This window comes from Candidatus Nitrosotalea okcheonensis (assembly GCF_900177045.1).
In the GTDB taxonomy this organism is placed as follows: domain Archaea; phylum Thermoproteota; class Nitrososphaeria; order Nitrososphaerales; family Nitrosopumilaceae; genus Nitrosotalea; species Nitrosotalea okcheonensis.
Window position 1 is genome coordinate 1,186,082 of the sequence record NZ_LT841358.1, and the last position, 54,262, is coordinate 1,240,343.

Genomic DNA, 54,262 nt, shown 5'->3' on the forward strand with positions numbered 1-54,262 from the left:
AGTGAATGATTAATCAGGGTATTGTGACCCATTTCAGTTTTACTTTTTGATGTTTTTTCACATGGATTTTTGTACAAATTATTTTTGAAATCTTTAATTTTGTTAATTTTTGATCCTAATGATTTTTTCTTGTTATAGTCAAGACTTCTATTGCGTCCACTAATCATATCTCATGTAATAACCAACACAAAAAGAGTATATCGTCTAGGTTGTCTATAAAAAACACACAAGTCACACAATTAGAGATTAGACTCACAAATTTGAACTCATTAAAGATCTATACTTAAACAACTGCATGTACCGTTCTTGTCAGTTTTCCATTTTATCACCCCCATAATGACAAGAGGAATTAGCACATCCAACGTTGGCATAGTTATAGAAACACTAATTGACTGATTTTCAAAGGTCTGGACATGTTGATGAATCACAATTTACATTAGATATTGACTCCGTTCAGGTGTAAGATATGTTAGGTGAAGTTGTGAATTATATGATAATGACGCCCTGCCACTCCCCATGCTATGGCAAACGCAACTATGCTTGCCACCAATATGGCGCCGACCATATGTGCAGTATCTAGTGGAAGGCATCCTACGTTGTATACGTAAGCTTGTTCTCCACACGATGGTTGTTGTGCAAATGCCAAGTTAGTGCCTGCAATGGCAACTATACCTAGCGTCATAGCGACTCCAGCTAGTTTTGCTGTACTCAGACTAACCATGCATTGTATAGAACATCGTAATATTTACGGCTGACTAAAACTTCTTGTGTTTCGAATTAACGTTAACCATTTGTTATGATCTTGATTAAATCCTGTAAGATTTAGACTCTCACAAGTATAAACCCGTTGAATTTTGATCATGGTACATAGGTATTGAAGAATACTGAACGTTGATCGGTACAAAATTTCCTTTACAATTGTAAGATATTATTGTTTAATATCGCAGGTTCTAGACAGAAAGCATTGGAAAAGAAAAAAACATTCGTCATAGTTGGTATAATCATTACTGCTCTTATGGGAGTTATAGTTGCTACGGAAATGAAACCTACTACAGACAGCATGATGTCAAATGATAAACCGATTTTGTTACACATTCATCCACGTTTGTATCTAAATGTAGATGGCAAGCCATATTTTGTGCCTCAAAATGTAGGAATAGAACCAGATCTGTGGAAAGATCACACACTTGACCAGTATGGCATGAAGGGAATGGCTCCATTACATACACATACAGCTGATGGCATGATCCATGTAGAATCAACAATAGTTAGAAATTACACGCTTGGTGAATTTCTAGACATTTGGGGACTTGATTTGAAAGGAAAAATAATCAGTGTAGCTGTATATGGTGAGCCAATATCAGATTATAGAAATCACATTTTAAAAGATGAAGAATCTATAATCATGAACATAACATCGAATCAATAGAGTATAGAAGATTCTATTTGTTGGAAAGTGATTCTATTCTACCACGATATTTTTCCTTGTACAGTGCCTTGCATGATGAACAACAGAAAAACCTTTCTTGGTCACCCACTTTCAGTATGCTAGGCTTGCTGTGGGTTGGTCCATTGCAATAATCACAGGTGATCTTTACAAGCATTCCCTTGTCTAACTTTATCTTATGTACCTTGAGTGTCTTGTATTTTATTTGATCTAGTTTTGCGCTTGTTTGTATCTCCATTTTTCCAAAATCTAGATCTACTGAGACTCCTTTGATTAATCCAATATTTACAAGTCTCTCGTAATGTAGTTGTACAGTAGGAGTGCTAACCTTTATCTCTCTTGAGATTTGTCGAAACGACTTTCGTCCATCCTTTACAAGAGACTCTAGTAGTGCAAGATCAATCTCATCTATCTTTAGAGGCATGATTAACATACATGCAAAGCCTATTTGAAAGCTGATCTTTACAATTGTAAAGATCGGATAATAAGTATCCTTTAACCGTAATTACGGTGGTCATGGAGACACTACAGTCAGCACAGAACAGGGTCAGACAAAGCATATTGCATTAAAGATATGTAGCATGCACTGTGCAGGATATATGTTAATTCTATCCAGAATCATGTCACAGAGATCAGGATAGGAAAAATGAGATCTACAAACATGGATATATTTGTAGTAACTGGAAGGAGAAAACAATGATGTTATGTAACTCTAAAATGAGCAAGAGTAAGAAAATTACGATATTAGTAGTATCATTTCTTACATCCATTGGTTCGACATATTTTGCATTTACTCTGCATAATCCTGCTTTAGTTGTTGTTGCTCCAGTACTTCTTGCTTTTCTTCCATGCCTAATCATGTGTGGAATTGTAGGAGGATCGATGTGGCTAGTTCCTAGATTCTCAAAAAATAAAAACCAATCAGCTTGCAATTGTGGATTGGATCACCCTACAAAACAAAAAGAAACACAGCAAAATTAGATCTTGAACTTTGAGGGGTCTTTATCAAATCTTGATTTGCAATGCGGACAACAAAAATAGATCTCTTTTCCGCCAATCTTGGATTTTACACTTGATTCATTTTCATCTACTTCCATTCCACAAACAGGGTCTTGCCAATTATGTCACTATTTACTTATTGCTAGAACTTGAATTTAAGAATGATATTTTACATTTGTGAACATATTTTCTCAAATATCTCAATTAGGCAATAATTTCTTAATTTACTAGATTCTTAACAATTTTGAAACTTTATAATTATAGTTGGATAAATGTGCCAAGCCCATGATGGAAGCTCCTATCACCTGCAAGACTATAGAATAATATGAATACATTCCAATGAACATAACGAATATGCCTAAAACTGCAAGTTGGAACAACTTTATTTTTCCGTTAAACCAAATTCCCAGAAGCATTGATGCTGATGAAACTACAAGTAATGCATCTCCCCATTGGCTTCCAAAAAATGACAAAATGATATTGGAATATTTTTGATCATTCATCTTCATAGAAGACATCGAGTTTGCTTCTTTCATGTTAGAATCTTTTGAAAACGCCGCTGCAAATGATCCTCCCATGCTTATAGTCATGAGAATAGTACACAAGGTTACTCCAAAAATCCCAAGACAGCAAATAGCCTTAGTTTCGTGGCTCTTCATTTAGTTGTGATTCCATTTAGCCATTCTATAAGTTCTATCTCTGATTTTCATGACATAGGACAATTAAAGGATACAAAATGAAGGAGTATTAGACAAATTTGACCAAACCCACCCTCCGGTATTGCAATTTTGAAATGATTAAAAGAGTTCAGATTCTCACAGGTCTGAACTCATTCATGATATCATGAGACAGTTTTTATTTTAGAAATCAGAATTTGTTTTGTGGGAAATATAACAAAATCTATTTTATTCACAATGGGAATAATTTCCGTATTTTGCGTATTTTCAACTTCAAGCCTTTCTGCATTTGCCGTTTCTAGTAAATCAGAACATATACCTTCATGGGTTAAGATTAGGACAAAATGGTGGATTGAGGGACTAATTAGCGATTCAGAGTATACAAAAGGAATTCAATACCTTGTTAAAATTGGAGTAATAAATTTAGAAGCAACTAGTGAAAAAGCCGAACTTGTTAACCAAAAACCAATACCACCAGCCAACCCCCCATCTAACTGTCAAGATAGAACATTTCCAAAGGTCAACTGGTCTAATTGTGATTTTTCTAATGTCGATTTACACAACTCAGACTTGACTGGTGCAAATCTTGTTGGAACTAATTTCAATCATGCAGATCTTCACAAAGCATATCTATTTCGTGCTAATCTTGCAGGTGCAAATCTCCAAAATTCAGATATCACAAATGCTGATTTTCCAGAAGCCATACTAAAGGGTGCCAACATGATCAATGCAAGTGCTACATACATCAATTTGCTTGCAGCAGACTTAACTGGTGCAAATCTCTCTGGAGGTAATTTTTACAGTGCTGCACTCACTGGTGCCACCTTTAGAAATGCCACATTGACTGGAGCCAATTTCAATCTATCAGAAATCAAAGATGTTGATTTTACTGGTGCAAATCTCTCGGGTGCAAACTTTCAAGATTCCGATCTTTCAAACGCTATTATGATAAATGTTAACCTGACTAATGCCAATCTTAAAAGTGCAGACCTTAACAATGCCGTATTTACTGGAGCAAATCTCTCGGGTGCCAATTTACAAAACACTGGTCTTGGGTTTGCAATTTTCGAGAATGCAACTCTGAATGGTGCAAACTTGAATCATGCGGATTTGGGTGGTGCAGATCTTAAAGGTGCAAACTTGACCAATGCAGACCTTACTGGTGCTGATTTATCTGGAGCAGATATGCACTGCATTGGTAATCCAGTTTGTATTCACTAATGCGATTTTGACAGACTTTCATGGGTATGAATCCTGTAAGACTCGAACTCTCACAAGTTTGAACCCGTTGAATTTTGATCAGGGATGGACTGGAGGGGATTTGAACCCCTGACCCCTCGCGTGCAAGGCGAGTATTCTACCGCTGAACTACCAGCCCATTATTGAAATTGGAAACCGCATAGATTTTAATTGTTGCCTTTAGGTGGTAAAGATTTTATGGATATTATTCTTTGATACACTCATGGTATTACTCAAGTCAGAGGTTGTCCTAAAAGCAGGAGACAAAGCTCCAGACTTTAATTTATTGGGAATTGATGATAAGAAACATTCTCTTTCAGAATACAAAGACTATAAAGCAAAATTGATAATTTTCATGTGTAATCACTGTCCATATGTTCAGGCCAAAGTAGAGGCCATGAATGAAATCTATGAAAAATTCAAGGGAAAAATCGCAATGATTGGGATAAACAGCAATGATGCAACAAAATATCCAGATGATAGTTTTGACAGTATGAAAATATTTGCAAAAGAGAAAGGTTTGAAATTCACATATTTGGTTGATGAGACTCAGGAAATTGCAAAAAAATATGGTGCTGTATGCACTCCAGATCCATTTCTTTTTGACAGCAAAGGAAAATTAGTTTTTCACGGAAGAATTGACAACGCAATGAAACCTGAGGACAAACCTACAGAGAAGACAATGATATCAAACATAGAAAAAGTTCTTTTCGAAAAGAAGATAGAGAAAGATTTTGACCCATCCATGGGCTGTTCCATCAAGTGGAAAAGCCAGCAGACTTAAATGACAGTCGGTAAAAAAAAATTCGGGCCGATAGCTCAGCTTGGCTGGAGCGTTCGACTGATAAAATTATTCAGATATCGAAAGGTCGTGGGTTCAAATCCCATTCGGCCCATTGTTTTCAACAATACCATGACAGATTTCGATAAATAGGAAGAACTTGTTACACTTTTGTTGTCAAGATTTAAGCTAACAATATATCTTGTAGATATGAAAGAAAAGTTAGATGGATAAAGATGAATTATGCAGACAAGTCCTAGATTTAGACTCACGAATAAGATTTGCGGGCCTAATTAATGAAAATGGCAGACTTGTTGCCGGAGGAATGAAACCAGGACTCAAATCTTTGGAGGATTTTCGAGATGATGAAATGTTATACATGGAGCTAGTTTTGAGAGCAAAGATGCGAAAGGAATTTGACAAGGTTTTAGGTCCAGTAAGATTTGCCATGTCATACAGAGATATGTTGATCATCATGAGTTTTCCAGTAGATGGCAATATCCTTTTGATTTCAGTTGAAAAGGATGTTGACTTTTCTAAACTTCCCTTTAAGATCTTGGAAATAATTCATCATTGATTTTGATAACTTTCAAACACAGTTTGACACCACCGTAACAAGGTTTCCACATCACCAGACACAAAGTCTACACCAGTCTTGGTCTTTTTCACAATTGTCGTACACAATGCAAGACGAAGATTCTTTCCAAATTTTTCTGTGCTAGTATCAACTGCCTTTGAAAAGAATTTAATTTCTCCTTCTTTTGAGGAAAATATTATGATAATCATCATTCCTTCATGTTTAGGCCATATTTTATTGAGAAATCTTTGCAAGTCGATATCAAACATTACATCTATTGCAGAAGACATGTCACCAAGTAAAGAGACTCTCCATTTCTCAGTACGAAGTGCGGCAGAGGCAGCCTGTGCAAGAAGTGCATTATGATAATCAGTGGCCAAAATAACGACATTCTTTTTTGGGTCCATTTCTTCGTCTAAAAGACCAATTAATGATATAGAAGTTGAGATTATCTCATCGAGTGAGTTTTTTTCAGATCTTCCCATTTTTCCATCATTATAGGAACTTTCAACTGCCTCGATTGCGGGGATTATCACCTCACTTATTATTTTTGCAGGAGTAGCTCCAGAATAAAGCGCCGTTCGAAGTAAAGTATGAGCTTCTCTGGTGGACCCCATCATGACATATTCCAGATACTTGTTTTGAACTTGAAAAAAGTCCGCTGGAAAACTGAGTTTATCTGCACCCTCCTCAATGAACCATAAATTGACGCTACCCATGTTTTTTTGTCTTATCAGGCCCTCTCCAGCAAAGATCTTGAGGTATTTTGACATGGTTATACGATTTATTCGCAGTTTTTCTGAAATTTCAATTCCTGTCAATCCAGTCTTTGAAGGACGAAGAACATCAATCAGTTTTTCACGTATTTTATCTACACCATATTCTCGTGCCACAAACCTTGTGCAGTTTTCTGGTATATAGCATTAATAAAATCAGCAAGGACCGGGATGAGGTCCTTGCTGACCGGTACTTTGGTATGGTCTGGTTGGTCCAAGTTATGTGAGCGTGGTATGTGATATACTACTAGCGCACTATCAATACAATAGTCAAAAAAGTAAATAAGAAAAACGCAGAATTGATACTAAATACTTAAAAGATTGATCAATATTTTTGAGATCACACAGTTCAGAATTTTAATAAATCAAAAAATCTTCTCAAGTTTTCAATACATCACGTGTATTGTTTTGAAACATCTTGTGTTGATTTTTGGATTCGTTTGACAAGTCGATATGAAGTTAACATTTGGTCGTATGTTTACATCCAAAAGTGTTAAATATTTGTACTTTAAAGTACGGTATAGGTAAGTAATATGCCAAAAGCCGGTTTCAAATCAATAACAATTTCAGAGGAAGTATACAATAGATTCCATGATACTTACAAGAAAAGCAAACACGAACTTGCAATGAAGGGTGTCAACAGTTTTGCGGGATATATCACATACATGATGGAAGATCGTATGCAAAAAGATGACACCTTTGCAAGATATGCCCCAAAACTTGAAAAAATATCTGTTGATGATGACAGAGTTGTCGTAAAAGACAACATCAAGAATAGAATAGCAGAGATAGCTGTTCAAAATAATGAACTTTATTGTTTGTTATGTGAAGAGAAAAATTGTGTTCATGTTGGATTTGTATTTTCTCTTCCAGAAATTTATGAAATTCTAAATGCCAGAGGAATAAAGCACCAAAGATAAAAAAAGGTGCAGGAGGTGGGATTTGAACCCACGAACCCCTAAGAGACGGGATCACCCATTTGTATGATCTTAAGTCCCGCGCGTCCAAAGGCCATTAAACCTTCTTTGGCCAGGCTCGGCGACTCCTGCGTTTTATTAGCGATATGTTGGAGAAATTAAACGTTTTATGAAAAAAATTTCCGGGACCCAAGTAAGATTAATAAGGATTCAGCAGAGCGAGCTTGTCATGCTTCGATAGCTCAGCCTGGTAGAGCGTTACCTTGGTAAGGTAAAGGTCGCGGGATCGAATCCCGTTCGAAGCTTAATGTTTTTCAAGATATGTTATTTAGGAATAGAGAAATAAAATACAGTGCCTTCCCCTTCTTTGCTTTCAAACCAAATCTTTCCACCCAGATTTTCAACAATCCCTTTACATATTACCAATCCAAATCCACTTCCCCCATATTTTCGCTTAAATGAAATATCTACTTGATAGAATTTTTTAAAGACCTGGTCTTTTCTTTTTTCCAATATTCCAGACCCGTTATCTTTTACATAAAACAGAATAAAATCTCCCTCTTCTTTGGCTTTAATCTCAATTCTTCCCCCAGTTGTAGGCACAAAATCAACAGCATTTTGTATCAAATTGTAAAAAATTTCACTTAATCTGGTTTTGTCGCTTGTTATGGAGTTCTTTATACTGGTAGAATTTACAAACTCTATATTCTTGTCTCCCATCATTGACATGCATGATTTTACTACCTCATTCATGAAATCATCAACGGCAAACTTTTCCTTCTTGAATTCCATCGTATTACCATTGAGTTTTTGTACGTCAATGATGTCATGCATCAGTTGGTCGAGCCTTGCTGCATTGTCATAGATTTCATTTACTGCCTCAGACTGTTTTTCGTCAAGACTTGAAATGGGAACATCACGTAGAATTTTAGAATATTTTCTGATAGGGACTATAGGAATCTGACATTCTTTTGCAACCATCATATAGAATTCTTCCTTTGTTGTATCAATTTTTTTCAGTTCCTCAAGTTGGATCTTTTGTCTCTCATGCTCTCCCAAAACTCTGTGAGCTTGATAGATTTCAGATATGTCTCTTATTACAGTGTTACTTCCTATTAGTTTGCCCTTGTCGTCATGGATATTATTAGCACTAATCAACCCAGGGAAAATCGATCCGTCTTTTCTTTTGAACCATATCTCAATATTTTCTACCCTGCCTGATGTTTTCCAAGTTTCAAAGGTTTTTTGCATGTCTTCCATGCTTTTTTCCGCAGTATGATCAAAAAGCGACTTGCCAAGAATGTCATATTTTGAGTATCCAAAGTTTTTGACGTATGCCTGGTTGCATTCTAATATTATTCCAGCTGTATTTACGGTCCTTTGTAAAACAGGTGAACCCTCATAGAGATTTCTGTATTTTATCGGATCTGCATCAGAGCCTATTTTTTGTGACTCTGTTTCGTATTTGGGTGTTAGAATATGGTTGTGTTGTTTTTTGTTACTCATCCACACAATGATACCCCCAGCTGCTATGCCTACAACTCCAAGTGAGAATGCCTGACTTGAGTGAGGCCCGTGCACATCCAATCCATAGGCTGTAATTGCAAGCCCAAGAATGCCTATCATCAATCCCCCAATGGAACCAAAACTGGTCATGTTCTAAAATTTCCTCCAGTAATTCTACAAGATGATTTCTTTGAACAGATCATACTATGAACTAAAAGAAACGAACCACAATTGATTATGAATGTACTATTTTTGATGAGAATATATTGTGAAACTAGCAGATTAACTTTTCATCCGATAATAGGTTTTTCAATACAAATCAAGAACTAGGTTTTTCACTCTATTTCCAGCAAGGAAATTATCATATCAAGTAACTCTTGGATTTTCTTCTTTATTCCTTCAAGAATGTGTTTGATTTCATCCTTTGGTATTCTTGCTTCATTAATTCTCAAGCTTTTTGATACTTGATCCATACCATGCTCTGCGATGAACCTGTTGAATCCATCTAGGAATTTGCTTTCAACAATTATCTGATCTTGACTTTCTAACTCTTTTACAGAATGATATACGATAGACTTGCCAAATATGCCCATCAGTTCAGGGGATAGATTGATTGAATTCCCATAGAGATCATAAAATTGCCAAGTAGTCTTTCTGTATGGTGGAAGGTTTTTAGATAATTCATCTCTTGTTTTGTATCTTACCAGATAGCCATTAATCTCAAGATCTAGCCATATGTTTTCATCAGATATCCCAATCATTTTACAGACATCCTTGCAGGTTTCCAGGATGTCATGCAATGACCTTGTTTCCTCCAAGAGTTCAACGCTCACGTTTTTGGCCATTTGTAAGATTTGTCCTTTCTTTCCCGAATTCAAGATAATCGGTACTAAAAGTATCTTCGATTTTATCTTATTGAAATTCTATGTCTTATGACTTGTAGTTTTTAATCAACAATTCAGTGTGCCCGGTTCTCTTTTGTGACACAGAATTGATGAATCTATTTGCGTTTATCTCTATTATTCCATCTGAGAATTCGTCAAAGAGTTCAATTATTTCGTCAGATCTGGAATTTGACAGCAATACCTTAACGCCTTTTCTATCAAGTGCCTTGAACTTGGCATAAAGCCTCTCTTGGTCACTGAAATCAAAGTCACTATTAGTGTAGCTTGTAAAGCTGGCAGTAGTACTGACCGGTTGGTACGGAGGATCAAGATAAACAAAATCTTCATGTCCTACTCCTTTTAGTGCATCTTCAAAATCTTGACATTTGATTGAGATGTCTTTTGATTGCAATACCCTACTAACTTCAAAGAGGTTTTCCTTGTTCACAATATTTGGGTTTACGTATCTTCCAACAGGAACATTAAACTTTCCTTTGCTGTTCACTCGGTACAATCCGTTAAAGCATGTCTTGTTAAGAAATATCAATCGTGAAACTTTATCAATTTCATTTTTTGGATTGGCTTCTCGCACCTTGTAATAATATGAGCTTTGATTTTTAGAATAGTTTGCAGCATGATTTTCTAATGACAAAACAAGTTCCTTTACTTTATCCCTGATTGTAACATATGACAACGCCAGATCAGAGTTGAGGTCAGAGATGAACCACTTTGCTTTCTTTTCTTTAGATACAAGTGAGAAAAAGACTGCGCCACCACCTAGAAATGGTTCAAAATATCTCTCAAATTTGCTAGGAATATGACTTGTAATGACAGGTAAAAGCTGCCTCTTGCCTCCTGCCCACTTGACAAATGGTTTCGGATCTGAAATTAGTTGATATTCTTGTTTCAACAGAGATTAGTTTCAAAATCTTATTTTGTGACATGAGGTTAGAAAAGATCACACGTTGTGTAACTTTTTTTAATCTAAAATAAAGTTCAAGATAGCTTGATAGCCAATCCAATAATAAAAGTAAAAGGAGAAGGGGAGTTTAATCCCATTTGGACCAAGCTGCCATCCACCTGTAAGTCCATGTTGTGAGTTTAGTTCCTAATGCAGTCATTGTTACTGTCAAAACTGCACCAGCTCCTGCACCCAACGCAACGGGACTATCATAGAACTTTCCTACTTGGGGTTCTATTGGTGTCATGTATGGAGGCAATGTGGTTCTCGGGTATTTGAAAGCCATCTCAAGAGGATCATCTATTGTGATTAGATTGATCATGTTGAACAACGACATGGACATGCCACAAAGTACACCACCGATTAGGATCAAAGAGTGTTTGTTTCTCTTTGTTGCCCAATATGCCAAATCCATCAATATTGCTGATGGAATCCACATTGGCACAACGATGAAGCTGTATGGATATCCTAAGGAAAACCACGCACCTTTTGCAATCCATGTATACACTGTCATAATGAGTGCATAGTATGTTGCGGTTCCTGGCACGCCAGTGAACGTAAGGTAATATGCTGCACCGACTGCGAGCATCAATGATTGTGATAGTGTAAATATCACATAAGATGTCCATGCCCAATCAGTGTAGAATATGTAGTCTCCTGCGTTGATTGTCAACAAGGTTGAGTTGACTGCTACCACTACTATGAATAAGTAGTGAGTACATCGTCTTAGCCAGACCATTGAATTGTATGCAGGAAGTGATGTATATAAAATTTTATGAGATACGAGATCAGCAGAGAATAACCCCCAAGTTGAAAATAGATAGCTCTATTGAAAAATAATAAAAGAAAAGAAGATGAAAAGGAATTTTCCTATCCGAAGAAGACAGAGTCAGTCACAATTGTTGCGATAGCAATTGCTGCGATCACACCAGCGATGAGACCGTTGTATGTCTTCGCTTTAGAAGTACCCTCGGTCACTACTTTGACACAAAACAAGTACCCTATAGCTTCTATGATTGTAAGTACAGTTAACGCAAAGTGTGCGCTTGGCGGTGGATATGCCCATGGATAATATATGCATGCAACGGCAACTCCTCCCCATGTTCCTGCCCAGAGTGCAACGAATGCACCAGTGATGAGTCCAACCATGTCTTCGACACGTCTGCCAATCATCTTACTGACGTCGGAACTGGAAGCTCCGCCACCTGTACCGAATCCTTTTGGTAAGGTCATTTGGATTTATTGACAGGTGTATGCTTTTAAGTCTTTTCCCAAGATGAGGTATAACTTGTGTTAAGTTGATCGGAGAAAAATAAGAAAAGAGCGCTTGTGCGCGTTTATGGGATTGATCTACTGTACAATTTGCCTTCAAGGGCCATCTTGTACATTTCTGCAACATATGGGTTCTCACCTGGTGTTTCTGCTCCAAGTTCGACAAGTCGTGCATATACTCTTACTACATAGGCAAGTGCGCCCATGAAAGCAACGACGACACCCATGTTAAACATCCAGTGGTTTGGAACTGCGAAGATCTCCTCTACATACCAGAAGTGCCACATCTCATTGACACCTATTGTGAACATGGTTGCCAAGTAACCAAGGATGGTCATCTTGAGACCGGTGTTCATTGAGTTGTTTGGACCTCTCAGAATTGGTACCTTTCTGTCATAGACAGCTACCATTCCCCATCCTAATGGAAGAGCAATGAAGTGGCTGTATAACCACCAGTGTGCTGGTGTAAAGGCACTATCTCTGATTGATGTCTGGTGTAAAGATCCGTCTACGAAGTTGTCGACCTCTACTGATGCAGCGATCGATCCCAATGCGATGATGATAAGCCAGATCTTCTTCAGTCTCTGGATTTCAACTTCTTTTGGAATCAGTGCCGGCATTTGTGCCATGGATGTTTGAATGGTTGACGGTTATTTAAAAGATGAGTTATAATTTTTATAATTTTGTATAGAATTTTCACATTATTAAACTTGAAATCATAATAATAATAGTCAAAATAAACTTGTAATTACATAATAATACCGCATAAAAAATTATGTAACTCATGATTAACATGAATGTATAACACTTAGTTAATCACTAGTCGGATCTGATAGGGCAAAACATATATCGTTGTAGTTTCTCAGTTGGATTAGTTAAGCGATATGGTCGATAAGAAGTTTATTGTAGCTGCAATAGGTGTGATAGTAGCACTTGGAGCAGTTGGACCATCATTAGCACAAATGTTCCAACATGCTGAGGCCCATGGTGTCCAGGCACAGTTACAAAGTCGTTTCGTAAGAATAGATGGCGAGACATGGTCAAAACAATCTGTTCATACCGGAGAGACTTTGTCAGTATCTGGCAAATTTGTAAGTCTTGTAAACAGAGACTTGCGAGGCTGGTACACCGTATATGGTGACTCATCCAACGCTGGTAACAGATGGGAAATTGTAGCAAGAGATCCACCTGGTAACGTAATCATAATACCAGCAAACTCGGTGATCCCATACAAGCTAACCATCAAGGCACTCGAACCAGGAGTATATCACATGCATACGCAGCTTAACATAGCAAGCATCGGTCCAGGTCTAGGTCCAGGACAAACAGTCGTGGTAACAGGTGATCCAATCGTAAAACCAATCCCATACACAAACGTAGTCTATCAATCGATAGTAATTGGTGTTGGATACGTGATTACTTTCGCAACAAGACCTTGGCAAGTGATTTAAAACAATCACCCCCTCTCTTTTCATTTTCTAGTTCTTCCAATTAGTCAAAACTATCTTTCTAGATCAAAAGCGATGTCTAGTTTTATTAAATTCCAAAGTCCACTTTCTTACAAAGTAAACAGGAACTAGAACAGATATTGGCAGAAATATCACCATTCCAAATGGCCATGAAATGCTACTCTGAATTAGCCAATCTACAAAATAGATAATAACTTCAATGATTATTCCGTAGACTAGTTTTTGTATCCTATAAAATGCAATCAGTTGAGACACAAATATTGGCACAACAGCAAGTATCATCTGAGTTTTCATGAATTTGTTATCTTGATCATTTTGTGTCATGCTACACAATCTGAGTTCAGTTACAATTTCTGGGTTTAGATTTGTTTCTTTAAACCAATTACTAGAGTAACGATCCAGTAGAACCATGATACTTTTTTTATTACAAATTTGACAAGGTTTTCAACTTTATTCTATTTTGTATCCAATTGATTTCTCTTGTTTATCATTTTTTGATACATCATCCCTTGAACCATATTATTAGATGTAATACCTGTAAATGTAAAGCTAATACTCTATCCTAAAATCATCAAAAAATGCACCGGTGTCTTTCTTGGTCCACATTCCAACCTCTCCAGACTGATAGTTGTGATCATTTGCCCGTATCAGAAGCTGACCATCAAGAAATGCAGCTATTCCTTGCGAAGAAACCAATGCCTTCATCGTATGCCACTCACCAGGAGCAATAGTGACTTGCTTATCATAATTACATATTAGAAAATCAGGTGTATTTTTGCATAAAGAGAGCCTGTTTTGTGCAGAGTCAGCCATTAATACAAAATAGTGTTTAGAGTCAATAAATCTAAGAACCATGCCTGCAGACTTGGCATTCTCACCAGATACAATTTTGAATTCCATTGTAACATTTTCCGCGTCTACAGAGGGCGAATCAGGAATTAATTGTAGGTGATATTCATTAGTATCATTGATCGGTAATTTTTCTAATACATTTGGTTTTGATATTGCACTAGGTTCAGATTTTATTATCCAAGAAGTTTGTTGATCTGTTGATAACTCAGCAAACCCCTGAGGGACAGTCCCATTTTGATACGAGTCAAAGTTCCACATCTTAACATTATGGTACCCAGAGTTTATTTGGGCATTATAATACGCAAATGATATTCCAATTATGGTGATAACTGCAAATATAACAAGACGTTTCTTCTTATTGGATTTCGGTTTTTGTGATGACAAGAATATCTACAGGTAGTGTGCTATTTGTGATTGATATAAAGATACCATTAGATAAAACTGAAATATTAAGAAAATAAAACTATCATTTCTTTTCGCGTTTTCTTGGTTTGTTCTTGCTTTTCCACTTGTCAAATCCCCAACGTGTGGCTCCAAACGTACCAAGTGTAAAGAAAAATCCACCCACCAATAAAAAGATGAAATGATGATCAACCAAATACCAAAAAGCAAATCCTATAACTGCGCTAACAAATTCTAATGCAACAAAGACTAGCCATTTATCAGTCATTAACAAAGTTTGGTAAATTCACACATTATTTACAGTTTCTTAATTTGTGCCTTGTCGACTAACTCATTTCAACTCGCGATTTTGGAATGAATGTGCTTGAAAGAATATCAATGAAAGTAGATCAGAGTGATCTTTGAAGAATACAAATTTCACTAGTCAACAAACCATCAATTGGAAAAAATCAATTACAATCAACAGTTACTAGTTGTACAAAAGATAAAAATGAAAAAGATGGGAATGTTTTACTCTGCAAATCCAGAGTATGCTCTTTCGCCTACTTGAGATATGTCCAATCCTATTTCTTCTTCTTTTGGTGTGACTCTAACACCACCTGGCCAAATTGCATCTTGGATTCTCCAGATGATGTAAGTTAGGCCAAATGACCAAGCTGCACCAAATCCTGCACCCATGCTGTTAATTACAAACTGCATTGGATTTCCAAAGAAGAGACCGTTATGTGCATATGGATTGATTCTGACTTCACTGAATGCACCTGTTAGTAATGCACCTACAACACCGCCCATTCCGTGTACACCCCAAGTATCCAAGGCATCATCTATTCTTGCCCTGTTCTTGATTAATACACAGTAGAAGCATACTGTTGCACATGCAAATCCTACTATTATTGATGCCCATGTTCCAATGAAACCAGAGGCTGGTGTAATTGCTACAAGTCCAGCAACAGCTCCATTAACTGCACCGATGGCGCTAGTCTTTCCTGTGTGTGCCCAGCTTAAGAACATCCACCATATTGCCGCAACCGCAGTTGCGATGTTGGTATTCTGGAATGCTTGTGTTTCAAGGAAACCAGCAAATCCTGCACTACCAGGGTTGAAACCAAACCATCCGAACCAAAGTAATGATGCACCCAAAATTATAAGCGGAATTGAGTGTGGTTCAAATGGTGCCTTTCCATATCCTATTCTTCGTCCCAAGAACATTGCGGTAGCTAAACCAGCAAATCCTGAGGTGATGTGAATGACGGTTCCTCCTGCAAAGTCTTCTGCACCCATCTTGGCTAGCCAGCCAAGTGAGGTACCCTGACTTCCAAGAGACCAGTTAGCATGTCCTGCAACATCATAGATGAAAGTGGTCCATAATACGATGTGTATCAGGAATGCACTCATCTTTACTCTATCAGCATAACCAGCAATGGCTAATGACGGAGTAATGGCAGCGAACATGAGCTGGAACATCACATAGGCCAGGTGAGGAATAGTTGGAGCATATACATCGGCTGGCGCATTGTGCGATACGTTATTCAAGCCTACCCAGTCAAGGTTTCCGATAAATCCAACAGGATCAGCAGATGGACCAAACATTATCGAGTATCCAAAGATTACCCATTGAACACTGACAATTGCATAGACCATGAATGCTTGTAACATCACGGTTAGAGAGTGCTTTCTTCTTGTAAGACCTCCATACAAGAATCCCACACCACCAGGAGTCATTATCATGACGAAGACTGCTGCTGCGTACATGAAGGTTGTATCTCCTGTGTCTATACAGGGGGCATTACTTCCACCGAATGTTCCGTTACCTGGTGGAGTCATCGGCATAGCACAGTGAATCTCGTGTGTTTTGTTAGGATCCGCTAGATTTCCTAACGGACCAAATTGAGCGTGTGCATCTTGTATTGCCGTGAATCCAGATAACCCGACTATTAAGCCTGCGAGCACAAAAACTACCGGCCATTTGTGTTTTGTTACTATCTGCATTGGCGATTTAGAAATTGTCTCCAGCATCTTTCGATAGAGATGTTTCGCATCTATAAAAGGCATTTTATCCTAAAATTGTTTTTTTATGATATTATGTCCAAAGAATATTAGTTCTGTAAAGATCTTAGTATCATAAAATTAGAAAAAATTCTAAATAAAATTATTATACAACTTGTAGACTAGTGCACGCATGACTGAAGCAGGAATAGAAATCTTCATTGCTACAGCAGTGACTCTTGCAATGACAATAGCAATTTACTTTGGTGAAAGAGCTCACAGGTACAATTTAGCAAAGAAAGGAAAAACTTGGGGAACCTATGGCTTCAAATATGAAGGTCAAGGTCACGAGCACGCCTAGAGTAAATCCCTTTACCACATTTTTGTAATTTTATTTTATTAGATAGATTGATTTATTCACAAAAGATGCTAAACAAATAATATGAGAGAAAATCTTGAAAAAGAAGAATACATCATTTCATCCCTTCCTCAGATTTGGGGAATAGCGTTAGGATTATCAGGTTTCTTTCACAAAAATAAAGAGGGCATCCTTGTCCTTACAAACAAAAATGTGATTTTTGTTCCGCGTTACATCTGGATCACCACAAAAGAAAAGGAACAATATTTTGCGGGTGACAAAGCAAGCATAGGAAAGATTGCAAACTACAATGAATCAGATCTTGATGAGGATTTAATTGAGAATCCAAAATCTTGGATAATATCATTGGATTGTATAACAGATGTTAGAAGCATAACAACAAGAAAAGTAGATTTCTTGCGAATTACATTTACAGAAAAAGGGAAAGAAAAAAAATACGATTTTGGAATCACCAAAACAGTAACAAATTATCCATACAGACAGCCCCTTGTTTTTAGAAATTTGGACTGGAGTTTATGGATAGGTTTGATAGCATCAAAATTAAAAAAACCATAGGCCACAACACTAGCAGTTTTCTTTAGAACCTAGTTTTTCTCTTGCCTGTAAAATAACAAGATCATCATCAACATCTTGTTTTTTTAGGAATTTTAAATCAGTTATCTTCTTTTTGAATTTGAATATTTCAAGTTCATATGTTTTATTTTTAGGAGAATAGACTGCAAGCTGTAATGATGCAGAACCGATATATTCCTCCATAAATTGTTTGTAGTGATCAGAAATTTTCAGCGATTTTAAAAAGACGTTTGTCTCCTGCAATATTCTAGATTGGCAACATAGTATGAACTCATAGTTAACATCACCTTCAAAGAACCTCATTTTGATCTCATCATCTGGCCAATATTTTATCATCTGATTCCAGGCATTGACAAGTTTTCTTTTATTATCAAATATCAGGTATACGGTAGGCCGTACATCAAATACATGATATCCCAAACCTAGAAAATCTCCAAACCAGTTAATTTTAGAATTGATCATGTTCAATTCCAAGCAGATATTGTATTTAATGATTAGACTACAAAAAGACGTTCCAATAAGAAAAGTTAAGATGTTAAATAAGTTCAGGATACATGATATCAAATGGGAAATAGAAAGCGAATAAGCGAAATAATGAAGATGAGTAAAGAAGAGTTATACCAATACCTCAGACAAGAAGACAATACAATTCAATCAACAGATAAAATAGAAATGAAACCTTTTGAACATGGTATCAAAATTTTTTATTTCCATAAAGATTCTGAAAAACCCTACAAGACCAAGGTTTATCTAAATCCAGAAGAATCTGAATCCCTAAAATAAACACAGATCATTCTAGATACTATTTATAAAATTAAAATGAAAAAAGTGTGTAATTATAGGAAGGGTTTAGGTTTGAGTTCACGCCACTTGCCACGAGCCCAGAATCCCCATTTCTGTTTGTCTTCATTTGCATAGTAACATTTCTCATTGTGAGGACATTCCATGCATTTTTCAGATGGTTCGATTGCTGGAGCAATATTGTTTGTCAGCAAGGTATTGAGAATTTTAGCTCTACGTTTTGTTTCATTTAAGAGCCTCTCACTTTTTGGAACATTGAATTCCATCTCATTTCCTTCCCTATCAAAGTAGACAATCACACCCTCTGGTTTGTCAAACATGAACAAATAGGAGTTCAGGTGTATGAAATCTGCCGGATATGGCATTTCAGGCAATTTTTCTGAACTTCTAAAGAGCATCACTACCTCATCTTCGACTCGGTCAGCTCTACCGACAATCTTTACGTTAGAACCTGCATCAAGCTGACCTTCAATTGGTTTTTCCATGATGCTAAATGCGCTCTTTTGCATTATCTTTGACACCATCTGTTTATGATTGCTTTCAGACGGATCCTTTCGATCAAGGTATGCATTTCTTAAACATCCGCTTACCTCATCTACTGTGATCTTACCTTCGTCAGCTACTTGTGGATTAATTGCTGCAAAGACTTGCTCAATGACATCGTAAACATCTACTCGTGGTGGTGCATCAGTTGCTGCACGATAGTTTTCAATTCCTTCCTTAATTTTGTCTTGAACTTTTCCAACGATTTTTGCTTTTTTGTAGCTAGCTTTGGATTCTGTCATTCTTTTGAAGAGTGGGATTTCATCTATAAAAGGTATTTTATCCTAAAACAGTTTTTTTATGATATTATTCTTTATTTTATAATATTTTAAGCAATGATTTTAATAAAACCATTTCATATGTGCAATGAATCATGACCCTTAAAAAAATCGAGGCTGTATTTCCACAAGAAAAATTGGACGCAGTCTTCAATGCTCTAACAGCACTTGACATAAGCGGATTTACGTATTTTAGTGTCAAGGGCAGAGGCGCCAGACCAAGAGAAATGGTATCTTCGGGCAGAGGAGGACGTGTTGAAGCTACACACAACGATAACTCCTTCATCTATGTAGTTGTTACTGAGAGTCAGTTACCTAAAGTAATAGATGCAATAACTACTCATGCAGGTACAGGAGCAGCTGGAGAAGGAAAGATCTTCATATACAATGTCGAAGATGCGGTGGATATAGGAACCAAAAAACACGGCGATTCCTCACTCTAAATTTCTTTTACACATTTAATTTAATTTAATCATAAAAAATATCTTAATCTATATACATCTAGCAAACACAACAGAGTCATGTTCTGGCCAGGAATGGGAGATCCGACAAAACGCAAAAAAATGCTCAGATTTCTCGCAATTTCAGCAGCCATAGGCGTTGCAGTTGTCTTGATTAGTACCACAGTTGTTTCAAAGGTCAAAGAACAAGATCCACTATACCACAAATGTGTTAATGGATTGGATATCACATACCATGTATCGGCCACACTAGATATTCAGGTAGATGGTAAAAAATGGGTTAGGCCCATTGATACAAGTACTGACATACCGAAGGACTGTAAAAGATCCATGGTTTTCCTGGATGATGGAACTATTAGTGGTGAATGGACAAAGAAATACCCATTTGAGGTAGGCCAGTTCTTGTGGATGTCAGGCTTTCCCATAAGAGACATGGATGAAACTAAATCAAAAATATATGCAAATGAAGTAGAGTCATCTGAATTCATTCATACAGTAGTACAAGACGGTGTCCATTACAAGGCAGAGTTTGTTACAAAGAATGCAGGAGCACCAACCTTTACACCGCCTAAAAACTAGGCATTTAGTTCAAAGTTATACGCTAAACAATCCAGGATCAAAGTTATTTCAAAATACTCAGTAGGGAAGAAATTAAAAATAAGAAAAAGAGTTTTGGGTTTTTACCAGTATTTACCGTTGTCTGGTATCAGACCAATGCCTTCTCTTTCAAAGTGCTTGTTGAGTTCTGCAACCCATCTTTCTCTTGTGTCGCCACCGAGACCGTGCACTCTGAGCCAGAACGCAATTACTCCGAGAAGGAATACTGTGAACATGATGGTTGCAAATATGTAGACCATCACATCATAGAATAGCGGGTCATAGTTTGGACCTATCTGACCTGCAAAGTTTGACAGCATACCTACGAGCATAGTGAATATCGTGCTCATCATGATTCCAAACAATTTAGGTGCGATATATACATTTCTGTATGGGATAAAAAATAGAGATCTAATACGAGACTAATAAAATAAGAAAAAAGAGAAGAACTAAGCTCTCTTTGCTTTTTCCGCTTGCTTTGCTTTTACTACAAAGGCAATGAAGATTCCACCGAATATTCCACCTGAGATTATTGATGCACCAACTACACCGTTTGCATCAAGATATGGAGTACCTGAACCTGCATGCGGATTATTTTGTACTGCCTGTACTTTTTCTCTTGCTAATGCCAACTCCTGTTCGAGCCCAAGACCACCACCTGGGGTGTATTGAGCTGCGGCAAATGGAGCAAATGTAGTGGCTGCAAATAGAGCCAACAGTACAGTTCCAATAATTATTGGTGTTTTCATATGAATACCTAATTGAGATTCGATTTCGTAGATATTTAACTTTTATGTAATTACTACTTGAAGGGGGTCAAGTAACATTTATGTTTCCTTGAAAAACAAGCGGTTCGTGGGTCGACTTCATTCACACAGACATGGTAAATCACATTCAACAAGGCCGATCACTCCTAGTACACCTACATGGGTAAAACAGAGTCCAGCCGAAATTGAAGAATTGATTGTAAAATATGCAAAAGAAGGTCTTGCCCCAAGCAGGATTGGAATAAAATTACGCGATCAATATGCAATACCAGTTACGAGGCATATTGTCAAAAAATCAATTACAGAAATCCTTGAACAGAAGGGAGTCAAAACAGAAATGCCTGAAGATTTGAACAACTTGGTAAACAAAGCACTTGGCCTACAGAAACATTTGAAGGAGAATAAATCTGATAAAAGAAATGTTAGATCGCTTGAACTTTTAGAGGCAAAGGTTCACAGACTATCTTCATATTACAAGAAAATTGGAAAGATACCCAAAACTTGGAAATATAAGGCAGTCATTGCTCAACTCGAGTAATGGCAAAGTTAGATCAAGCATTATCTTATTTTCATGATAGAATTTCCGATTGCATCAAAACGGGGAAGAATATTTCAGTAATTACCCATCTTGATTGTGATGGAATAACCTCAGGTAGTATTGTTACAAAATCTTTGATCAGATCAGGCGCAAAATGTACCGTACGTACTGTCAATGAATTCAGTAAGAACATTATTGAAAAAATGAAAAGCGACTCAAGACAGTTTCACATAATTACAGATCTTGGCGGAGGATTTGCAAAAGATATCGACGAGGCGTTGGGCGAAGATTGGATAGTAGTTGATCATCATCAGATACCACAGGAAGAATTTGATAATCAAAAAGTTATCAATGCTTGGAAATATGATGTTGACGGAGGAAAAGATGTTTCAGCAGGCGGTATGGCATATCTTGTTTCAAAAGCCCTTCACAAAGAAAACACAGATTTAGCATGGATTGCAGTAGTTGCAGCATTAGGGGATCGCCAGGATCAAGGCGAAAAGAAATCATTTACGGGAATAAATTTAGAAATTGCATCCACTGCAAAGAAGAACAATCAAGTCGAAATTGATTTAGATATTTTGCTTGTTGGTAGGGAGACAAGACCATTACCAGATGCACTTGCGTTTACCTCACAACCTTTCATCGAGGGATTAACATGGAATCGTGATGCATGTCTTTCACTTTTAAATTCCTCAGGAATAAAATTAAAGGATGGTAGTAGATGGCGTGTTCCTGCAGAATTAACAGAAGATGAAAAACGAATACTTCTTCAAACAATATCAAAGTACATTTCGACTAAAAATGCAAGCGATATACTGGATGAGCTTGTAGGATACACATACACCCTATCTGGCGAAGATAAGAGGAGTTTCCTTCGGGATGCAAGGGAGTTTTCAACGATGCTAAACTCTTGTGGTAGAATTCGCAGGGCAGGAGTTGGAATAGCAATTTGCATGGGGGACAGAACCAAGATGCTACAAGAGGGCGAAAGTATTTTGGTGGAGTATAGGACATTTTTGAGAACCTATATGAACACACTTTCTAGCGAAAGATGGAGAATAACCGACAATGGTCATTACTTGATGGTAAATGGTGAAGGACTAGTACCTGAAAATATGACAGGTGCAGTATCATCGCTTCTTGGTGGATCACAGAAAAATACGGGTAAGATAATCATACTTAGAACAAACGGGGAAGAGGGAACAATAAAGTTCTCTTCACGTAAATCTACAGGCTGTAAATCTGAAGTAAATTTAGGGTTGTTAATGCGAGAATGTGCTGCAAGAGTATCAGGTGTTGGAGGAGGCCATGCTGCTGCAGCAGGTGCCAGAATTACAAAAGACAAACTGGATGAATTCCTAGATTATTTGGAAAAAAATGTCTCTAGAATGCAAAGTTCAAGTGTTTCTGAATAATCTTTCAGAGAAAAAGGCAGAATCCATAAGAAAATCTTTGGAGCCTGATAATGTAGATTTTCCAGAAAATCTTTCTTTTAAAATTGAAAAAGATGGGGCATCCCTGATTTTTACATTTGAGGGTAAAGGAAATATAAGAACATTGATTTCTACTATTGATGAAGTTCTTGAACAGACCCAAGTTATACTCAAAGTGACTAGTTGATGCTTGACCCAAAACTTCTTCGAGATAATCCAGACAAGATCAGGAATATGTTAGAAGCAAGGGCTGTCAAATTTCCTCTTGATGATTTGATCTCATTAGATAAGTACAGAAGAGAATTAATTACGAAAACGGATGAGTTTAGAAAAAAGAAAAATGAAGTATCATTAGAAATTGCAAGAAAAAAGAAAGTAAAGGAAGATGCATCCAATCTCATAGACCAAATGCAGATAGTTTCAGACAATCTCAGAAAACTAGAAGAGGACCAGATAAAAATAGAAGAGAAATTCACAAAACTTTCCCTAACATTGCCCAACATGATACATGAGTCAGTTCCCATTGGAAAAGATGAAACTGCAAACAAAGAAATAAAAAAATGGGGAGACATACCCATTTTTGATTTCGAGGTAAAAGATCACATAGATTTGACACAGAGTCTAGATCTTGTAGATTTAGAGAGAGCTGCTAAGGTATCAGGAGCAAGATTTTACTATCTTAAAAATCAACTTGTCAGATTAAACCAAGCGTTATTACAGTTTGCACTTGATTTTTTGTCTGAGAAGAATTACATCCCAATACAAACACCGTTTTTGATAAACAGAGCTGCCATGGAAGGCGCCATAATTGCCCAAGATTTCGAGGATGTAATTTACAAGATTGAAGGTGAAGATCTCTATCTAATAGGAACAAGTGAACATGCAGTGGCATCAATGCATTCAGATGAGATAATTGATGGTAAAAAATTACCCCTACGATATGCAGGAGTTAGCACATGTTTTAGAAAAGAGGCAGGTGCACATGGCAGAGACCAGAAGGGAATATTTCGTGTACACCAATTTGAAAAAGTAGAGCAGTTTGTATTTACAAGACCTGAAGATTCATGGCACGAACATGAGAGGATGCTTGCAATTGCAGAAGAATTTTATCAAAAAATAGGTATACCGTATAGAATAATGCTGCTATCAAGTGTAGACTTGGGCAAAGTTTCTGCCAAAACCTATGATCTAGAAGCATGGATGACAGGACAGAGAAACTACAGGGAGATAGTATCATGCTCTAATTGTCTTGATTTTCAAGCAAGAAGACTAAAAATAAGATTCAGAGACAGAACGGATGAACAACCGCAATATCTTCATTCTTTGAACAGTACCCTAGTAGCAACTACAAGAACAATGGTTGCGATAATAGAAAATTTCCAGACCAGAGATGGACATATTACAGTTCCAAAGGCATTACAAAAATATGTAGGCTCTAGCCTAATCTAAAATGTCGTACAACTTATATTTTGGCCTCAGAAGTTCATCATAGTTGGCACGCCAAAAGACTGCAAGAGTGAAAGACAAGTGGAGAGAAAAGAAGTGGGTTACGGTATTGCTTCCTGCTTCATTTGACAAAAAGCCAATTGCCTACATTCCAATCACTGATGATGATAGTGCAGTAGGCAGAGTAATAGAGGTTACATTACATGACATACTAAAAGGAGATCCTTCCCAGCATCAATTCAAATTGTATTTCCAAGTTCATAAAATAGAAGGAGAAACAGCAACTACAATTTTCAAGAGATTTGAATATGCAAAGGAGTTTCTAAGAAGTCTTGTAAGACGAGGTTCATCATTGATTAGTTTTATTGCCGATGTCAAGACCAAAGATGGATACATCTTTAGGATAAAAATAGTTGCGCTGACACAGAAAAAATTGAATACTTCAAGAAAACATGCAATTAGATTAGTTGCTCAAGAAATAATGTCAAAAACTATTCCAGAAATGACAATAGATCAATTCATCCAGGCTACAGTATTTGGAAAAATAAACTCAGACATCATGGCAGCTGTCAAGAAAATTGTTCATGTGAGACATGTTGGAATTGAAAAGGCAAAGCTCATTAGAACTGCAGAGGGCGAAATTGCTCTGTTACAGGCCTAATAGATATAATCATCTCATATATCACATACAGCATGGCACACCAGTTAGAAGTAACGGTCGAGGTGATCCTACATGCCACAGAAGATGGCAGAAAAATTTTCGACCCAATCTTTGAGTTATTTCAGATAAAGGAGGACGAGTTTATCACAGAAAGAACTCTAGGCCACCATGGAAATACAATATTACTTGCCAAGATAACACTTGCAAAAAAACGTGCAGAGGAATTTATCAAAAAGCTAGCATCCAAGATCCCAAAGGTCCAGATGAATGAACTAATAGATAACATAGAGATGCATTTTGAAGATACGTTGTTATTTTTAAGAATAGGCAAAAATGAGATTGTACGAAAAGAAATTAGTCTGCAACAAAATAATGCGATAAAGATCAAGATAAAAATGCCAGTCTACAAAAAAGACCAAATTTCAAAGAAATACATAGAATTACTTACAGCTTGAATAAAATCTGTAAAGCCAGAGCATGGTTTAATAATATTTATCAACCAAAGAGAAAAGGGAATGAGGTAATATTTTTGCCGCTCCAGTCTGAGCATCCGCTGTGAGGAAGCCGCGACGAACCGACCCAAAATACCTTTTGATCTATTTCATACGGTTCTTTTAAATAGAGTGGATCCTGTTTTTTCGCTGTGAAAACAGATTATGATATCATAGTAGCTGGAGGAGGACTTGCAGGAATGATTGCAGCCCAATCAGCATCATATTATTCTAAACAAAGATTATCAATTCTAGTAATAGATAGAAATCCAGAACTTACCATAGGCAAGAAGACAATCAACGGATGGGTTTGTGGAGATGCAGTCGGAAAGAACACTGTAGACTATATGACTGAGAGGATCAAAATTGCATGGGGTAATCCTGAGATCGAACATCCAGTAAAGGGAGTAATGGCATTTTCTCCTGACAGGGAAACATCAATTCCCTTTGATGGTGATGGATACATGCTAAATAGGCAACAGCTTCCTCAACGTCAGCTTCGTGATGCAAAAAAGGCAGGAATCAATATTCAATATTCTGTGGCACTAAGAGGTTTATTGTACGACAATGGAACCGTTGTTGGAGTCGAAGGAACAAATCTAATTACAAACGAGCCATTCAAAAAAACTGCAAAGATAGTAGTTGATGCTACAGGAGTTACATCCATGTTAAGAAATGGCTTATCCATAAGTTCAAAGATTGAACGCAAGATAGACCGTGATGATTTGGAATCTACTGGAAGGCACATCATGAAATTTGAACAGGGTATAGATGACAAGAAAGATTTTGATCCTGATTATTGCATAATCCATCTTGATCAGGATATAGCTCCGGGAGGATATGGATGGGTCTTTCCAAAAGGAAAAAACAAGGTCAACATAGGACTAGGGGTGCAACAAAAAGAATTGATAAAAAGAAATCATAGACTAGGTACACATGACGATGTTACAAAACTGATCAATGATTATGTAAAACTAAACAAAGCAATCAAGAATCCAAAGCTATCAGACGACGCAATGGATTCCAATAATGTAACAGGCAACTGGCAAGTTTCTGTTAGAAGACAAAATGATTGTTTGGTGGCAAATGGATACATGCTTGTTGGAGATTCGGCATGGATGCCAAAACCACTTGATGCTGGAGGAATTGGTCCTGCAATAGTTGCAGCTACCATATTAGGTAGAAACGCTGTAAATGCAATTGAGGCCAACGATGTTAGTGAAACAGGCCTTTGGCAATACAATATTGATTTCATAAATGATTATGGATACAAAACAGCAGGTCTCGAAGTTTTCAGACGATTGCTTCAGACGCTTACAAATGATCAGATAAACTATGGAATGAAGCACTTTTTGTCAAAACTGGATGTAGAGGCCATCAGCAAGGGAGAGCACCCAGACTTTGGAACAGTCGGAAAACTAGGCATGTTGATAAGAGGAGCTCTTAACAAAAAATTGGCAGACTCACTAAGATTTACTGCACAGCAGAACAAAACATTAACAGATCATTATTATAACTTCCCCAAAAAGCCAGACGGTTTTGACGCTTGGCAGAAAACCTTGCATCACATATTAGATGAATCATTTGCAAAGATAGAAGTCTAGGCTCAGGAAATTATCACAAGTATTAGAAATCACTTTCCCCACATATTAAAACAGAAAGCAGTAAGATATACACAGTAATACAATTATTTATCAACAGACTCTCTCAAGCGTTAATTCTTCCACCCGTGATACAAAAACAGAAGACATTTTTAAATTAAGGATACGACTTGAGGTAGATATGCTTGCAGAGTCATCATTATACATAGACTGGAATAATTCCTTTGAGATTTTAGACAAGGCATATACAGCTAACCTGTTTGTACTCATAATAGGACCAAAAGGAACTGGTAAGACAACGCTAGTGAGACAATTTGCCGCAAAGCGAGGAATTAATCTTGAGTCAATTAATTTCAGTTTGAGAACCCGTGAAAGTCACCTAGTAGGTGCAAAGACATTGGAGAATGGAGCAATTGGATTTGAACAAGGAATTCTAGTCAAGTCCATGAAAGAGGGAAATATGTTATATCTAGATGAGATAAACTCTGCAGAAGCAGATGTACTTCTCCGCCTTGATGAAGCATTAGATGATAGAAGACAAATCGTTCTAAAGGAATCAAGTGGGGAATTGATCAAAGCTGCAAAAGAATGGTTTGTGGTTGCTACAATCAACCCGTTATCACATGTAGGTACAAAAGAGCTCCCGCCTCAATTATTAAGTAGATTTCCGATAAGACTCAGACTGGATTATCCACCAGAAGAGATTGAATTTCAGATAGTTAAACAGTATTCTTCTGGGTCTCACGAAAAAGAGATCATGCAAGGAATAAAGTTAGCAAACATTTTACGACAGGCAGCTGCGGTTGAGGAGTTGTACTATTCCCCAAGCTTGCGTGAAACAATAGCATTTGCAAAGATACTTGATTCCGGCATGAGAACAAGGCAAGCAGCAGAGACAGTATTTGCCAATGTATACCTACAATGGGGTAATGTAGAATTCCAAAAAGTAAATGACATCATAACATCAATGTTTGGTAGTTAATGCAATCATTACATCTTCGAAATGACACATTACTTGAGATAGCTACATTTCTTGTAAGAAGATGGTCTGGGAAAGAATCTGTCATGGTCAGCATATCTGATCAAAAAGAAGTGCATACAAAGCTACGAGAAAACAAAGTGATGATGTTCCCATTAGAGAGATATCAGGGAACAGACTTTCAAAAGTATAGACAGTTCAGAACAGCGCTGTGGTATGAAGCAATGCGAATTAGATACTCAAACAAAATTCTCAGTAATGATCATGCCTTTGGTTTTATTCTCAACACTCTTGAGACAAGAAGAATTGAGACCATAGCAAGAGCGGTTTGGCAAGGGATGGATAGTGAAATTATCTTCAGATATGGTCTCTCATGGCTTTACAGGCCATTATTGAATACGTTATACGGGAACACCAGAATTGTAGAAGGTTTTTCACAATATTTTCTGCTAGGAGACATCAAAGGAGAACTATCTCCCAGTGCATTTGAAAAGGTCCAAAAGGCAAGCAAGTTAGCTATTGAGATAGTCAAGGAATCCATTGAAAAAAAATATGATACAGATTGGCTTGAAAAAAAGGTACCGGAAATAATCAAAATTCTGGAAATTGATCCACTCCTAACCATTCCTATATCAATACCCAAAATTAGTTCTGGAATGGCGCTTTCAGATCAGGAATTTGTAAAAACTTTGAACAAGATTGCAAAATACCGCGAAAATGACTTTGGCGAACTGGATATGAACAAAATTGTAGAAGGCAAGGAGGTCTTTGACGAATTCAAGGTTTTACTAGAAGAATCAAAGAGAACAGAGAACAAAGGACTGAGTAGTGAGGTGATAGGAGTAAACATTCCCACTGCAACAAATGTAGATGAGACAAAGATTATTGATACAGATTTAATAAATCACCTAAAGGCAAAATTTAGAGAATGGAAATCAGGGTGGAAAGAGGAACATGTTTTTTCAGGAGATGAATTTGATGAAGAGTCACACATGGAAGGCCACAAACCTTTCTTATCAGATAGAAAAATTGCAATCAAGACCAAGATTGTAATACTTCTTGATCATTCATCTAGCATAGCAAACCAAGAGATACAATACAAAAAAGCAACACTTGCCTTATGCCAAGTCTTGGAATATTTGAAAGTAAAATTTTCAGTATACGCATTTAACACAGAACAAAAACAAGTTATTTGTTGGTTGATAAAGCCAGAAAATTTAAAATGGAATAATATTTCTGCCAAGAGACTCGTACAGATAAAAGCAAATGGAAGTACCCCATTAGCTGAAGTTTACAACATGTTACTACCATCCCTTCGGTCAAAAAAACCTGATATATTTTTAACATTGACAGATGGCGAGCCCTCAGATCCGGATGCAGTTCGCTCGATAATAAGAGACTTCAAATCAATTGGAATAAAGATGGTTGCGATAGGTTGCGGATCTAACACAGGAGATGCAATAGTGATTGCAAACAACCTCAAAAGACTAGGTTACGAACGTACTCTTGCCGTAAGCAGACTAGGTGACATCCCAAAAAGAGTTTTGAATGTATTAGGAACTAGTTGAAATGAAATGTCTATCAGTCTCGCAACCTTATGCTGATTTGATAATTAATGGTAAAAAGACAATAGAGTTGAGAACATGGAATACAAAGTTTAGAGGCGAATTTTTGATTCATGCGCCAATTAAAATCAAGGATAATGCATGCGAGAAATTAGGCATTGACAGGTCTAGTCTTAGAACAGGAGTAATAATAGGAAAGGCTGAAATTTATGATGTTAAATTATATGATTCCATAAAAGCACTCAGGGAGGATTATAACAAACATTTTGCAACAGAGGAATTTCTACGTCACAAATATGGATTTCTCCTTAGAAAACCACATGCTCTCAGAGTTCCAATTCCATACAAGGGCAGTCTAGGGTTTTTCGAAGTTAAGATACGTTCAGAACCATCTAACAGTGACATCAGATCAGAATTGTTTGATGAAGAATATAGATATCAGTGGATAGGAAAACACTAGGGTAAAATAAAGAAGTTAGATCTTGACATTTGGGTTTTCTTTTTTGAGTTTTTCCCAGTCTGCAAGAAAGTTTTTCAGGCCAATGTCTGTTAAAGGATGTTTTAGCATTTTTCCCAGTATGTCAGGGGGCAATGTTACCACATCAGCTCCGATTTTTGCAGCTTCTACCACATGCATAGGATGCCTTACACTTGCAACAAGAATTTGTGTACTAAATTTATAATTCTCAAAGACTTGATGTATCTCTTTGATAAGGTTCATTCCATCTTGTCCATTGTCATCAAGTCGTCCAATAAATGGACTCACGTATTTTGCACCGGCTTTTGCTGCCAATATTGCTTGGTTTACAGAGAAGCAAAGTGTTACATTTACTGGGATATTCTCAGATGTCAATATCTTACAAGCTTTTAGACCATCAGGAGTAAGAGGACATTTCACTATTACGTTATTGCCATATTTTCTAAGTCTCCTACCTTCTTCCAACATGCCATTTGTTTCTACGCTTAATACCTCCAAGCTAACATCGCCTTTGATAATTTGAACAATTTCCTCCATAACTTTTTGGGGATCTCCGCCCTCCTTTGCCATAAGAGAGGGGTTTGTAGTTATTCCATCTACAAGACCCATATCGTTGTACATCTTTATTGCTGAAATATTAGCAGTATCCAGAAATATCTTCATCTGGTTTGACTCCGAATAGACTTGACTGCATTAGATATATGAATTGATGTAATACCATGTTTTTCAAGTAAGAGTGGAATCTCACCATCTCTTGCAGATTCACCAAAATGATCCTTTACCCCTATACGTTTTACAAGAACAGGATATGTTTCAGAGATTGTTTCTGTAACTGCAGAACCAAACCCTGCCATCACATTATGTTCTTCACATGTAACTATTCCTCCTGTCTCACGGGCTGCTTTTTCTAAGATTTCAGAATCAATTGGTTTGATTGAGAACATGTCAATGACTCTACATGAGATTCCTTCTTGCTTTAAAGAGTCTGCAGCCTCAAGAGCAATACTAACAGTTATGCCGCATGCAACAAGAGTACAATCAGATCCATCTCGTAGAACAATTCCTTTACCTATCTGGAATTCTTGTTCTTTTGAATAAATTACAGGTGTTTTTGATCTGGCCAGTCTCATATAGCACGGCCCATAAACTTGTACAAAAAGTCGAGTAAGTTTTTCCACAGATACAGTGTCAGCAGGAACAAAGACCTTGAGATTTGGAATGACCCTCATTATTGCAATATCTTCAATCTGTTGATGAGAGCCTCCATCAGGACCCACACTGAGACCGCCATGAGATACAACCATTTTCACATTCAATCCATTTTTTCCATTTCTTGACGGATATGCTATTGCATTACGTATCTGGTCAACACACCTGCCAGGAAGAAAGGCAGCATAAGTACTTGCAAATGGAATTTTACCCTCATTTGCAAGACCCGCAGCCATGGTAACCAAGTTGGCTTCAGCAATGCCAACATTAAAGAATCTATTTGGGAATTTTTTTCCAAATGGTTTTGTCTTTAGTGAGTCTGTAGTGTCCGCGCCAACTACTACAATGTCAGGATTTTCATCTCCTAACTTGATGAGTGTTTCACCATAAACGGTTCTCATGTCAGCAAATTCTGTCATGTAAAACCTGCCTCCTGTGCTATTTGTAAAAGTTCAGTCTTCTTTTTACCTACCTCATGTAGATCTATCCATTTTTTTACAAGATCAGTGCCTCCAAGACTGTACGCCTTGTTAATCAAGAGTTTTCTTCTTGCATGCATTAGTTTCCTTCTGAATTCAACAATTGTGGATCTGACATCTTTTTGTCCTATTATTGCGCTTCCGCCTACGAATACTCTTGAACCATCAAAGAAACATGATTCCACATTTGTCAAATCCACCCCCCCGTCTGCCTCAATAAGACCATCAAATTTTTGTTCAGACAGGAGTTTGGCTATTCGTTGTGTCTTTTCATGTGTAGATTCCATATATTTCTGGCCTGATTTTCCTGGAATCACCGACATTATTATTAGCTGATCCAAATCTGGAATAAATTTTTCAGACCACTGAGGTAGCTCCGTATCAGGATTGATTGCAAGTCCAACACTTACAGAATTTGAGCGTAGAATATCATGAATTTCTCCAAAACTTGATTCGTTGCAGACTTCAGCATGTACTGTAATTATGTCAGATCCTGCATCGACATAGTTTTTTACATGCTTTACTGGTTCTGTTATCATAAGATGTGTGTCAAAAGGAATTGGGGTAATCGGTCTTAGTTGTTTTATTTTTTCGTGATCAAATGTCTTATTTGGTACAAACACACCATCCATCACATCAAGGTGAATAAAGTCTGCTCTTGCAAGAGATGCTCTCTTTACTTCGTTTTCCAAATTAGTCATATCTCCTGCAATTATAGATGGAGATATCAAAAATTGACAATCTAATTCTAGATCAATTATTGGAGACATCTGCGAATTCGGTGCAACGCCATGCCATTTTGGGTTATCTTCCATGTGTTCTACAGATTTACCTTTTATAGTACGAGAAATGATAATCGATGGAGCTCCCTTAGTTTGTAAAGCAGAATTTACTGCTTTGGAGATCTGTTCTATGCGATGACCATCTATTTCTAAGACATTCCATCCAAAAGATCTCCATTTATCCCCCACCTTCCATCTTGCAGCATTTTTCCACATCTCAGAAATATCATCACTTACAAGTTCTTCATCAAGAGGCATTACTCTTTCCGTATAGTCATCTTGTTGAATGAAGTTTCTATCCAAGAAAACTGTTAGATTGTCCACTTTGTATTTGGGTGCAGTCATGGCAGCCTCCCAAATTTGTCCTTCATCAGATTCACCATCACCAATTATTGTATAGATGTGATGATTTTTTCCGTCAATTCGTGCAGCCAGCGCCATTCCAATAGAAAATGACAATCCTAATCCAAGTGATCCGCCACAAAATTCAACTCCGGGACACTTAAAATCAGGGTGACCTTGTAATTTGCTTCCAAATTTTCTCAGAGTCTCCATTTCAGATTTAGCAAAAAATCCAGATACAGCAAGATTAGAAAACAAACCAGGCGAGGCATGACCTTTTGATAACACAAGCCTATCCCGGTCTTCCCATAGAGGATTTTTCGGGTCATAGTTTAAGAATTTGAAATACATACAGCCCAGGATCTCTGCCATTGAGAATGAACCTCCGGGATGGCCAGAGCCAGCAGCAGTGATTCCTTTAATCACAAGTTTCCGTGCTTCTTTTACTTTTTTGAAGATATGATAATAATTTAAGGTCATGCTCATTCCAAAATTTGAATCTTAAAATTTCTACTAGAATTCAAATTCATGTTTTTTAACGCGTTTGAAGTAAATAAAAAGTTATTTCACAAAATATTAATCCAAAGTCAACGTAGAAAAAATATGAATATAAGAGATCTCTTCCCTCTTGTCATTTATGATGACAGATGCTACCTTTGTTCTAAATTTGCAAGTGTTATACACATCTTTGCTAAAGACAAGATCTTGATTGTTGGTCATTATTCTGACATCGGGATGAAAATAAAATCAGAGGTTTTTGATTGCAATTATGATTCTACCAAAATGTTCTGGTTCATGGAAAAAAATACAGCATATGGAGGAAGGGCAGCAATCTTACCACTCTTTTTCAATATCTTAACCAGTAGATCAAGAGAACATCTAAACTATCATTCATCTTCTAATTATAGTCAAGATTGCAAAACACCAAAGGCTTTTTTCATGAGAACAAGAAGTTTATTTTCCAACAGTAAAAAAATAACAATAAAGTTCTAAAAACTAATATCCTCGACTGTTTCTATCAGGCGTTCCAACATTTGGATTTCGAAATCCATGTTTTTCCATCATGTGGTTTAAGAACCTAATGTCATCAGAGAATTTTTCTCCGCATATGCTACAGTTACTCATAGTATCAGTAACTGATCGTGATCTTTTTTAGGTTTTGTAAACATATACAGTATATGACAAATAACCAAAAACTACACAAAATTACCTTTACCATAACACCTAACGCAAATGGCTATGTCATAGGATGCAATGAAATACAGTCATTATTCATAGATGTATCTTCAGTTACAGAAGTAGATAGAATCGTAAGAGATCTAGTATCAGAATACATCGATAACTTTCCAGATGATGCACAAAAACGAGGCTTTGACAAAAATACACCCATAGAAACTACATGGAATGCGTCTCCCAATTCTGTTGCTTTAGAATAGTAAAAGGCGCCAGCACTACTGCTTCCCAAGGGCTCTCGCACCTTAGTAACACAGTAGCGACATTGGGTTTGACTTCCGGGTTCGGTATGGGACCGGGTCGGACCCCAACGCTGTGGCCGGCTTAGTTTCTTTGGTTTCTAATGTTATGTATTAATCTTGCTTGATAGGGTTCTGCTAACTTGTCGAGACCCTATGTTCTCGATAAGTTAGCAGAGCCCTTGATAGAGATATAAATTAAGAAAAAAAGTAAGTACGTATGACTCATCGAGTTGCAGTACTTGACAAGGAAAATTGCCAAACCAAAAAATGCGGTCTAGAATGTATCAAATATTGTCCAGTAAACAAGATGGGTTCAGACTGTATAATACTAAATGAAGAAACTGCCAAGGCCCAGATTGATGAAAATATTTGTAATGGATGTGGAATTTGTGTCAAGGTTTGTCCGTTTGATGCAATAACGATTGTCAATTTAGCAGAAGAACTAAAGACAGATAAGATTCATCAGTACGGTCAAAACGCATTCAGGCTTTACAGAATCCCAAGTTTGAAAAAAGGTCAGGTCATGGGCCTTCTGGGAAGAAACGGTATAGGAAAGAGTACTGTAGTTAGCATATTATCTGGAAACTTGAGACCAAACTTGGGAAATTATGCCACACCTCCAGAATGGAGTCAAATTTTAAAACACTTTCAAGGTACTGAGCTTAAACCGCATTTTGAAAAAATAGCAAATAACGAGTTAAAGGCATCCATAAAACCTCAGCAAGTATACAACTTGGCAAAGGTATTTGATGGAAATGCAAAAGAACTTTTAGAAAAATATGATGAACGTGGAAAGGCACGAGATCTAATACAACAACTTGGCTTGCAAAATTCTTTGGAAAATAAGATTACAGACTTGAGTGGAGGAGAGTTACAAAGAATTGCAGTTGCAGTTGCAGCATCAAGAGAATCCGACTTTTATTTCTTTGATGAACCATCATCGTACAATGATGTCTTTCAGAGAATTGGAGTTGCAAGAGTAATCCAGGACCTTGCCAAGGCTGGAAAAAGTGTCATGGTAGTAGAACATGATCTAACACTGCTAGATTATCTGAGTGATTTTATCGAGATCCTTTATGGCGAGCCCGCAGCATATGGCATAGTTGCAAATATGCTTTCTACCAAGGTCGGAATTAACGTATTTCTTGACGGTTATCTTCCAAACGAGAATGTCAGATTCAGAGATGCTGCATTCAAGTTTGATGCATCCACATCAACAGATGAATTTATTACAATTGAAAATATCATCAATTATCCAAATCTAGAGAAGAAATTCGCAAACTTTTCTTTATCAATTGAGGCAGGCAGGGTTAAGAAAAGCGAGGTCTTGGGCATTGTCGGAGCCAATGCATTAGGGAAAACAACCATGATGAAGATGATAGCAGGTGTTGAAAAGCCAGATGTTGGAAATATAGAAACCAAGGTAAAGATTGCCTACAAACCACAATATCTAACAAATGACTTTGACATTGAAGTAATTTCTCTTCTTGAGAAAGCATACGGCGGATCAATACAAGAAACCCCAGAAGAAGAAATCATAATCAACCCTATGAAGATAAAAAAACTATACAACAAGTCTGTCAAAAACTTGTCTGGTGGAGAACTTCAAAAGGTGGCGATTGGGGCATGCCTTTTACAGAAAGTTGATGTCTATGCACTTGATGAACCTTCTGCGTTCTTAGATGTAGAGGACAGAATAGCAGTAGCAAAACTTATTCAGAGATTTGTGAGATCTTATGGCAAGTCTGCAATTATAGTTGATCATGATATTCAGCTTATGGATTTGATCTCTGATTCAATTGTCATATTCCATGGAACACCTGGAAGAGAAGGTCACGCAACAACTCCAAAACCAAAGGTGGATGGCATGAATGAATTCTTGAGATCACTGGACATGACATATAGAAGAGACGAGACAAGCATGAGACCCAGAGTAAACAAACTGGAAAGCAGGTTAGACAGAGAACAGAAACAGTCTGGAAAGTTTTACTATAGAAATTGACAAAGATGTTAAAACAAGCAGTAGATGGAATCCTCACAGAAGCGGAAGCAGAGGAGCTTTATGGCGCATTTGATCAGATAGGAAATATCATCATATTAAGAGTCCCAGATTCCCTTTTGTCTAAGAGGAAAATAATTGGCGAGGTTCTTTTAGACAAGGTAAAGACAGCAAAATCAGTTTATTACCAATCATCCCCAGTAGAAGGAGACTATAGAATAAGAAAGTTAGAGCTTTTGGCAGGAGATGACAAAACTGAGACGGAATACAAGGAACATGGTTGTAGGTTCAAAGTAGATGTGGAAAAAGCCTTTTTTTCACCCAGACTTTCAACAGAACGAGAAAGAATTGCAGAGATCGTGGAGGATGGAGAAACAATAATCAACATGTTTGGAGGAGTCGGAATGTTTTCCATCGTAGCAGCAAAAAAGAAAAAGTGTCATGTATATAATATTGATATCAATCCTGATGCAGCTAGATTATGTTCTGAGAACATATTATTGAATAAACTAAAAGGAACTGTTGAGTCAATAGAAGGAGATGCGTCAAGAGTGATAGAAGAAAAATTACACGATGTTGGAGACAGAATTCTAATGTTATTACCAGAAAGATCAGATGAGTTTCTCGAGTCTGCCATCAAGGCTGCAAAGAAAAAAGCTGTGATACATTACTATTGCCATACCCATGCAGAAAAAAAAGATCAGGTTTCATCGTTAGCGTCACAACATTTTCTAAGCGTTGTAAGTATCAAATCTGAAATACTGGGTGCAAAAATTGTACGGCCTGTAGGTCCAAGATTTTATCAGGCAGTAGTGGATGCAGCCATATCCAAATGATTACTTGTCATCTGTCACAAGAGATGAAGGAGATGGTCTTGAGGTTGCCATATTGTATCCAATCCAAGAAATTACTCCAAGAATTCCTCCCACTGCCATAAGCACTGAAAGTTGTAGTACAATAGGACTCCATTCAGAGAGCATCAGCAGATATGCATAGAGAAAAAAGCCTACGATTGCCAAGACAAATATCATTATTCCAATAGTTCGCTGCCTTGTCATAAGCTAGGAGTCTTTTTGTGACTTATTTATCTTAAGCTAGTAAGCAAACTCAATTGCCATGAGATACGCATCCTCGCCGTCACGATAATATGCCTTTAGTCGCTGTTTTATGATAAATCCAAGTTTTTCATAGAGCCTTACGGCATCATTATTACTACACCGAACCTCAAGATACAGCTCATCTGATTTTTTTAGTTTTACCCCTGCAATTGCTTCCTGAACTAGTCCTTCCCCAATACCTTTTCTTCGATGCTCATTTAATACCGCAACTGATACAACATGACCTTTTTTTACAAAGCCGAGTTTTTTGAAATTTGAAAAACCATATTCGATTTTACACATTATGTATCCTACAAGATTATTTTCCACCTCAGCTACTAGAAATGCTTCAGGCAGCTCAGCAAGTAGACTTTCATAGAAATAATCTGAATAGTGCTCAGGCAGTGTTTTGAGGTTTATCTCCATAGTTGGAATCAAATCAGATAGATCACATCTACGAATAACGCAATTACCAATCTCTCGTAATGCTACCTGCATTATAATGATACTGGAATTATTAATTATTTAACTTTAAGCAAAAATAAAAGAAATAATTACAGTAAAAGACACATAGTCAAATATATCAACTCTTGATGAAGTTTTATCAGCGGTTTCCTCGTATTTTACCATAGTTGGATTTAATCAAAGTCCAACCGTATTACAAATTGAAATTTCGGGAAACAATGTAACTGAAAAGTTTCGCCAGCTAGTTCAGCACATGGAGTCAAAAAACATGATTGCCAGACTAGAATCAAATTCTGGGAGAATATTCGTACTGGTTTCAAGATTTGAACCTCCAAAGTCACGCCGATCGTGGATTCCAAGAGCGTTATTTGTTGCTACAATAGTTACAGTATTAGTTGATGGATACTATAGAGCCATCAGTATTAATTCCGTTGTAAAAGGGAATGACCCATTTTACATAGCAATTCTTTACACTGCCTCATTGATTGGAATACTTGGTATCCATGAGCTTGGCCACATGATTGCATCAAAGAGACATAAACTTAGAATTAGTTGGCCATATTTTATTCCGGGAATTCCAGTACTAGGTTTTGTACCAACTTTTGGAGCGCTCATAATGTCGCGTGGTTTGATTATAAACAGAAACATACTGTTTGATGTTGGAATTTCTGGCCCAATTGCAGGCTTTGTTGTAGCAATAATTGTTTCCACATATGGTGCATACTTGTCACCGATGATACCGAGTACACAAGCTAATGCACTCTTGGAAAAATCAGGTCTGATAGATCTACATTCTAGCATAATAATGGATGCTACAGTATTCCTTGTTGGAAAACATGTACCAAATCAAGAACTTGTAATGTCACCAGTGTTATTGGCAGCATGGTTTGGATTCCTCATAACATTTCTCAATCTTCTTCCAGCATGGCAACTTGATGGCGGTCACATTGCAAGAGCTACATTTGGTATCAAGTGGCACAGAATTTTGACATATGTAAGCATAGGAATTCTTGCATCAACTGGGTATTACATCATGGCATTGTTTGTATTGATGTTTAGCATGAGAAGTCAGGACGTCAAACCATTAGATGACATATCACCATTATCGCAAAAAAGAAAAAAAATGTTTGGACTTGTTATTGCACTTGCGTTTCTTTGTGCACCATTACCATTCTCCATTTTACCGTAATAAGATGTGAGAGCCATCAGGAATAATTGTAATCTTTTGCCTGTCACCATATGTTTTAAGAACATAATCCATGGTTTCCTTTGCACCACTAAATGGAATCATTTCTAATTTATCTTTTGTATAAAGATATGGCAAAATTGATACAATGCCTATCCCAAATTTCTTGCGCATTTCTGTCAAAAATAGCAAATCTTCCAATCCATCCACATATTTGGAAGGATTTTTCAGCCTATCCAAACTCATTCGTCCCTCAACATATTGCTGAATTGCATCAGAACCCAATCCAGTTTTACACTCTGCAAGAAGTATTACCAATCCTTCCTCTTTTATTGCACTTGAACAATTCCATATGGAGGAAAGTGATCTGCTCAGTGTCTCATTGCTTGCCTCTTTTCCAGTACTAACAATTGCTACTCTATGTTTTTCATTCTCATGTATTGCACTAGATGACAAAGATTTTGTCAATGAGAAGGTAGAGGATGGATGACCTGCAGCGATATCAATTACACCTGTCTTATTTGCTACAATTTCGATAGAAGATATTTCAAAGCTATCAGTGAATTTTTTTGCAACTTGCATAGTTTGTAACTCATAACCAGGAAGCGGAAGATTTCCTTCTCTTTTTTCATATGCCTCAAGCATATTGTCCCTGCCAAATCTTCGCAGTAGTTTAGTGGACATAGTATTATATCCAAATAGTCCGTCAAATTCCATTTCTCCAATAAAAATCAAATTAGCATTAGAAAATTGAGATGCATCTAATTCAGATATAGAAATTGTAGGATCAGACAAAACATTTTTTACAAAATTCAAGTTTGACTTGTCCACTAAGAATTTTGGTTTTGGCAGAGATTTTTTTGTGCATATATCCAATAAAACAGAAATAATTTTTTGAATTGTTTTGGAATGTTCCATTATAACAAATTCTGTTGGTTTTGACATGTCAAGAGATTCTAATTTTGAGGCAATCTCAGAATCGCTCAAGTTTACACCTCCAGATTCTATTTGTTTTTCTAGATTCTCCGCCCTAACATCAAGAACAACATCGGTAGACCCATAGCTAAGCCAAATTTCAGGCATACCATACCGAAGGGACAGTTAAAATAAATCTAGTTCGGTAAATTTTTCAGTGGATTTTGTCAAAGAATTTGCAATATTTTTGCAAGAGAGTGGTGCAATCAAGTTTGGAAACTTCAGGCTTTCAAGCGGAAAGGATAGTGTATACTACATAGATCTTCGACTAGTACCAAGTTTTCCACACCAATTCAGAGAGATGGTAAAGGCTGTTCAGAATTTAATATCAGAAAAAATAGGGTTAGATAGTTTTGATTACATCGCATCAGTTCCAACATCAGGGCTTGTAATATCATCCGCTTTGGCCATGGAAACTGTGAAACCTTTGATTTACATCAGACAAAAAATAAAAGACTATGGTACTGGCAGCCTCATAGAGGGAAAAATACCAGAAGGATCAAGAGTGGTTCTAGTAGATGATGTTGGAACAACAGGTCATTCACTACTTGGTGCTATCAAAGCTCTAAAAGACGCCAAAATAGTAGTAGACTCGGCATTTGTAATAGTCAATAGACTTGAAGGTGCACGTGAAAATCTAGAGGCTGAAAAAGTAAAATTGTATGAAATTACGGACATACTTACCATTTCCAATATTTTACACACTGAAAATATTTTGGATGAACAGACTCTTGGCAGAATTAAAAAACAAGTAGATTCATCAAAAATCAAGTAGATGTACTTAGCTTTCGTAGATCATTAATTTTTTTTCTTCTAAAAGTGTATGCAGATTATGTACTGATCTGTAAACATCTGATTCTTTTTTTGCTCCAGTACAGACAAGTTTTCCAGACGCAAACAACAGTATAACAGTTTTTGGATCAATCATCCTATGTATTAGACCAGGAAATTGTTCTGGTTCATACATACTTCGTGGAAGGCTTCTTGCAGCTTGTTCCAGATGTATCTTACCACCAAGATTAGCAGAAGCAACCATGTTCTGAATTACAATTACTGCATCTTTTTTTATCTTAATTCCACCTTTTCGCAATGTTTGAACAACACTACGCACTGCCTTGATCGACTGTTCTTCAGATTTTGCTCCAGTACAAACCATTTTTCCAGAACTGAAGATCAATGTTGCAGTCTTTGGTGATTTTATTCGAAAAACTAAACCTGGAAATTGATCAGGATGATATTCAACATCAGGAAATGTTTGAGTTATTACATTAAGATCAATTCTTTGATCAACTGAAGCTGATGCCACAACATTTTCTATGCTTACAATAGGTTTTGTTTGAGGCATTTCGGTGTTTAAATATGCGCTTTATATATACTCTATAAAATTTTACGAACACATTTTTGTACAAAACTTATCAAGTTATTTTCAAAAGAGAGGCAGCTCAGACAAATGCCTTCACATCATAGTGTCAGTTATAACTCTGATTCTTCATTGCGGCCAATGGAGGATAATTTACTGCTTATTTTAAAATTAGTATATTACAATGAAAAATTTTATTTCCATGTTTTCGTTCATTATTTATCAGTACCACATCAGATACATTCAGTAACCAAAGATAATGTCACAGACTGGAAGAAACCAAATAGTGGGCCCAAAGGGCTTCGATCCCTTGGCTCACCGGTTATGAGCCGGTTACTCTACCAAGCTGAGTTATGGGCCCTACGAAAGAGCAAATTGACATGCGCTATAAAATAGTATAGAGGTTAGCAGTAAGCATTGTAACAGCTGTCAAGTAAGAGGTTTTGAGCCGCCAATGATTTGCTAGCTATTTCCACTAGTTCGTCTTCTCTAGATGCAGGAGTTTTTTCCAAGATTTTTCTCCAGAGAGCAGCATGTCGTATGTCAGCTTCTGCGTGAAGTCTGAAATATTCTATTGCATCATCATCTGAAAGACCATAGAATTTTCTCAGTCCATCTATTTTTGATAAGCTAATCTTTGGTATTTCTTGCTCCAAAGCATACATCGCAGAAGCCCCGCCCTCAAATGTATTCATCAGACATGAAAGATTTGAAATGGCTTGTTGTGTATAGTCAAGGCCTGCATATTGTCTTAGTTCATTTTGTGACACTCCTAATGCTGCTGCAAATTTTATCCATGGTTCTATATGTTCAGACTCCTCGTCTCTATTCGCGGCAATTTTATTCTTGATTTCAGATGGACTATTCTCCATCACTTGTCCTACAAATGATGGAACGGATTTTACTAGCTGAAAATATTCTTTTGAATAACCGCTAAGAGCATCTATTGATAACTTGCCTTCATTCCACATTACATAGAATTTGTGCTTTAACAAACTCTGATCTTCAATTATCTTGTCAATTCTTGTAATAAGAGAACTCATAATAATTGTCAAATTCCAGCAATAAAAAAATCTTTGGAATGGCTTCAAAAGGATTTTATGGATATAAAATAGGATGCAATTTGGGCTCCAGTGGTGTAGACCGGTCAAGCATGTGGGACTTTCAATCCTACGACCCGGGTTCAAATTCTTTATGATGAAAATCCCGGCTGGAGCACCACCTTTCAAAAGCATTAATATTCTAACTAGGGTTACGGTTGCTAGTGTAAATTCTTGGATAGAAAGAATTTTGAAATAAATCCGCTCATAAAAGACTTTGAAAATTACATAGCCAAGGTTGACGATGCAATCAAACAAGAATTAGAGCTATATTCTGCCTCAGAATTTTTCGAGCCGTTGCAGTATTCTCTAGAAGGCGGTAAGAGAATAAGACCGCTAATTCTCATCTTGTCTGCAGAAAGTGTAGGAAAGTGTGATGGAAATGCATATTCTGCATCATGTGCTGTAGAACTATTACACACCGAGTCTGTAATTCATGATGACATCATCGATAATGAAATTCTAAGAAGAAGAAAGGATCCTTTTCATATAAAGTACGGATATAACACCAGCATCATAACAGGAGATTTTGTCTTAGGTTTAATTTTGAATATTTCATCTCGTCTGGATAATGCAAGAATAGGAAGAGAACTTGCAATTACTGCAATGATGATGAGTGAGGGAGAGATGATTGAAACTAGATTAGAGACAAGTGAAGATGTTACTTTTGATGACTATGTCAAGGTGATGGAGTACAAGACAGCTACTGCATTCGAAGCAGCGGCAAAGATTGGAGCCATATTAGGCGGAGGTACAGAAGAACAAATTTTAGCACTTGCAGAATATGGCAAAAATATGGGAATAGCATATCAAATTAGAGATGATTTGCAAGACTGGAACAATGAAGACAAGTTATTCAATACACTGATCAAGAAAAGCTCTGATCCGCGCATTGTATTTGACCGGATGGATATAATGCTCAACAATTATTCCAAGAAAGCAAAGACAGCATTAAGAAAAATTAATGACGGTCCTGCTAGAACAAGATTAGAAAGTCTTCTAGACTTGACTATGCTTAGTGTATAACTGGCAGTCCACTCATAATAGGAACAGCCGATTTTGCAAATTCGATAACTGGATCTGGATAGATACCTATTCCAACTATGAAGATTATTGAGAATATCATAACTGCAATTACTGATTTTGGTTCCTTTAGTCTCTTGTTTGACTCTCCTTCTTCAAAGTACATTTTTCTAATTATCCAACCATAATAAGCAAGTGAGAGTGCACTGTTAAGAACTCCTGCCACTGCAAGATATGGAGCCCATGACAAAGTATGACCCGCATCTATTGCAGAACCAAACAACATTAGTTTACTCCAAAATCCATTAAGTGGTGGTACACCAGCTAGTGCAAGTAACGAAATTGTAAGACCGAGTGCAGTGATAGGCATTCTTTTGCCAAGACCTTTTATCTTTTCAATATGAGTAACACCAAGAGTTGTAACTATTCCTGCAACAGCAATGAAAGTAGATGCCTTCATTACAGAATGATTCAAGATGTGGAACAACGAGGCCTGAATTCCAATGGGTGAGACTGGCGCTACACTGAGACCAATCAGAATGTATCCTGCTTGTCCGATGCTGGAATAAGCCAGCATTCTTGTGAGATTTCTTTGTTTGATTGCGGCCAAGTTTCCTACAGTCATGGTCACAATGGCAATGACTGCAAGTGCAAACGCCCAGTGAAGATTGAGTGCTATTGCACCCATGATTATTACTCTCAGGGCGGCAGCAAAACCTGCTTTCTTTGTACCAGCTGCAAGTAATGCAGCTATTGTTGGAGGAGCGCCTTCGTATGCATCAGGCAACCACATGTGGAATGGAACTAGTCCTATTTTGAATCCAAAACCAGCTATGAACATGCCAACAGCAAGTATTGCGAGAGGCATCATGTCGGGTCCAAGCTTTGAGAACCCAACAATTACCTGTTCTATGTTTGTAGAGCCAGTTAGACCATATGCAATTGAAATTCCATAGATTATGATTCCAGATGATAACGCACCAAATAGGAAATATTTGATTGCGGCTTCATTTGACGAGGGATCTTTTTTGAGATATCCAGCCAAGACATATGTTGGGATACTCATGAGTTCCCATGCAATGAACAGCATTACAAGATCAGTAGAGTATGCAATCAGTATCATTCCAACTGACGAAAGTAGAATTAATGAATAGTATACTGCAGGATTGGCTCTTTTACGCATATAGCTAAACGAGCCAACTGTTGTCATTATTCCAACAATCAACATTGCAATTGCAAAGAATGATCCAAACTTGTCATCAACTAGAACATTTGATGAGAAAATTGCAGACTGGGTTACGTGTTTTGTAATTATTTGGTAGATAACAAATCCAATTGCTGCAAGTAATGCGCCAAGAGTTATAGCACCATAAACAGATGAACCTTTTTCTTTTCTTGCTACATTAATTACTGGAATTAGTACTCCCACTGCTCCAAGTATCAAAGTTAACATGATTGGTGTTGATGTAAAGTCTATCATTTTCTATCTCCTAAATTAACAACAGGAATACTACGATTAGTATACCTACCCCAAAGATGTAAAGATAAGATTGAGAAACTCCTGTCTGCGTAGCCTGCATTATTCTTGCACCTCCAGCCATAGTCTTCTCTGGAACCACATTGAATCCCTCTAATACAATATTCTCAAAGTACTTGTAGAGACCCCTTGCAATGTATAGCGGGGCTACCACAAACCCCCAATAGATTAATGCATTGAGATACCATCTGTTTAGGAAGAACTTGTGAATAGCGTAAAAGAATATGTTTGAATTTACAAATTTAACCGGATCAGCAAATCTTCCAATATAGAAGACATAGCCCAGTCCAAATCCAATTGCAAATGCAGCCAGTGAGGCCATAAGAGCTATAGGATTGACACCTTCTAGGAATCCGCCAAGTAATGGTTGTGATCCAATTGCAACAGCCCCAACATCAGACTTTATTCCAAAGGTTGAACCCAAGTAATTAACAAAGAGATCATGTATCTGGTGTTCAAATGCAAGACCCATTACACCTACTCCAATTGTCAATACAGCAAGTATTCCATATGGAACCCACATTGAAGGACCAGCTTCGTGTACATGGTGTCCTTCCTTTTCTAATTCTTCAATATGCTTGCTTTTATTACCAAAGAATACTAATCCAATCATCCTGGTTGTATAGAATGCCGTTATCACTGCAGTGACTACTGCAATTGTAAATAATGGAAGTGCCCAGGTGTTACCTGATTGATAAACTGCTGCAAATATGGCATCTTTACTCCAGAAACCTGTTGTGATAAATGGAGCTCCCATCAAGCCGAGACCGGCTGCCCACATGAAGATATAGGTCTTTTTCATGTATTTTCTCAGACCTCCCATATCGGTCATAAACCTAGAACCTACAACGTGTAATATAGAACCCGCAGCCATGAACAACGATGCCTTGAACATGGCATGTGAAATCAAATGGAAGAATCCAGCTGTATAACCATCAACAAATTGTTTTGAAAGACCAGCAACACCGAGAGCCATCATCATGTATCCTATCTGAGAACCAGTAGAGTATGCAAGAACTTTCTTTATTTCCGGATGTACCATTCCTTGTGTAGCAAGAAGAAGTGCAGTTATTGCCCCTACCCATGCTATTACCTCAAAGAACTGATCCATATTGATTCCAATTGCAGCCAATGCAAAGAATAGAGGAGCTAATCTTGCTACCAAAAATACACCGGCCTTTACCATTGTTGCAGCATGAATGAGTGCTGAAACTGCAGTAGGTCCTGTCATTGCTTCAAGTAGCCATTCATTTAGTGGAAATTGTGCAGATTTTCCTATTGCGCCACCAAACAACAAGACAGCGGCCGGAATCAACAAATGCTGTGCAGACATGGCAGTTGCCCAGCTAGTATTTTCAGTTAATTCCCTAAATCCAAAGGTACCTGCAAATGCAAAGATCAGGAACATGCCAGCCAGCATCATGATATCACCAACCTTGGTCATGATGAATGCCTTCATTCCAGAATGAGTCGGAGAATAATAGTCTATGAGACCAAGCACGTGTCGTCCTTCTGTTCCAACATAATCCTTCTTCTTGTCCCTATACCAAAATCCTACCAATGCATATGATGCAAGGCCTACTCCTTCCCAACCAAAGAAGAGTTGCAAAAAGTTATCAGACAAAACAATAAGCTGCATTGAACCCAAGAAGAATGCCATCCAGAAGAAGAATCTAGTTAGATCCTTGTCTCCTTTCATGTATCCAGTACTATATACAAATATCAAAAATGAAATCCAAGCAACAACATTGCTCATCAGTACAGCAAGTGGATCAGCTAAAACTCCAGCCTTTAGTCCAATTGATGAGATCCAAGGAATTTGGTTGTGTATCTCATGATTACCAAGGGCTGCCGGAAGAAGGGTCATGGCAGAGATTGCACTTGCAAGAGCAAATGCTACTGCAACAAAGCCAGTTGCACGTTTGGAAGCTTTTCCAACAGCTGGTATTACAACAGCTGCAATAAATGGCAGTATCCAAATTGCCCATACTCGAAGGTCTCCCAATCCAGAAATGAAATCAAAAGATAAAATTGCCATTTTCTAAATCCCCACCAATCCCTTCATGAAAGGAATTATTTGGTTAAAAAATATGTCCGGATATATTCCAATAACAACACTAAATCCTGCCAAGACCATCATTGGGCCTGTAACATACCAGTTGGCTTCTTTTGTTTTTTCCAGATGTTCTGGAAGTTTTCCAAAGAAGACTCGTTTTATCATCCATAGTATGTATGCCATTGTAATTACAGTTGCAACCAAACCTAGACCAAATGTAACCATTCGTATCATTGAGCCTTGTTGAATTGCAGTTTGGAGTGCACCATAAAACATTGTCCACTCTGCCATGAATCCACTAGTTGGTGGAATACCCATGAGAGTAAGGGCACCAATCATTGCGCAAACTGCTGTTATCGGCATTTTTCCTGCAAGACCTCCCATCTTTGTTATGCTACGAGTTCCAACTTGCAAAATTATTGCGCCAACCATCATGAACAAGATTACTTTTCCCAGACTGGTAGAGATAAAGAACAGTTCAGAACCAGAAAGGCCAAGTGCAGAAACAGAACCAATTCCAAATAAAATATATCCCATTTGACTAATGCTAGAATAAGCAAATAATTTTCTAATGTCATCTTGCACCAGTGCCATTATTCCGCCATAGATCATAGTTATCAAGCCCCAAATATTCAAGGCCAGAGCAAAGTGTTCGTATTGAGCAGGCATTAACATTACTATCAATCTAAAGAGTCCGTATGCACCAACTCCTAACATAGCTCCAGAGGACAGTGCGTTAAGGGGTGTTGGTGAAGCCCGGTACACATGTGGCAACCACATGTGTACTACAAATGCTGCCATCTTTACTGCAAGCCCAACTATGATTGCAACGGCTGCAAGTGCGAGAATATGCGGCGGTATACCATGTGTTTTGATGTCTGCATAATTGAAGCTGCCAACACTGAGACCGATTGAAAGAAAACCAAGCAAAAGAATAACAGCACCAACATGAGTCCAGAAAAAGAACAGTAATGCTACTCTTCGTCTTGATTCATACCCCCAAATTGCTAGCATGAAAAATGCCGGAATAAGCATGACCTCAAAGAAGACATAAAATTCTATCAAATTGGTTGCAAGTACGGTTCCAAGCATACCCATTGCCATCACTAGGAAGAGTGCATAGTATGCTCCAATTTGGTGATTAACGTGACTTTTTAGAGAAGAGGATTCTATCAGTTCAGTACCGCCTCCTACCAGTTGTTTTTCAGAATTCATTCGTTCTTCAAATATGGTAGTAATTCTGGAAACCATATACGGTTTTGAGAAGAGTGCCAATACAGTCGATATTAGGTATATTATGATTGCAAACGGAGAAGCAAGGCCGTCAAGCAATAAACCAAATTCTCCAAATAGTTGAGTCCATTTGTAATGTTCTTCATAGCTTCCTGAAAGCGCCGGAATAATGACTAGTACAGTGCAATACAGCAGCAACCCAAAACTAAACAATGCTGCGGCAGTAGGCCCAGACTTGCGTCCGATATAATATGCAACCGGAGAGAGCAATAGTGGCAGTAACAGAGCCTGCAATAGTACGAATTGCATTACCCTTTCAAGCTCCTAAAGTCTGCAATGTCAATGTTTCTGTACATCCTATATGCCACAATCACAAGTGCCAGCCCGACTGCAACTTCTGCTGCAGCTATAGCGATTGAGAAGAGAGCAAATGTTTGCCCTTGGCTGTTTGGTATGTATCTTGAAAATGCTACCAAATTGAGATTGGCAGAATTGACAATCATCTCTATGCCAAAAAGCATACGGATTGCATTTCTCTTTACTGCAATTCCATAGATTCCAATGGCAAGCAATGCCACTGAAACTAGAATAAAATCAATCAGTGCGTTGGTCATCTATAACATCCTCCCTTCTTGCTAGTGTCATTGCCCCGATAATTGATGATGCCAAAATTAATGCCATCACTATTAATGCAGGCGAATAATATGTTAGAAAGTCTTCCCCTATCTTTTTGTAATCTACTGCGGACGAATTTGTATCCATTGTTTTCAGACCAGAGCCAATGATTATTGTTCCTATACCCAACATAAGTACAATCATCAATCCAATACCAGCATACCTTCTGCGTTTGTCTTCGACCTTATTGAAAATAAGTTCTCGTCTGACTAACATGACTGTGAATAATATAAGAACTGCAATTGAACCCACATAAACTGAAAGTTGGAACATTGCTACAAATGGTGCATCTAAAAGCAGAAAGAATCCAGCAACACCAGATAATGTAAGCATCAATGCGATTGAGCCATATATCAAAGAGCGTATTTCGAGTGCTACAATTGCAGAACCAATTGTCAGAACAGATAGAGCTAGAAATACCGAGTCAACCATGTGAAGCACCCCTGTCATCGATCTTTATTTCAACATCTTGTGAAATCTTTGGCTTTATGGCAAGTTGAGCAGGGGTGTAAATTAAAGCAGATTTTGTAAAAGAAGAAAGCTCATAGTCGTTGGTCATGTAGAGTGCATAGAATGGACATGCATCAACACATAAGCCACAGAATACACATTTACCGTAATCTATCTGTGGCATTATGGCTTTCTTGTTATGCTTCCACGTCTCATGAACCTTGACCATACTTATGGCCTCTGCTATCCCCTCACATGCTACCGAGCAAAGCTGACAACCAGTACAGTGCTCATGGAATAGTATGTGCCTTCCTCTCAACCCAGCAATTCCCACTCCAGTTTCTGGATTGAATTGAAAGCCATCACCTACAAATTTTAATTTCTGTTCAGGATAGCGTAATGTAAATCGTTTTACCGCAAGATGTTTTACACCGGAATTTAGTGCACGTATTATTCCAATTACATTACTCATTGCAACAATCCTCCAGGTCCCAAGACACCTGCGTATAGCAATCCGAGAGCTATAAAGATGTTAATGAATGCAAGACCAATTAGTTTGTACCAACCAGTATGCAATATCATATCTATTCTGACTCGTGGGAAAACTCCACGCGGTAACAGAATTAAGAGTATAACTCCTACAGTCTTGATCACAAACCATAGTGTACCATTAAGCATTTCCTGATCAAAGAGTGGTAATCCCGGGAACTTGGCAGTGACAGGACCAATTGTAATTCCTTGAGTTATTATATCCTGTGGGAACGGTGGCCAGACCATTGGGCCATTCCAACCACCAAGGAATAATACTACAAACAATCCTGCAAATGCATATAGTTTCAAATAGGTTCCAAGTTGAATTAATCCATACATCATTCCAGAGAACTCTGTTAGCCATCCTGCAACTATCTCGCTTTCTGCTTCAGGAAGATCAAATGGAACTCTTTCAAGTTCTGCCAATATGGTAATGAAAAATACTATAGCACCAATTGGAAGAAAAGCTATCCACCAATAGTGTTCTTGTGACACTACAATTTGTGAAAGATTCAGACTTCCAGAAAGTATCACTACTCCAAGAAGTGAAAGTATCAATGGAATTTCAAAAGCAACCATTTGATGGAGTGCCCTAAGACCTCCGATGAATGTCCATTTACTATTTGCTGCCCATGCAGTAAGTACAGCAATTATCGGGAAGAAACCAATTACTGCAAACACTGCTAAAAGTCCAACATTTGGATTTGCAACTACCCACCCCGGAGCAACTGGAATAAGAGAAACAAATGCACCGGCGGCACCAACAAATAACAATGGACCGAGCCAGAAAATTGGCTTGTCAGCTTTTGCAGGAATAATGATTTCTTTGCTCATTAGCTTAAAGCCATCACCCATCAGTTGCAATATTCCTTCTATTTTTCCACAATAGAGTGGACCAACGCGGAGTTGTATTTTTGCAAGGAATTTTCTTTCAACAAATATTGTTGCAGCAGCAAGCAAAGCAGCAAACCCAAATCCTGGAAATGCCATAACTTTGAAGATAGTAGTATGCATAAAGCTCTTGACAATTGGCAAAGTACGCGATGGATCTGCCATCCATGTCATTGCCAAATAAGGTGTCATCAGTTGGTTGTTAATTACAGGCAGCTTGATGTAAAACAAGACGATAAAGACTATTGGCAATCCAACTAGACTGAAGATCAGAATGACCCAGAATATCAGATCAAATAAGGAACCTATGAATCGACTTAACCTAAACTGCGGTGCAATAGTTGACATTTATCTATCTGCCTCCACAGGCCAGTAATTAAGACCCCAATAAACTGCCGGCATATTACCTAGTTTTTCTCCTTTTAACAAATATGGCATACAAATTAGATTTCTAAACGAGCCAACGCTTATCTTCACTCTATAGGGTTCTGGTCTATTGTTAGATACAATGTAATATCCAATTGCACCTCTACCAGATTCTATTCTACGATAAACTTCATCATTTCCTCCTTTTGGATTTGGTTTTAGTTTTGTGCGCACAGAACCAGATTTTGGCATCTTTCTTAATGCATCTTTTATTATTCTACAGCTTTCAAACATCTCAAGATAAGGCACCCGAGATCTTGCATACGAGTCTCCTTCTTTCATAACTATTGTTTGAAAGTCTAGGTTTTCATAGACATCATATGGTTCTTTTTTTCTTACATCAAAATCAACACCAGATGCTCTGAGTACAGAACCTGTAGTACCAAGTCGGATAGCGTCAGTTCTTGATAATATTCCACTTCCCTCTGTTCTTGCTTTCAAGAGAGGATTTTGATAGAATACTGCTTCATATTCTTTGAGTCTTTTTTCAAAATATTCAACTTGACGTAAACATCGCTCCTCAAAATTAGATGGCAAATCATTTCGTACTCCACCAGGCACTAGATATGCATGAGTTACTCTAGCACCAGACATTGCTTCTAAAAGATCAATGAAAAGTTCTCTGTCACCTGCGGGCCACATAAACATAGTAGAGTGACCTAAGAATATTCCGTAGATGGCCAACCAGTATAGAACATAGATACAACGATTCAGTTCTGCTGCAATGACCCTGATGTATTTTGCACGTTCTGGAACTTCAATTCCCAATAATTCTTCCACTCCAAGACAATAAGGATACAAAATGTTGGAAGAATCGTGTATTACAGGCCTTTCAAGATGAGGAATGTTTTGAATATAATTTCTATATTCAGCCATTTTTTCTTCTCCTCGATGTACATAACCAGGATCAGGATCACAAGAAACAATGTAATCGCCATCGACTTTGATAATTAATCTCATATGTCCAGAACCAGGATGTTGAGGACCTACGTTAAGTGTCATTATTTTGTCGTCCACTGTCTCAAGATGCATTCCGGGAGGTAGTTGTGTTGTCATATTATCTTCCCTTTATCTTGAAATCTTTTCTAAATGGCGGTATATCTGCCCAATCTTCTGGTAAAAGCAATCTTCTCATATCAGGATGACCTTCAAAGTAAACGCCAAACATTTCAAAACACTCTCTTTCATGAAATTCCACACTATAAAACACATCACGTAATGACGGAGTTCTTGTTGTATCAGAACCTGGATTTGGAATATCTTCTCTTGGAACTCGGGTTGCAAGTGCAAAAATTTGTCTTCCAAGTTTTTCATCAGTATAAGATCCTAGATGATAAATAACTTCAATTTCATTTGAATCCGGATAGTCAACTCCGGATACAGATTCTGCATGATCATACTTTAATTCATCCCGTATAAATTTAGCAACATCTACTATGTCTTCTTTTTTAGTAGTCACCCTAATTCTGTCAGCTCTTACATAGTCTACATGTATTTTATCTCCAAACTTTGATGAAATTTTATCTGCCAATGATTTTTCAAATATTGGAACTGGTTTTGGCTTGACAGGAACATCCGGAGACAAGTCCAATCCTTTTTCTTCATAGAACTTTTTTGCCTCACCTTTTGACATTGAATCAGATTTGGTAGTATTTTCAGAATTTTCAGAATGTTCCTCTGTAGTATCTTTAACTTCTATGTCCTTTTCAGTTCCAGAGCTCATGGCTATTTAGCCTTCATCCGTTTTATTTTTTCTTGAAGTAACATAGCTCCTTGAATTAGTGTTTCAGGTCGTGGTGGACATCCAGGAACATAAATGTCAACTGGAAGAATCCCATCAATTCCAGGTAGTACATTATACGAGTCAAAGTATAATCCTCCAGTTATTGCACATGCTCCCATTGCTATGACATACTTTGGATCAGGCATTTGATCATAGACCATTCTCAATCTAGGAGCCATTTTTCTAGTAATTGTTCCCATTACAACAATAAGATCACATTGCCGGAGAGAACCAAATGCTTCTATGATACCAAATCTTTCAACATCATATCTAGGACTAGAGGCAGCACCAAATTCCACACTACAGCATGCAGTCTCAAGGTGTACTGGCCATAGGGAGTAGATTCTACCCCAGTTGATAGCCATGTCAAATGGTTTTCCTACTGCTCTGATAAGTACATCACCAAGCTTTCCAACTAGAACATTAGTAGCGTGCGGTGCAGTATCTTGATTAAGTAATTCTTTTATCATTATTCTTCCCCATCCCGAATCTTTGTCATATTTGATTTAAAAGTTACCAAATGTCCTTCCTCCCTGCTTGATACAATGCAAACGCAAATGCCGCAAAAATTATTGCAAGAAATCCTATTATTGGAAGAGTTGCAGACTTTGGCAAATCGAGAATACTGCTTCCCCAAGCATACAAAAAGATCGACGCAACATCAAATACAACAAACATCAAGACAAATGAATAATACTGCATCATAAAGTGGGTACGCCCCTCTCCTTGTGGAACTTGGCCAGATTCCATTGGCAAAAACTTGACTGGGTTAGGAGTACGTCTTGGTGCAATCATTCTAGAAAGAATTAGAGTCGGCCCTGTTGCTACAATTGCAAATGTGAATAACAA

68 protein-coding genes, 6 tRNA genes, 1 rRNA gene and 1 pseudogene (2 of these 76 cut by a window edge) are annotated in these 54,262 nt (G+C 37.5%); 32 read left to right on the forward strand and 44 right to left on the reverse strand.

Translation table 11 applies throughout. The features are described from left to right. Both BQ3481_RS07040 and BQ3481_RS07045 read right to left on the reverse strand, forming a co-directional pair. Positions 1 to 167 carry the beginning of an ATP-binding protein gene (locus tag BQ3481_RS07040; protein ID WP_157927640.1) on the reverse strand. It extends 2,113 nt beyond the left edge of the window, so only the first 167 of its 2,280 coding nucleotides appear in the window; its start codon is at positions 165 to 167; its stop codon lies beyond the left edge, outside the window. A gap of 302 nt (positions 168 to 469) precedes the next feature. After that, positions 470 to 721 (reverse strand): hypothetical protein, encoded by a 252-nt coding sequence (locus BQ3481_RS07045; protein ID WP_157927641.1) that lies wholly within the window; start codon positions 719 to 721, stop codon positions 470 to 472. A gap of 243 nt (positions 722 to 964) precedes the next feature. Between BQ3481_RS07045 and BQ3481_RS07050 the strand changes: the two genes are divergently transcribed. Continuing rightward, complete coding sequence (locus tag BQ3481_RS07050; protein ID WP_157927642.1) at positions 965 to 1,429, forward strand: hypothetical protein; 465 nt, start codon at positions 965 to 967, stop codon at positions 1,427 to 1,429. Between the two features lie 13 nt (positions 1,430 to 1,442). Here the strand turns inward: BQ3481_RS07050 and BQ3481_RS07055 are convergent, their stop codons facing one another. Continuing rightward, complete coding sequence (locus BQ3481_RS07055) at positions 1,443 to 1,871, reverse strand: winged helix-turn-helix transcriptional regulator (protein WP_157927643.1); 429 nt, start codon at positions 1,869 to 1,871, stop codon at positions 1,443 to 1,445. 293 nt (positions 1,872 to 2,164) lie between these two features. Between BQ3481_RS07055 and BQ3481_RS07060 the strand changes: the two genes are divergently transcribed. Further along, positions 2,165 to 2,428, forward strand: coding sequence for a hypothetical protein (locus tag BQ3481_RS07060; RefSeq protein WP_157927644.1), 264 nt, complete (start codon positions 2,165 to 2,167; stop codon positions 2,426 to 2,428). Here BQ3481_RS07060 and BQ3481_RS07065 read toward each other — a convergent pair. Together BQ3481_RS07065 and BQ3481_RS07070 are read right to left on the reverse strand one after the other, a co-directional pair. Beyond that, a pseudogene (locus BQ3481_RS07065) lies at positions 2,425 to 2,550 on the reverse strand (YHS domain-containing protein); the annotation flags it as partial. The gene BQ3481_RS07060 and the pseudogene BQ3481_RS07065 sit on opposite strands and share 4 nt — an antisense overlap. Positions 2,551 to 2,673: 123 nt before the next feature. After that, complete coding sequence (locus BQ3481_RS07070; RefSeq protein ID WP_157927646.1) at positions 2,674 to 3,105, reverse strand: hypothetical protein; 432 nt, start codon at positions 3,103 to 3,105, stop codon at positions 2,674 to 2,676. Positions 3,106 to 3,327: 222 nt separating this feature from the next. Between BQ3481_RS07070 and BQ3481_RS07075 the strand changes: the two genes are divergently transcribed. Continuing rightward, positions 3,328 to 4,344 (forward strand): pentapeptide repeat-containing protein, encoded by a 1,017-nt coding sequence (locus BQ3481_RS07075; RefSeq protein ID WP_157927647.1) that lies wholly within the window; start codon positions 3,328 to 3,330, stop codon positions 4,342 to 4,344. Positions 4,345 to 4,429: 85 nt separating this feature from the next. Here BQ3481_RS07075 and BQ3481_RS07080 read toward each other — a convergent pair. After that, positions 4,430 to 4,501 (reverse strand) — tRNA-Ala (locus BQ3481_RS07080). 84 nt (positions 4,502 to 4,585) lie between these two features. Between BQ3481_RS07080 and BQ3481_RS07085 the strand changes: the two genes are divergently transcribed. The 3 genes from BQ3481_RS07085 (at position 4,586) to BQ3481_RS07095 (ending at position 5,720) form a co-directional block, all read left to right on the forward strand. Next, on the forward strand, positions 4,586 to 5,146 hold the full coding sequence (locus BQ3481_RS07085) for a thioredoxin family protein (protein ID WP_157927648.1): 561 nt from the start codon (positions 4,586 to 4,588) through the stop codon (positions 5,144 to 5,146). 24 nt (positions 5,147 to 5,170) lie between these two features. Next, positions 5,171 to 5,258: transfer RNA gene (locus BQ3481_RS07090), tRNA-Ile, on the forward strand. A gap of 111 nt (positions 5,259 to 5,369) precedes the next feature. After that, entirely contained in the window at positions 5,370 to 5,720 is a 351-nt protein-coding gene (locus tag BQ3481_RS07095; protein ID WP_157927649.1) for a DUF6659 family protein, read from the forward strand. Here the strand turns inward: BQ3481_RS07095 and BQ3481_RS07100 are convergent. Beyond that, the gene (locus BQ3481_RS07100; RefSeq protein ID WP_157927650.1) at positions 5,714 to 6,613 is read right to left on the reverse strand and encodes a B12-binding domain-containing protein; all 900 of its coding nucleotides are present in this window, start codon (positions 6,611 to 6,613) and stop codon (positions 5,714 to 5,716) included. The genes BQ3481_RS07095 and BQ3481_RS07100 overlap by 7 nt on opposite strands. 416 nt (positions 6,614 to 7,029) lie before the next feature. On the opposite strand from BQ3481_RS07100, the gene BQ3481_RS07105 reads away from it, so the two are divergent. After that, positions 7,030 to 7,416 carry a hypothetical protein gene (locus tag BQ3481_RS07105; RefSeq protein ID WP_157927651.1) on the forward strand — a complete coding sequence of 129 codons (387 nt, stop codon included), beginning with the start codon at positions 7,030 to 7,032 and terminating at the stop codon, positions 7,414 to 7,416. Between the two features lie 7 nt (positions 7,417 to 7,423). On the opposite strand, the gene BQ3481_RS07110 is transcribed toward BQ3481_RS07105, so the two are convergent. Further along, positions 7,424 to 7,545, reverse strand: a tRNA-Leu gene (locus BQ3481_RS07110). 99 nt (positions 7,546 to 7,644) lie between these two features. Between BQ3481_RS07110 and BQ3481_RS07115 the strand changes: the two genes are divergently transcribed. Continuing rightward, positions 7,645 to 7,718, forward strand: a tRNA-Thr gene (locus BQ3481_RS07115). 19 nt (positions 7,719 to 7,737) lie between these two features. Here BQ3481_RS07115 and BQ3481_RS07120 read toward each other — a convergent pair. The 6 genes from BQ3481_RS07120 to BQ3481_RS07145 all read right to left on the reverse strand — a co-directional run bounded on the left by BQ3481_RS07120 (position 7,738) and on the right by BQ3481_RS07145 (position 12,665). Beyond that, positions 7,738 to 9,069 carry a PAS domain-containing sensor histidine kinase gene (locus BQ3481_RS07120; RefSeq protein WP_157927652.1) on the reverse strand — a complete coding sequence of 444 codons (1,332 nt, stop codon included), beginning with the start codon at positions 9,067 to 9,069 and terminating at the stop codon, positions 7,738 to 7,740. Between the two features lie 185 nt (positions 9,070 to 9,254). Further along, positions 9,255 to 9,764, reverse strand: coding sequence for a hypothetical protein (locus tag BQ3481_RS07125; protein ID WP_231911757.1), 510 nt, complete (start codon positions 9,762 to 9,764; stop codon positions 9,255 to 9,257). Between the two features lie 85 nt (positions 9,765 to 9,849). Then, positions 9,850 to 10,713, reverse strand: coding sequence for a DNA adenine methylase (locus tag BQ3481_RS07130; protein ID WP_157927654.1), 864 nt, complete (start codon positions 10,711 to 10,713; stop codon positions 9,850 to 9,852). A 139-nt stretch (positions 10,714 to 10,852) separates the two neighbouring features. After that, the gene (locus BQ3481_RS07135) at positions 10,853 to 11,503 is read right to left on the reverse strand and encodes an ammonia monooxygenase family protein (protein ID WP_157927655.1); all 651 of its coding nucleotides are present in this window, start codon (positions 11,501 to 11,503) and stop codon (positions 10,853 to 10,855) included. 131 nt (positions 11,504 to 11,634) lie between these two features. Beyond that, a complete protein-coding gene (locus BQ3481_RS07140) occupies positions 11,635 to 11,997 on the reverse strand; it encodes a hypothetical protein (RefSeq protein WP_157927656.1) in 363 nt (120 codons plus the stop codon). A gap of 104 nt (positions 11,998 to 12,101) precedes the next feature. Then, entirely contained in the window at positions 12,102 to 12,665 is a 564-nt protein-coding gene (locus tag BQ3481_RS07145) for a methane monooxygenase/ammonia monooxygenase subunit C (protein WP_101009423.1), read from the reverse strand. A 255-nt stretch (positions 12,666 to 12,920) separates the two neighbouring features. On the opposite strand from BQ3481_RS07145, the gene BQ3481_RS07150 reads away from it, so the two are divergent. Then, positions 12,921 to 13,487: a methane monooxygenase/ammonia monooxygenase subunit B gene (locus BQ3481_RS07150; protein WP_157927657.1), complete on the forward strand. Its 567-nt coding sequence runs from the start codon at positions 12,921 to 12,923 to the stop codon at positions 13,485 to 13,487. A gap of 63 nt (positions 13,488 to 13,550) precedes the next feature. Here BQ3481_RS07150 and BQ3481_RS07155 read toward each other — a convergent pair whose 3' ends face one another. The 4 genes from BQ3481_RS07155 to BQ3481_RS07170 all read right to left on the reverse strand — a co-directional run bounded on the left by BQ3481_RS07155 (position 13,551) and on the right by BQ3481_RS07170 (position 16,775). Then, entirely contained in the window at positions 13,551 to 13,916 is a 366-nt protein-coding gene (locus tag BQ3481_RS07155) for a hypothetical protein (protein ID WP_157927658.1), read from the reverse strand. Positions 13,917 to 14,054: 138 nt separating this feature from the next. Then, positions 14,055 to 14,741: a hypothetical protein gene (locus BQ3481_RS07160; protein ID WP_157927659.1), complete on the reverse strand. Its 687-nt coding sequence runs from the start codon at positions 14,739 to 14,741 to the stop codon at positions 14,055 to 14,057. Between the two features lie 82 nt (positions 14,742 to 14,823). Beyond that, a complete protein-coding gene (locus tag BQ3481_RS07165; RefSeq protein ID WP_157927660.1) occupies positions 14,824 to 15,027 on the reverse strand; it encodes a hypothetical protein in 204 nt (67 codons plus the stop codon). A 242-nt stretch (positions 15,028 to 15,269) separates the two neighbouring features. Further along, positions 15,270 to 16,775, reverse strand: a complete 1,506-nt coding sequence (locus tag BQ3481_RS07170; protein ID WP_157927661.1) for an ammonium transporter — start codon at positions 16,773 to 16,775, stop codon at positions 15,270 to 15,272. A gap of 163 nt (positions 16,776 to 16,938) precedes the next feature. On the opposite strand from BQ3481_RS07170, the gene BQ3481_RS07175 reads away from it, so the two are divergent. Continuing rightward, positions 16,939 to 17,106, forward strand: a complete 168-nt coding sequence (locus BQ3481_RS07175; protein WP_157927662.1) for a hypothetical protein — start codon at positions 16,939 to 16,941, stop codon at positions 17,104 to 17,106. Positions 17,107 to 17,187: 81 nt separating this feature from the next. Then, positions 17,188 to 17,679, forward strand: coding sequence for a hypothetical protein (locus BQ3481_RS07180; protein ID WP_157927663.1), 492 nt, complete (start codon positions 17,188 to 17,190; stop codon positions 17,677 to 17,679). Positions 17,680 to 17,688: 9 nt separating this feature from the next. Here the strand turns inward: BQ3481_RS07180 and BQ3481_RS07185 are convergent, their stop codons facing one another. After that, positions 17,689 to 18,159, reverse strand: coding sequence for a hypothetical protein (locus BQ3481_RS07185; RefSeq protein ID WP_157927664.1), 471 nt, complete (start codon positions 18,157 to 18,159; stop codon positions 17,689 to 17,691). A gap of 102 nt (positions 18,160 to 18,261) precedes the next feature. Here BQ3481_RS07185 and BQ3481_RS07190 point away from each other — a divergent pair, with 102 nt between their 5' ends. Next, a complete protein-coding gene (locus BQ3481_RS07190; protein WP_157927665.1) occupies positions 18,262 to 18,480 on the forward strand; it encodes a hypothetical protein in 219 nt (72 codons plus the stop codon). Positions 18,481 to 18,533: 53 nt separating this feature from the next. On the opposite strand, the gene BQ3481_RS07195 is transcribed toward BQ3481_RS07190, so the two are convergent. Next, positions 18,534 to 19,283, reverse strand: coding sequence for a PD-(D/E)XK nuclease family protein (locus BQ3481_RS07195; RefSeq protein WP_157927666.1), 750 nt, complete (start codon positions 19,281 to 19,283; stop codon positions 18,534 to 18,536). Positions 19,284 to 19,414: 131 nt separating this feature from the next. Here BQ3481_RS07195 and BQ3481_RS07200 point away from each other — a divergent pair, with 131 nt between their 5' ends. Together BQ3481_RS07200 and BQ3481_RS07205 are read left to right on the forward strand one after the other, a co-directional pair. After that, positions 19,415 to 19,762 (forward strand): P-II family nitrogen regulator, encoded by a 348-nt coding sequence (locus BQ3481_RS07200; protein ID WP_157927667.1) that lies wholly within the window; start codon positions 19,415 to 19,417, stop codon positions 19,760 to 19,762. 78 nt (positions 19,763 to 19,840) lie between these two features. Then, positions 19,841 to 20,359 (forward strand): hypothetical protein, encoded by a 519-nt coding sequence (locus BQ3481_RS07205; RefSeq protein WP_157927668.1) that lies wholly within the window; start codon positions 19,841 to 19,843, stop codon positions 20,357 to 20,359. A 101-nt stretch (positions 20,360 to 20,460) separates the two neighbouring features. Here the strand turns inward: BQ3481_RS07205 and BQ3481_RS07210 are convergent, their stop codons facing one another. Together BQ3481_RS07210 and BQ3481_RS07215 are read right to left on the reverse strand one after the other, a co-directional pair. Further along, positions 20,461 to 20,727 carry a hypothetical protein gene (locus BQ3481_RS07210; protein WP_101010026.1) on the reverse strand — a complete coding sequence of 89 codons (267 nt, stop codon included), beginning with the start codon at positions 20,725 to 20,727 and terminating at the stop codon, positions 20,461 to 20,463. A 99-nt stretch (positions 20,728 to 20,826) separates the two neighbouring features. After that, positions 20,827 to 21,126: a hypothetical protein gene (locus BQ3481_RS07215; protein ID WP_157927669.1), complete on the reverse strand. Its 300-nt coding sequence runs from the start codon at positions 21,124 to 21,126 to the stop codon at positions 20,827 to 20,829. A gap of 106 nt (positions 21,127 to 21,232) precedes the next feature. Here BQ3481_RS07215 and BQ3481_RS07220 point away from each other — a divergent pair, with 106 nt between their 5' ends. From BQ3481_RS07220 to BQ3481_RS07265, 10 genes are all read left to right on the forward strand, one after another. Next, on the forward strand, positions 21,233 to 21,682 hold the full coding sequence (locus BQ3481_RS07220; RefSeq protein ID WP_157927670.1) for a 30S ribosomal protein S15: 450 nt from the start codon (positions 21,233 to 21,235) through the stop codon (positions 21,680 to 21,682). After that, positions 21,682 to 23,100: a DHHA1 domain-containing protein gene (locus BQ3481_RS07225; RefSeq protein WP_157927671.1), complete on the forward strand. Its 1,419-nt coding sequence runs from the start codon at positions 21,682 to 21,684 to the stop codon at positions 23,098 to 23,100. The genes BQ3481_RS07220 and BQ3481_RS07225 overlap by 1 nt, the downstream gene beginning before the upstream one ends. Further along, entirely contained in the window at positions 23,063 to 23,305 is a 243-nt protein-coding gene (locus BQ3481_RS07230; protein ID WP_157927672.1) for a KEOPS complex subunit Pcc1, read from the forward strand. The genes BQ3481_RS07225 and BQ3481_RS07230 overlap by 38 nt, the downstream gene beginning before the upstream one ends. Continuing rightward, on the forward strand, positions 23,305 to 24,567 hold the full coding sequence (serS, locus tag BQ3481_RS07235) for a serine--tRNA ligase (RefSeq protein ID WP_157927673.1): 1,263 nt from the start codon (positions 23,305 to 23,307) through the stop codon (positions 24,565 to 24,567). Before BQ3481_RS07230 ends, serS begins: the two co-directional genes overlap by 1 nt. Positions 24,568 to 24,610: 43 nt before the next feature. Further along, positions 24,611 to 25,225, forward strand: a complete 615-nt coding sequence (locus tag BQ3481_RS07240) for a 30S ribosomal protein S3ae (RefSeq protein WP_157927674.1) — start codon at positions 24,611 to 24,613, stop codon at positions 25,223 to 25,225. Between the two features lie 32 nt (positions 25,226 to 25,257). After that, positions 25,258 to 25,680, forward strand: a complete 423-nt coding sequence (locus BQ3481_RS07245; protein WP_157927675.1) for an RNA-binding domain-containing protein — start codon at positions 25,258 to 25,260, stop codon at positions 25,678 to 25,680. Positions 25,681 to 25,916: 236 nt separating this feature from the next. Next, positions 25,917 to 27,320: an NAD(P)/FAD-dependent oxidoreductase gene (locus BQ3481_RS07250; RefSeq protein ID WP_157928507.1), complete on the forward strand. Its 1,404-nt coding sequence runs from the start codon at positions 25,917 to 25,919 to the stop codon at positions 27,318 to 27,320. A 178-nt stretch (positions 27,321 to 27,498) separates the two neighbouring features. Then, positions 27,499 to 28,299 (forward strand): AAA family ATPase, encoded by an 801-nt coding sequence (locus tag BQ3481_RS07255; RefSeq protein WP_157927676.1) that lies wholly within the window; start codon positions 27,499 to 27,501, stop codon positions 28,297 to 28,299. Next, positions 28,299 to 29,864: a vWA domain-containing protein gene (locus BQ3481_RS07260; protein WP_157927677.1), complete on the forward strand. Its 1,566-nt coding sequence runs from the start codon at positions 28,299 to 28,301 to the stop codon at positions 29,862 to 29,864. The genes BQ3481_RS07255 and BQ3481_RS07260 overlap by 1 nt, the downstream gene beginning before the upstream one ends. Position 29,865: 1 nt before the next feature. Continuing rightward, complete coding sequence (locus BQ3481_RS07265; protein WP_157927678.1) at positions 29,866 to 30,321, forward strand: ASCH domain-containing protein; 456 nt, start codon at positions 29,866 to 29,868, stop codon at positions 30,319 to 30,321. Positions 30,322 to 30,336: 15 nt separating this feature from the next. On the opposite strand, the gene fsa is transcribed toward BQ3481_RS07265, so the two are convergent. Genes fsa through BQ3481_RS07280 form a run of 3 tightly spaced genes read right to left on the reverse strand, consistent with a single transcriptional unit; the run spans position 30,337 to position 33,631 of the window. After that, on the reverse strand, positions 30,337 to 31,002 hold the full coding sequence (gene fsa / locus BQ3481_RS07270; protein ID WP_157927679.1) for a fructose-6-phosphate aldolase: 666 nt from the start codon (positions 31,000 to 31,002) through the stop codon (positions 30,337 to 30,339). Continuing rightward, positions 30,999 to 31,967 carry a transketolase family protein gene (locus BQ3481_RS07275; RefSeq protein ID WP_157927680.1) on the reverse strand — a complete coding sequence of 323 codons (969 nt, stop codon included), beginning with the start codon at positions 31,965 to 31,967 and terminating at the stop codon, positions 30,999 to 31,001. The genes fsa and BQ3481_RS07275 overlap by 4 nt, the downstream gene beginning before the upstream one ends. Continuing rightward, entirely contained in the window at positions 31,964 to 33,631 is a 1,668-nt protein-coding gene (locus BQ3481_RS07280; RefSeq protein WP_157927681.1) for a ribulose-phosphate 3-epimerase, read from the reverse strand. Before BQ3481_RS07280 ends, BQ3481_RS07275 begins: the two co-directional genes overlap by 4 nt. 123 nt (positions 33,632 to 33,754) lie before the next feature. On the opposite strand from BQ3481_RS07280, the gene BQ3481_RS07285 reads away from it, so the two are divergent. Then, entirely contained in the window at positions 33,755 to 34,144 is a 390-nt protein-coding gene (locus BQ3481_RS07285; RefSeq protein WP_157927682.1) for a hypothetical protein, read from the forward strand. A gap of 3 nt (positions 34,145 to 34,147) precedes the next feature. Here the strand turns inward: BQ3481_RS07285 and BQ3481_RS11870 are convergent, their stop codons facing one another. After that, positions 34,148 to 34,276, reverse strand: a complete 129-nt coding sequence (locus tag BQ3481_RS11870) for a hypothetical protein (RefSeq protein WP_255408283.1) — start codon at positions 34,274 to 34,276, stop codon at positions 34,148 to 34,150. Positions 34,277 to 34,329: 53 nt separating this feature from the next. On the opposite strand from BQ3481_RS11870, the gene BQ3481_RS07290 reads away from it, so the two are divergent. Next, entirely contained in the window at positions 34,330 to 34,587 is a 258-nt protein-coding gene (locus BQ3481_RS07290; RefSeq protein ID WP_157927683.1) for a hypothetical protein, read from the forward strand. Between the two features lie 4 nt (positions 34,588 to 34,591). Here the strand turns inward: BQ3481_RS07290 and rrf are convergent. After that, a 5S ribosomal RNA gene (rrf, locus tag BQ3481_RS07295) occupies positions 34,592 to 34,711 on the reverse strand. 132 nt (positions 34,712 to 34,843) lie between these two features. Between rrf and BQ3481_RS07300 the strand changes: the two genes are divergently transcribed. Continuing rightward, the gene (locus BQ3481_RS07300; protein ID WP_157927684.1) at positions 34,844 to 36,628 is read left to right on the forward strand and encodes a ribosome biogenesis/translation initiation ATPase RLI; all 1,785 of its coding nucleotides are present in this window, start codon (positions 34,844 to 34,846) and stop codon (positions 36,626 to 36,628) included. A gap of 5 nt (positions 36,629 to 36,633) precedes the next feature. Further along, positions 36,634 to 37,461, forward strand: a complete 828-nt coding sequence (locus tag BQ3481_RS07305) for a class I SAM-dependent methyltransferase (RefSeq protein WP_157927685.1) — start codon at positions 36,634 to 36,636, stop codon at positions 37,459 to 37,461. Here the strand turns inward: BQ3481_RS07305 and BQ3481_RS07310 are convergent, their stop codons facing one another. Together BQ3481_RS07310 and BQ3481_RS07315 are read right to left on the reverse strand one after the other, a co-directional pair. Continuing rightward, positions 37,462 to 37,683 (reverse strand): transcriptional regulator, encoded by a 222-nt coding sequence (locus tag BQ3481_RS07310; protein ID WP_101477668.1) that lies wholly within the window; start codon positions 37,681 to 37,683, stop codon positions 37,462 to 37,464. A 36-nt stretch (positions 37,684 to 37,719) separates the two neighbouring features. Beyond that, a complete protein-coding gene (locus BQ3481_RS07315; protein WP_157927686.1) occupies positions 37,720 to 38,220 on the reverse strand; it encodes a GNAT family N-acetyltransferase in 501 nt (166 codons plus the stop codon). Positions 38,221 to 38,455: 235 nt separating this feature from the next. Here BQ3481_RS07315 and BQ3481_RS07320 point away from each other — a divergent pair, with 235 nt between their 5' ends. Continuing rightward, positions 38,456 to 39,376, forward strand: coding sequence for a site-2 protease family protein (locus BQ3481_RS07320; protein ID WP_231911758.1), 921 nt, complete (start codon positions 38,456 to 38,458; stop codon positions 39,374 to 39,376). On the opposite strand, the gene BQ3481_RS07325 is transcribed toward BQ3481_RS07320, so the two are convergent. Continuing rightward, a complete protein-coding gene (locus tag BQ3481_RS07325; protein ID WP_157927687.1) occupies positions 39,368 to 40,456 on the reverse strand; it encodes a nickel-dependent lactate racemase family protein in 1,089 nt (362 codons plus the stop codon). The two genes, BQ3481_RS07320 and BQ3481_RS07325, sit on opposite strands and share 9 nt — an antisense overlap. A gap of 49 nt (positions 40,457 to 40,505) precedes the next feature. Between BQ3481_RS07325 and pyrE the strand changes: the two genes are divergently transcribed. Beyond that, positions 40,506 to 41,123 carry an orotate phosphoribosyltransferase gene (gene pyrE, locus BQ3481_RS07330; RefSeq protein ID WP_157927688.1) on the forward strand — a complete coding sequence of 206 codons (618 nt, stop codon included), beginning with the start codon at positions 40,506 to 40,508 and terminating at the stop codon, positions 41,121 to 41,123. Between the two features lie 6 nt (positions 41,124 to 41,129). On the opposite strand, the gene BQ3481_RS07335 is transcribed toward pyrE, so the two are convergent. The 3 genes from BQ3481_RS07335 to BQ3481_RS07345 all read right to left on the reverse strand — a co-directional run bounded on the left by BQ3481_RS07335 (position 41,130) and on the right by BQ3481_RS07345 (position 42,751). Then, a complete protein-coding gene (locus BQ3481_RS07335; RefSeq protein ID WP_157927689.1) occupies positions 41,130 to 41,693 on the reverse strand; it encodes a TATA-box-binding protein in 564 nt (187 codons plus the stop codon). A 302-nt stretch (positions 41,694 to 41,995) separates the two neighbouring features. Further along, a tRNA-Ile gene (locus BQ3481_RS07340) sits at positions 41,996 to 42,069 on the reverse strand. 43 nt (positions 42,070 to 42,112) lie between these two features. Next, entirely contained in the window at positions 42,113 to 42,751 is a 639-nt protein-coding gene (locus tag BQ3481_RS07345; RefSeq protein ID WP_157927690.1) for a TenA family transcriptional regulator, read from the reverse strand. Between the two features lie 84 nt (positions 42,752 to 42,835). Between BQ3481_RS07345 and BQ3481_RS07350 the strand changes: the two genes are divergently transcribed. Both BQ3481_RS07350 and BQ3481_RS07355 read left to right on the forward strand, forming a co-directional pair. Next, positions 42,836 to 42,929: transfer RNA gene (locus BQ3481_RS07350), tRNA-Glu, on the forward strand. 53 nt (positions 42,930 to 42,982) lie between these two features. Next, a complete protein-coding gene (locus tag BQ3481_RS07355; RefSeq protein WP_157927691.1) occupies positions 42,983 to 43,834 on the forward strand; it encodes a polyprenyl synthetase family protein in 852 nt (283 codons plus the stop codon). Here the strand turns inward: BQ3481_RS07355 and BQ3481_RS07360 are convergent. The 11 genes in view from BQ3481_RS07360 to BQ3481_RS07410 are tightly spaced (at most 43 nt apart) and all read right to left on the reverse strand, a layout consistent with a single transcriptional unit that may run on beyond the window. Beyond that, positions 43,824 to 45,311, reverse strand: coding sequence for an NADH-quinone oxidoreductase subunit N (locus BQ3481_RS07360; RefSeq protein ID WP_157927692.1), 1,488 nt, complete (start codon positions 45,309 to 45,311; stop codon positions 43,824 to 43,826). The two genes, BQ3481_RS07355 and BQ3481_RS07360, sit on opposite strands and share 11 nt — an antisense overlap. A 10-nt stretch (positions 45,312 to 45,321) precedes the next feature. Further along, positions 45,322 to 47,406 carry an NADH-quinone oxidoreductase subunit 5 family protein gene (locus BQ3481_RS07365; protein ID WP_157927693.1) on the reverse strand — a complete coding sequence of 695 codons (2,085 nt, stop codon included), beginning with the start codon at positions 47,404 to 47,406 and terminating at the stop codon, positions 45,322 to 45,324. Positions 47,407 to 47,409: 3 nt separating this feature from the next. Further along, positions 47,410 to 48,966: a complex I subunit 4 family protein gene (locus BQ3481_RS07370; RefSeq protein ID WP_157927694.1), complete on the reverse strand. Its 1,557-nt coding sequence runs from the start codon at positions 48,964 to 48,966 to the stop codon at positions 47,410 to 47,412. Continuing rightward, complete coding sequence (nuoK, locus tag BQ3481_RS07375) at positions 48,966 to 49,271, reverse strand: NADH-quinone oxidoreductase subunit NuoK (RefSeq protein ID WP_157927695.1); 306 nt, start codon at positions 49,269 to 49,271, stop codon at positions 48,966 to 48,968. The genes BQ3481_RS07370 and nuoK overlap by 1 nt, the downstream gene beginning before the upstream one ends. Next, positions 49,252 to 49,764, reverse strand: a complete 513-nt coding sequence (locus tag BQ3481_RS07380; protein ID WP_157927696.1) for an NADH-quinone oxidoreductase subunit J family protein — start codon at positions 49,762 to 49,764, stop codon at positions 49,252 to 49,254. Before BQ3481_RS07380 ends, nuoK begins: the two co-directional genes overlap by 20 nt. After that, positions 49,757 to 50,254, reverse strand: coding sequence for an NADH-quinone oxidoreductase subunit I (locus BQ3481_RS07385; RefSeq protein ID WP_157927697.1), 498 nt, complete (start codon positions 50,252 to 50,254; stop codon positions 49,757 to 49,759). The genes BQ3481_RS07380 and BQ3481_RS07385 overlap by 8 nt, the downstream gene beginning before the upstream one ends. Next, on the reverse strand, positions 50,251 to 51,552 hold the full coding sequence (locus tag BQ3481_RS07390) for a complex I subunit 1/NuoH family protein (protein WP_157927698.1): 1,302 nt from the start codon (positions 51,550 to 51,552) through the stop codon (positions 50,251 to 50,253). Before BQ3481_RS07390 ends, BQ3481_RS07385 begins: the two co-directional genes overlap by 4 nt. After that, positions 51,553 to 52,686, reverse strand: a complete 1,134-nt coding sequence (locus BQ3481_RS07395; RefSeq protein WP_157927699.1) for an NADH-quinone oxidoreductase subunit D — start codon at positions 52,684 to 52,686, stop codon at positions 51,553 to 51,555. A 1-nt stretch (position 52,687) separates the two neighbouring features. Next, complete coding sequence (locus tag BQ3481_RS07400) at positions 52,688 to 53,353, reverse strand: NADH-quinone oxidoreductase subunit C (protein ID WP_231911759.1); 666 nt, start codon at positions 53,351 to 53,353, stop codon at positions 52,688 to 52,690. 2 nt (positions 53,354 to 53,355) lie between these two features. Beyond that, on the reverse strand, positions 53,356 to 53,883 hold the full coding sequence (locus BQ3481_RS07405; RefSeq protein WP_157927700.1) for an NADH-quinone oxidoreductase subunit B: 528 nt from the start codon (positions 53,881 to 53,883) through the stop codon (positions 53,356 to 53,358). A gap of 43 nt (positions 53,884 to 53,926) precedes the next feature. After that, positions 53,927 to 54,262, reverse strand: the 3' portion of a protein-coding gene (locus BQ3481_RS07410) for an NADH-quinone oxidoreductase subunit A (RefSeq protein ID WP_173848088.1). Its footprint extends 39 nt past the window's final position; only the last 336 of its 375 coding nucleotides appear in the window; its start codon lies off the right edge, out of view; the stop codon is at positions 53,927 to 53,929.

Excerpts from the sequence above, each read along its gene's own strand:
- BQ3481_RS07305 (WP_157927685.1), top strand. The coding sequence starts at position 36,634 with ATGTTAAAACAAGCAGTAGATGGAATCCTCACAGAAGCGGAAGCAGAG.
- BQ3481_RS07315 (WP_157927686.1), bottom strand. The coding sequence starts at position 38,220 with ATGCAGGTAGCATTACGAGAGATTGGTAATTGCGTTATTCGTAGATGT.
- BQ3481_RS07365 (WP_157927693.1), bottom strand. The coding sequence starts at position 47,406 with ATGGCAATTTTATCTTTTGATTTCATTTCTGGATTGGGAGACCTTCGA.
- serS (WP_157927673.1), top strand. The coding sequence starts at position 23,305 with ATGCTTGACCCAAAACTTCTTCGAGATAATCCAGACAAGATCAGGAAT.
- BQ3481_RS07155 (WP_157927658.1), bottom strand. The coding sequence starts at position 13,916 with ATGGTTCTACTGGATCGTTACTCTAGTAATTGGTTTAAAGAAACAAAT.
- BQ3481_RS07200 (WP_157927667.1), top strand. The coding sequence starts at position 19,415 with ATGACCCTTAAAAAAATCGAGGCTGTATTTCCACAAGAAAAATTGGAC.
- BQ3481_RS07170 (WP_157927661.1), bottom strand. The coding sequence starts at position 16,775 with ATGCTGGAGACAATTTCTAAATCGCCAATGCAGATAGTAACAAAACAC.
- BQ3481_RS07360 (WP_157927692.1), bottom strand. The coding sequence starts at position 45,311 with ATGATAGACTTTACATCAACACCAATCATGTTAACTTTGATACTTGGA.
- BQ3481_RS07390 (WP_157927698.1), bottom strand. The coding sequence starts at position 51,552 with ATGTCAACTATTGCACCGCAGTTTAGGTTAAGTCGATTCATAGGTTCC.
- BQ3481_RS07165 (WP_157927660.1), bottom strand. The coding sequence starts at position 15,027 with ATGACTGATAAATGGCTAGTCTTTGTTGCATTAGAATTTGTTAGCGCA.
- fsa (WP_157927679.1), bottom strand. The coding sequence starts at position 31,002 with ATGAAGATATTTCTGGATACTGCTAATATTTCAGCAATAAAGATGTAC.
- BQ3481_RS07400 (WP_231911759.1), bottom strand. The coding sequence starts at position 53,353 with ATGAGCTCTGGAACTGAAAAGGACATAGAAGTTAAAGATACTACAGAG.
- BQ3481_RS07085 (WP_157927648.1), top strand. The coding sequence starts at position 4,586 with ATGGTATTACTCAAGTCAGAGGTTGTCCTAAAAGCAGGAGACAAAGCT.
- BQ3481_RS07215 (WP_157927669.1), bottom strand. The coding sequence starts at position 21,126 with ATGAAAACACCAATAATTATTGGAACTGTACTGTTGGCTCTATTTGCA.
- BQ3481_RS07055 (WP_157927643.1), bottom strand. The coding sequence starts at position 1,871 with ATGCCTCTAAAGATAGATGAGATTGATCTTGCACTACTAGAGTCTCTT.
- BQ3481_RS07335 (WP_157927689.1), bottom strand. The coding sequence starts at position 41,693 with ATGCCTCAAACAAAACCTATTGTAAGCATAGAAAATGTTGTGGCATCA.
- BQ3481_RS07095 (WP_157927649.1), top strand. The coding sequence starts at position 5,370 with ATGGATAAAGATGAATTATGCAGACAAGTCCTAGATTTAGACTCACGA.
- BQ3481_RS07105 (WP_157927651.1), top strand. The coding sequence starts at position 7,030 with ATGCCAAAAGCCGGTTTCAAATCAATAACAATTTCAGAGGAAGTATAC.
- BQ3481_RS07395 (WP_157927699.1), bottom strand. The coding sequence starts at position 52,686 with ATGACAACACAACTACCTCCCGGAATGCATCTTGAGACAGTGGACGAC.
- BQ3481_RS07380 (WP_157927696.1), bottom strand. The coding sequence starts at position 49,764 with ATGGTTGACTCGGTATTTCTAGCTCTATCTGTTCTGACAATTGGTTCT.
- BQ3481_RS07070 (WP_157927646.1), bottom strand. The coding sequence starts at position 3,105 with ATGAAGAGCCACGAAACTAAGGCTATTTGCTGTCTTGGGATTTTTGGA.
- BQ3481_RS07140 (WP_157927656.1), bottom strand. The coding sequence starts at position 11,997 with ATGACCTTACCAAAAGGATTCGGTACAGGTGGCGGAGCTTCCAGTTCC.
- BQ3481_RS07310 (WP_101477668.1), bottom strand. The coding sequence starts at position 37,683 with ATGACAAGGCAGCGAACTATTGGAATAATGATATTTGTCTTGGCAATC.
- BQ3481_RS07280 (WP_157927681.1), bottom strand. The coding sequence starts at position 33,631 with ATGACCTTAAATTATTATCATATCTTCAAAAAAGTAAAAGAAGCACGG.
- BQ3481_RS07320 (WP_231911758.1), top strand. The coding sequence starts at position 38,456 with ATGATTGCCAGACTAGAATCAAATTCTGGGAGAATATTCGTACTGGTT.
- BQ3481_RS07225 (WP_157927671.1), top strand. The coding sequence starts at position 21,682 with ATGGCAAAGTTAGATCAAGCATTATCTTATTTTCATGATAGAATTTCC.
- BQ3481_RS07300 (WP_157927684.1), top strand. The coding sequence starts at position 34,844 with ATGACTCATCGAGTTGCAGTACTTGACAAGGAAAATTGCCAAACCAAA.
- BQ3481_RS07405 (WP_157927700.1), bottom strand. The coding sequence starts at position 53,883 with ATGATAAAAGAATTACTTAATCAAGATACTGCACCGCACGCTACTAAT.
- BQ3481_RS11870 (WP_255408283.1), bottom strand. The coding sequence starts at position 34,276 with ATGAGTAACTGTAGCATATGCGGAGAAAAATTCTCTGATGACATTAGG.
- BQ3481_RS07230 (WP_157927672.1), top strand. The coding sequence starts at position 23,063 with ATGTCTCTAGAATGCAAAGTTCAAGTGTTTCTGAATAATCTTTCAGAG.
- BQ3481_RS07260 (WP_157927677.1), top strand. The coding sequence starts at position 28,299 with ATGCAATCATTACATCTTCGAAATGACACATTACTTGAGATAGCTACA.
- BQ3481_RS07145 (WP_101009423.1), bottom strand. The coding sequence starts at position 12,665 with ATGGCACAAATGCCGGCACTGATTCCAAAAGAAGTTGAAATCCAGAGA.
- BQ3481_RS07190 (WP_157927665.1), top strand. The coding sequence starts at position 18,262 with ATGGGAAATAGAAAGCGAATAAGCGAAATAATGAAGATGAGTAAAGAA.
- BQ3481_RS07175 (WP_157927662.1), top strand. The coding sequence starts at position 16,939 with ATGACTGAAGCAGGAATAGAAATCTTCATTGCTACAGCAGTGACTCTT.
- BQ3481_RS07060 (WP_157927644.1), top strand. The coding sequence starts at position 2,165 with ATGAGCAAGAGTAAGAAAATTACGATATTAGTAGTATCATTTCTTACA.
- BQ3481_RS07135 (WP_157927655.1), bottom strand. The coding sequence starts at position 11,503 with ATGGTCTGGCTAAGACGATGTACTCACTACTTATTCATAGTAGTGGTA.
- BQ3481_RS07180 (WP_157927663.1), top strand. The coding sequence starts at position 17,188 with ATGAGAGAAAATCTTGAAAAAGAAGAATACATCATTTCATCCCTTCCT.
- BQ3481_RS07290 (WP_157927683.1), top strand. The coding sequence starts at position 34,330 with ATGACAAATAACCAAAAACTACACAAAATTACCTTTACCATAACACCT.
- BQ3481_RS07150 (WP_157927657.1), top strand. The coding sequence starts at position 12,921 with ATGGTCGATAAGAAGTTTATTGTAGCTGCAATAGGTGTGATAGTAGCA.
- BQ3481_RS07285 (WP_157927682.1), top strand. The coding sequence starts at position 33,755 with ATGAATATAAGAGATCTCTTCCCTCTTGTCATTTATGATGACAGATGC.
- BQ3481_RS07210 (WP_101010026.1), bottom strand. The coding sequence starts at position 20,727 with ATGAGCACGATATTCACTATGCTCGTAGGTATGCTGTCAAACTTTGCA.
- BQ3481_RS07325 (WP_157927687.1), bottom strand. The coding sequence starts at position 40,456 with ATGCCTGAAATTTGGCTTAGCTATGGGTCTACCGATGTTGTTCTTGAT.
- BQ3481_RS07185 (WP_157927664.1), bottom strand. The coding sequence starts at position 18,159 with ATGATCAATTCTAAAATTAACTGGTTTGGAGATTTTCTAGGTTTGGGA.
- BQ3481_RS07195 (WP_157927666.1), bottom strand. The coding sequence starts at position 19,283 with ATGACAGAATCCAAAGCTAGCTACAAAAAAGCAAAAATCGTTGGAAAA.
- BQ3481_RS07345 (WP_157927690.1), bottom strand. The coding sequence starts at position 42,751 with ATGAGTTCTCTTATTACAAGAATTGACAAGATAATTGAAGATCAGAGT.
- BQ3481_RS07045 (WP_157927641.1), bottom strand. The coding sequence starts at position 721 with ATGGTTAGTCTGAGTACAGCAAAACTAGCTGGAGTCGCTATGACGCTA.
- BQ3481_RS07370 (WP_157927694.1), bottom strand. The coding sequence starts at position 48,966 with ATGCAATTCGTACTATTGCAGGCTCTGTTACTGCCACTATTGCTCTCT.
- BQ3481_RS07120 (WP_157927652.1), bottom strand. The coding sequence starts at position 9,069 with ATGACCAGTTTTGGTTCCATTGGGGGATTGATGATAGGCATTCTTGGG.
- BQ3481_RS07205 (WP_157927668.1), top strand. The coding sequence starts at position 19,841 with ATGTTCTGGCCAGGAATGGGAGATCCGACAAAACGCAAAAAAATGCTC.
- BQ3481_RS07250 (WP_157928507.1), top strand. The coding sequence starts at position 25,917 with ATGATTGCAGCCCAATCAGCATCATATTATTCTAAACAAAGATTATCA.
- BQ3481_RS07255 (WP_157927676.1), top strand. The coding sequence starts at position 27,499 with ATGCTTGCAGAGTCATCATTATACATAGACTGGAATAATTCCTTTGAG.
- BQ3481_RS07125 (WP_231911757.1), bottom strand. The coding sequence starts at position 9,764 with ATGGCCAAAAACGTGAGCGTTGAACTCTTGGAGGAAACAAGGTCATTG.
- BQ3481_RS07265 (WP_157927678.1), top strand. The coding sequence starts at position 29,866 with ATGAAATGTCTATCAGTCTCGCAACCTTATGCTGATTTGATAATTAAT.
- BQ3481_RS07385 (WP_157927697.1), bottom strand. The coding sequence starts at position 50,254 with ATGAGTAATGTAATTGGAATAATACGTGCACTAAATTCCGGTGTAAAA.
- BQ3481_RS07275 (WP_157927680.1), bottom strand. The coding sequence starts at position 31,967 with ATGACAGAATTTGCTGACATGAGAACCGTTTATGGTGAAACACTCATC.
- BQ3481_RS07245 (WP_157927675.1), top strand. The coding sequence starts at position 25,258 with ATGGCACACCAGTTAGAAGTAACGGTCGAGGTGATCCTACATGCCACA.
- nuoK (WP_157927695.1), bottom strand. The coding sequence starts at position 49,271 with ATGACCAACGCACTGATTGATTTTATTCTAGTTTCAGTGGCATTGCTT.